This is a genomic window from Stenotrophomonas sp. GD04145 (assembly GCF_029835135.1).
Lineage (GTDB): Bacteria > Pseudomonadota > Gammaproteobacteria > Xanthomonadales > Xanthomonadaceae > Stenotrophomonas > Stenotrophomonas maltophilia_P.
The window spans coordinates 1-55,943 of the sequence record NZ_JAODZG010000001.1 but is presented as its reverse complement, the minus strand read 5'-3'; the positions used below and the strand labels follow the sequence as shown (position 1 = coordinate 55,943).

Sequence of the window (55,943 nt, the reverse complement as noted above, 5' to 3'; positions counted from 1 at the left end):
CCTCGCTGAAATGGCCGCTCATCATCAAGCCCCTCATCCTGCATCTGTTGGCGCTGCTGATCGCATTCTTCACACTCCTCATGGTGCTGGTTCGCATGGACAGCGGCGGCTACTACACGCTGCAGACCTTTGCCCCGATCGCCGCCAACGCCGTGCACCGCGACAACCAGGGACGGCTCTACGTACAGCGCACGCATGAACTCGACGAACTGCTGAAAGTGGCGCCAGGTGCCTGGTTCGTCGCCGAGGATGAACAGGGACAGACGGTCAGTTTCGGAAACGTCCCGCCGACCTATGCGTCGTTGATCGGCAGGCTTCGGGGCGTTCCGTTCGGCGACCTGCGCGGCCACGAGCGTGGCGACGGACTGGCCATTGTGATCCGTCGGCACACCGGCCCGGCCGGCAAGCTGACCATCATGGCCCATGGTGAAACCGATTCACTCACCTGGCAGATGGCGATCGCGGCGCATGTGTTCACTCTACCCATTTTCGTGCTGCTCGCGCTGGTAACGCTGATCGCCACCCCGTTCATCGTACGCAAGGCGCTTGCAGGGGTTGAACGGATCGCCCTGGAGGCCAAGCATATTTCGGCGAGTCGGCGCGGGATCCGCCTGACCGAAACTGCCGTGCCAGTGGAGATCGCGCCCTTGGTAGCAGCCGTCAACGAGGCACTGGACCGGCTTGATGACGGTCACGAGCGGCAGCAGCGCTTCATCGCTGCTGCCGCACATGAACTACGTACACCGATCGCCATTCTTCGGGTGAAGATCGAAGCCGCCGACGATGCCACCTCGCGCAGCCTGTCCGTGGAGGTCGCGCGTCTGGCCACGCTGGCGGAGCAGCTGCTGGACCTGCACCGGCTGGATAGTGCCGCGCATCTGGAAACCATCCACCTCGCCCGCCTGGCCAAACGCGTAGTTGCCGACCTGGCCCCGCTGCTGATCCAGTCGGGGCGCACGGTCGCCGTGGTGGTCGAACCACACCATCCCATACAGGGCGAGACAGGTGCGGTCGAACGCGTCCTGACGAACCTGGTGTTGAATGCTGCGGAACATGGTGGACGCAACATCACTGTGCGGGTACAGGGAACACGCCTGGAGGTGGAGGACGATGGCCCTGGAATACCGGAGGCCGAGCGCGAGCGCGTATTCGAGCCCTTCCAGCGCCTGCGGCCGCGCCAGACCGGCGCAGGACTTGGCCTGAATCTGGTACGGCAGGTCCTCGAGCGCCATCGCGGCCATGTCACGATTCTCGATGCGCCAGGCGGCGGTGCGCTGATCCGCGCCGAGTTCCCTGCGCATCCTGCCGGCGGGAACCTCGCCTCAGGTCACCCGCTGTAGCCCGTTGCGGCGGCGCAGACGATTCCTGGGGATGTCCCACTCCGGGTTCCGGGCTGACGCAACCCTGGCGCAATGTTGGCCATCCAGCATGACCTTGATCGGCGCGCATGCGTCGCGATGTCGGGTCACGAAAGGAAGCCACATGTCTGACGGCAGCGCCGCACGCGGCGACGCACGCGCCACGTCCTCCCGTGCGCACGAGGCCCCCCCGGCCCTGACTGCTGCGGCCTGGAGGCGCCGCCCGCGGAAGGCGGACACGTGGGGCCTGGAGCATTGGCCGGATTGGCTGCGTGTGATACCCGACAGCGCACGCGGCCAGGTGCTGATTCATCTGTTCGGTGGGCTGTTCTTCGCCCTCCCGGGCGCCGCGCTGGTCATTTCCATCGGCGTACGCGGGTCTTCCGCGCTCGCGCTGGCTGTCCTGCTGTACGTGGCGGCGCAGGCGGTCCTGCACGGACTGCGTGCTGTCCGCTGCGCGGGCGAGAGCACGGTATATGGCCTGCAGGTGCTGCTGGATCGCCATTTCCCCCATCTTTCGATGGTCTCATTGATGGTGCCGTTGGCCGCACTCGCAAGCACGGATGCCAACACGGCGACGCTGCTCGCAGGCGGTGTGCTGGCCGGCCTGTCCGTCCCCGTGCGGACCGTGTTCGTCCGCCCCCGTCATCTGTTGCTGCACCCTGTCCTGCATGTAATGGCGACTGCCGTGATGCTGGGCTGCATCGCACTGCTGAGCGTGGACATGGCCCCGTTCGCGCAGTACCTCACAGGCGCCGGCGTACTGGTCTACCTGGGCGGGCTGGCCCTGCAGCGGCGGTACCCCCTGTCCCCGGCAGGCGTGACATGGTCGGGCCTGATGGTGGTTGGGGGCCTGCTGCATTTCATCACGATCGCTCTGCTCGGCATCTCTGCGGCTGCCTGAGCGCAGCGATCACGCAAGGTTCGCGCAATGCAGCGCGGCAAGACTCGGTGTCCGCAGGTGCATGTCCCCATGCGCCCTTCATCACCGATGCAAGGACACCCGATGATCTGCTGCTTATGGATGTCGCCGTCATGACGCGTCCTGCTTCCACGCGTCGCCGACGCAGGCTGTTGATCGGCGGTGCAGCGCTGCTCTGCGTCCCCGCTCTGCTCTACATGTGGCTGGCACCGCCAGCACCACCGGAACTGGAACGCGCTGCGGTCACCCGCGGCGACATCGAACAGGTCGTCGAAGCCACTGGAACCCTGAAGCCATCGCGTCTGGTCAGTGTCGGCGCCCAGGTTTCCGGACGCATCGAAACGCTGCATGTGAAACTGGGCGACAAAGTAAAGGCAGGTGACCTGATTGCAGAGATCGATTCACGCACGCAGCGCAATGCCCTGCGCAGCGCGCAGGCGGCCGAGCGCAGCGCCCGCGCCAACCGCCAGGCGCTGTCCACAGAGCTGGCACAGCAGGAACTGACGCTACGGCGGCTGCGGCAGCTGGGCGCAGCGCAACTGGTGGCCAGGGCAGATGTCGACGCCGCGCGGGCCCGTGTTGACGCAACACGTGAACAGATCGATGCCCTGGACGGCGAGATCGTACAGCGCCTGACAGACGTGGACAGTGCGCAGACCAGCCTGGGTTATACGCGCATCACCGCTCCGGCCGACGGCATGGTTCTGGCCGTGGTGGCCCGCGAGGGCCAGACGGTGAACGCAGTACAGAGCGCCCCCACCATCATCATCCTTGGCAACCAGGACACGATGACGGTCTATGCCGAGATCTCGGAGGCCGATGTCGTTCGTACCGCTCTGGGCCAGGAGGCGTTCTTCACCATTCTCGGAGATGCAGGCCGGCGCTACACCAGCACCCTTCGCGACATCGCGCCGGCCCCCGAATCGATCACCCGGGAGGACACCTCCAGCCTGTCTTCACCGGCCCTGTCCGGCAATGCCAGCCGTACGGCGATGTACTACAACGGCCAGTTCGACGTGGACAACAGCGATGGTCGCCTGCGCAGCTACATGACCGCCCAGGTCCGCATCGTGCTGGGGCGCTCGCGCAACGTGCTGACCATACCTTCCGCGGCGCTGGGTGCACGGGGCGCAGACGGCAGCTACACGGTGCAGGTGCCATCCGCCAGTGGCCATCCGGTCCCCCGCCGCATCACCATCGGGCTGGACGATCAGATCAGGGTCGAGGTGAGGAGCGGGCTGCGGGAAGGCGAGCAGGTCGTCCTGGGCCAGGCGGATGCTGACGGCGCGACGCCGGCCACGGCAGGCAAGGCGGACTCCCCGCCGACGCAATCATGATGGCGGACCAGTCGCAGCCGCGCCCTTTGCTGTGTGTGCGCGGACTGCGCCGCGAGTTCCCGGCGGGCGAGCAGACACTTGTGGTCCTGGACGGCGTCGACCTCGACATCCATGCCGGAGAGCTGGTCGCCATCATCGGCCAGTCCGGCTCGGGAAAGTCCACGCTGATGAACATTCTCGGCTGCCTCGACCAGCCTACGGCGGGCACCTACCAGGTGGACGGCCGCAAGACAGCGGACATGGACGCCGACGAACTGGCTGCGCTGCGCCGCGAGCACTTCGGTTTCATCTTCCAGCGCTATCACCTGCTCAACGAGCTGTCCGCGATCAGCAATGTCGAGGTCCCGGCGATCTATGCCGGCATGCCGTCCGCGTCCCGCCATACGCGGGCGGCACAGCTGCTGGTGCGACTTGGCCTGGGCGACCGCATGGACCACCGCCCGGGCGAGCTCTCCGGCGGCCAGCAGCAACGCGTATCCATCGCACGTGCATTGATGAACGGCGGAGAGGTGATATTCGCCGATGAGCCGACAGGTGCGCTGGACACGCAATCGGGCAAGGAGGTGATGAAGATCCTTGGCGAACTGCATGCGGAGGGCCACACCGTGGTTCTGGTTACCCATGACCCTGCCGTAGCCGAGCACGCCCAGCGGATCATCGAGATCAGCGATGGCCGCATCGTTTCGGACCGCCCTACCCGCACCGCCGCGATGTCATCGAACGGTGCCGCGCAGCCGCTCGCTGCACAGGCGGAGGGTGGTGGCCTGCAGGCCGTGCGCGACCGCTTCGGAGAGGCCTTCCGGATGGCGCTGCGGGCCATGAACGCCCATCGCATGCGCACGTTCCTCACCATGCTTGGCATTATCATCGGCATTGCTTCGGTGGTATCCGTAGTGGCGCTGGGGACCGGTGCACGCCAGGCGATCCTGTCCAACATCGCGTCGCTTGGCACCAACACCATCGAGATCTATCCCGGCGCGGGCTTCGGTGACGTGCGCGCCGCGCAGGTGGAGACGCTTACTCCGAGTGACAGTGTGGCCCTGGCCGGGCAACCCTTCATCGACAGCGCTACACCCGGTGTGGCGACCACCGCGACAGCCATGCGTGGCAACCGTACGGCCAGCCTCCAGATCCACGGTGTCAGCGAGCAGTATTTCCGCGTGCGTGGGCTGGAACTGGGCGAAGGCAGCTTCTTCACGCGGAACGCCGTGGACGGCTACCAGCAGGTGGCAGTGATTGACATCAATACCCGCAACCGCCTGTTCGGGCCAGGTGAAGACCCGATCGGGAGAATACTGCTGGCAGGCAATGTTCCGCTGCGCGTGGCCGGGGTGACGAAGAAGGATTCGGCCGCCGTTGGCGATGGCTCGGTGCTGAGCATCTGGGTGCCCTACACAACCGTCATGGCGCGCATGCTCGGCCAGAGCCATGTCTCCAGCATTACCGTGCGCGTGTCCGATGCGATCAGCATGCAGGCTGCCGAGGCCGCGATTTCCCGCGTCCTCGGCCAGCGCCATGGCACGCGTGACTTCTACATGAGCAACAACGCGCAGATCCGCAGGTCGATCGAACAGACCACGGGCATCCTCACGATGATGATCAGCTCCATTGCCGCCATTGCGCTGGTAGTAGGCGGCATCGGCGTGATGAACATCATGCTGGTCTCGGTCACCGAGCGCACTCGGGAAATCGGTGTCCGCATGGCCGTCGGCGCGCGACGCGGCGACATCCTGCAGCAGTTCCTCATCGAATCGGTGCTGGTGTGCCTGCTGGGTGGTGTGCTGGGCATCGTGGTCGCGCTTGGCCTGGGCCTGGCCATGGAACTGGCCAGGGTCGGCTTCAACCTGGTGTTCTCCTTTGCGTCCATCCTTGCGGCATTTGCCTGCTCGAGCGCCATTGGCGTGGGCTTCGGCTTCCTGCCGGCCCGTCGTGCTGCGCAGCTCGATCCTGTCGAAGCATTGATCCGTTGACGTCGACGGCGGGAAATCACGGCAGATTCGCGCAATGTTCGCAGCGTCTACTGTCGATATCAAACAACGCCGCACAGGAGCGGGAAATGATTCTGAAGACAGGACGTATGGCGCTGCTGCTGGGTGCAGCCGTGCAGCTGCTGGTGGTGCTTCCGTACGCGGGGGACGCGCACGCCCAGCATCGTGATGGCTATCGCGGAGAGTGGAGCCATGGCTACGCGCAACGCGAGCGCGAGGAGCGGGAACGACGCGAGCGGGAACGGGACCGCCGCGACGACGCCAAGGCCAAGGGCATCGTGGCAGGTGCGGTGGGCGCTGCGGTGGTTGCCGGAGTGATCGCTGCCGCCGCCAAACGCGAACGCGAAAACCGGGAGCGTGCCGATTACTGCATCAGCCGCTACGGCAACTACGATCGGCGCACGGATACCTATCGTGGCGGCGACGGCTACACATACCCCTGCCGCTGATCAACACAACACTCATCAAGGGAGAACTGACTCATGAAGAAGACCGGACTTCTGATCGCGCTGTGTGCGATGCCTGCCCTCGCCCATGCCGCCGGCAACGACCCAAGGCAGGTCTACGTCGATTCCACGTTCTCGGCAATGGACGCCAACGCCGATGGCCGCGTCGACAAGCTCGAGTACGCGAAGTACCAGAACGCACGCTTCAGCAAGCAGGCCGATTCCATCGATGCAGCCTTCAAGGCAGTGGACAGCAACAAGGACGGCAGGATCAGCAAGGATGAGGCTGCCATCGTGCCCGAGATCGCCAAGTACTTCGCGGGACTGGACGTCAATGGCGACGGCTACCTGTCACTGGCTGAAATGCAGCAGGCGATGGTGGCGGCACAGACAGCCGATGCCCCGGTGAAGTAAGTCCGGGCGGCAGGTCCGGGGCCGGATGTTGATCCAGGCCCCGGACCCGCGCCGGTGGGGCGCGAGGCAGCCCGCCCATCACTTCTGCTTGAACACACTCCTGCGCCCGATGACCACATCCTTGCCCGTCGTCGGCCTGGCCAGGCCCGGAATCAGGAAATCGGTCGCGCTGCGACCGTGCCGGGTCTTGTCCGCAAGCCAGCGCGGCATGCGCCCGCGACCGGTCCAGGTATTCCGCCGGTTCTCGGGGTCGCGATATTTGGGTGCGACCTTGCCTGTCTTCCGGCGCCTGCGGGAAGCGCCGCCCGCAGGCACGGACACCGCGCTGGCGCCGGCGAACAGTTCCTCGATTGAATAACCGCATTCCGCGGCGGCGGCGACCAGCTCGCGCCTGACGACGGCCGCGGAACGTCGCTGTGCGAGCAGCTGCAGCCGCCGCTCGGCGGCCGCGATGAGTGCCTTCAGCTGCCGCTCGTTCAGCGCCTTGATATCGATATGCATGGCACGCAGCGTGGTGGGGGCGCCGTGACCTGTCAAGGGATGCTCCGAGGGTGCCGCACCCGGATCGCCGGCCGGGCTCAGAACGAGACCTGCGCCCGTACGCCGACAGTATTGCCGGAATCCGGCCCCTGGGCATTGCCCACCTTGTTGTCGGTCTTCCAGTGAACGTAGTTCAGCATCAGGCGGGACCAGTTGTTGAGGTACCAGTTCAGCCCGAGCGTCCATGCCGTGCCCTCGCCGCCGCGGGCGGCATCGAGAAAGTCGTAGCGGTCATAGCGGGCCGCCAGCTCGAAGGCGCCGATGCCGCCTTCCTGCACGGGGCGAAGTACGCGCGTGGTGCCCCAGACGCCGGATCGGCTGCTGAATCCGGGACGCTCGCCGGTGATCAGCCAACCTGCGTAGACCGATGTGGCCTGCTGGTCGACCGGGTCGACCGTGCGCGACTCGATGGTGCGCGTGGTGTGTTCGGCAAAGGCCCACACCGGGCCGTACACCCCACCCAGTTCCAGGCCCCAGGCGCGGTTGTCGGTGACGTTGGCGATGGAACTGGCCGATACGCGCACGTTGCCGTTCCAGCCCAGTGCGATCGGCGAGGTCTTGTTGATGCTGCCGACGTCCTGGCCGAGATCCTCGTACCAGTACCAGCCGCCCAGGTGCAGGAAGCCGGCCTGGCCACGCAGCGGGTTCCAGTGCGCGCGCAGCAGATACGCAATCGTGTCGCTGGCCGTGCTGTCATTGCCAATATCGTCGCCGGTCACCGCGACGCTGGCATGCCAGCCATCGCCGATCACCTTGGTGGTGACGCCCAGTCCGTAGTACCCGCTCTGCTGGGCGCCCACCGAGGCCACGGCATTGCGCTGCATGAAAGGCGTGTTCACTCCACTGGTGCCACCGTCGAGGCCACGGTCCTTGAGCTTGTTGCCCACGTAGATCTCTGTCGGCAGCCCTCCCATCCGCGTGTCCCAGGACAGGTAGGTGTCCTTCAGTGATACCTCGTTGCCAGCAAAGTCCGCATCGATCTTGTAGCCCAGCGGTCCCATCTGTCCCTCTGCACCCAGGCGGCCGCTGGCCAGATCGGTGCCGGTGACGTTGCGCGCGTCGAATCCGGATCCGTGGGTGGTGCTGAAATCCACCAGCACGCGGCCACGGGGATGGAAAGTGAACTGGCCATCACTGCTGCGCAGCTCGGGCCCACCCTTGCGCCAGCGCACATTGCCATCGCCTCCCCCACCGGTCGCGGCAAGCTGGGCCACCTGTGCCTGCAGAATGGCCAGGTCGTCCTGCCGGGTGTCGGCGATTGCGGCGGCTACCTGCGCGTCAACGTTGGCGTCGCTGCCGGGCACTGCGGCAGCGCCCTGCGTTCCCCCTTCCAGCGCAGCCAGGCGTGCGCTCAGCTGCTGCAGCAGGGTTGCCTGTTCGCGCAGCTGTCTGGCCTGCTCCTGCACCTGTGCACGCAACCCGGCTTCGGTATCGCTGGCCGCGGCCAGCACGGAGGATGACGCCAGCAACAGGCCGCCGCCGGCAGCCGCGGCGAGCGCGGCACGCTTCAGTGAATTCATGGAGTTCTCCCGAATGAAGTACGGTGCGCGGCTCAGTCGCCCGCGCCATCGTCGTCCAGCGCAGGCTGGGGCTGAGGTGCAGCGGCCGGCATCGCCTGGCCACCGTTCGGGGGCAGCCGCGCAGGCGCTGCCCCGAGGTAGCCGTGGCTGCGTGCCCAGTTGGCGAAGAGCCGCGGCCACTGCGCCACCAATGTGCCGGGCCGGCCCAGCCCCCAGCTGTGGCCTCCGGCCTCGAACAGATGCAGCTCCACCGGAATACCCGCTGCATGCGCGGCCTGGTACATCGCCACGCTGTGGCCGACATCCACGATGCGATCATCCACGGCCTGGGCCAGGAACACCGGCGGCATGTCCTTGCGGATGTGTTCTTCGACCGAATATGCCTGCTGGGCGTCGTCCTGGCTCGCCAGCTCCCGCTTCGACCGGGTCTGGTCCAGCGGCGCACGCATTGAAACGACCGGATAGATCATGCCGAGGAAATCCGGCCGCGCCGACAGCTGGTCGGCCGCATCCACCGGCGCATACAACGGGGCATCGAAGCGCGTGGCGACGATCCCGGCCAGGTTGCCTCCAGCGGAAAAGCCCAACGCGCCGATGCGCTCCGGATCGACCCCCAGGCTGGGCGCCTGTGCGCGCATCAGCCGCATGGCGCGCTGGCCATCCTGGAAGGGCGAGACAGGTGCCCATCCATCGGCAGGCAGCCGGTAGTAGACGACCGCAGCCGTGACCCCCAGCGACTGCAGCCACTGCGCCGTCGGCTTGGCGGCGCTGCCGATCTGGATCCGGAAGTAGCCGCCACCGCCGAAGATCACCACCGCGGAGCCGTTCGGCTTCAGCGGCCGATAGATCTCCATGCGCGCATCGCTGATGCCCGAGACCGCGCCCTTCGCGCTGCCTTCGATCCCGATCCGTTCCGGGCCACGCGCGCGTTGCTGCCAGTGGCCCTGCGGCCACAGCGGAACCACCTCGGGTGCAGGCACAGGCGATGCCGCCGGCGCCGCACCCGCAAGCAAGGGATTCAGCAGCAACACAAGCATTGCCAGCCTGCGCAGTCTCCCCATGTACAGACTCATCTCACGCCCCTCCCTTCGGCCTTCACGGGACGAAGTGTGCGTCGAGCCGCGCGGGGCTCCTATAGCCGGATGGGACTAGCTGTGCTGCGTATTTCTGTGTGCACTGCAACATCGTCCTGCGCCCCGCCGATGTCCGTGGCGCCGACCGCCGGCACTGCCTGAAGTCATGGCTCCAGCACGACCTGCCTACCGCGCCCCGGTACTGTCGGGAACGCACGCCGGCGTCCAACCACTGGCGCTGAACAGCGCCTCTGCGGTTTCGGGCCTTACATCCAGCAGCTCGGCAATGGCCTTCTGCCTGTCGTCGGCGCGGTTGACGTACGCCCGCGCGATGCGCTGCCCGACCCAGTAACCCAGATCGCCGCGGCGGGTGTCGTCGCCAGGGCCGTTGTACAGCCACCGCGACAGGTCGGTGCTGTCGCGCTGCGCGACGAATTCCCGTTCCAGGGCGCATTCGCGCCCTGCGGCCCAGCGCCGCAGATGGCTGTTGGCGGGCTGCCCGGAGATCAGTTCACCCACATACTCTGCACCGCCCTCCAGCAGCGTCTGGTACAGCAGCGTAGGCGCCGGTACTTCAACAGCGGCGCCGTGCTGTTGCACGTGCACATACTCGTGCGCGATCAGGTGCACGAAGCGTTCCGTCACATCGGCCTGCATCCAGTCCGCGTTGCAGAGTGTCTCCAGGCCGATCACCACGCCGTCGGGCGTGGTAACGCCACCGGTGGTGCCCCGTCCGACGAGGAGGGTGACCGGAGGAAAACGGGCCGACGGCACGATCTCGCCGAGATTCCGCAGCGCACGGGCCACTCCGCTGCGGATGCCCGGCAGTGCCGCAGCACACGTGCGCGCCTTCACATACAGCGCCGGCTTCTGCTGGATTGCATCGGCAAGCCGCTGCATCGAGCCGATACGCAGTTCGCTGAACTGATGCAGCGCATCGCTGCCCGGCTCCAGATAGCGGCGCTGCAGCAACAATGCATCCGGCCTGCCACCGCTGGCGTCCATCACCGCGAAGAAGCGTGTCACATCATCGGTTCGCACGATGGGCGCGCGCGCCCGAGTCTCCGCCTGTGCGGCCGTGGCCAGCAAGGCTATTGCCAGCCCACCGGCGATCCATCTGCAGATGACCGATGCCATCGACCGCCGCGTCCGGCGTCTACTGCGCACCGGCTTCCGGGGCCAGCGTATGCACCACCCTGCCCTGTGCATCGAGAAACTCGATGGCACCATGGCCTTCGGCAGTGACGGTCAGGCGCAGGCGGGTCCGGTCCTGCTTGTCATTCAACGCGATGGCCGGCGTGCCGTCGGCGCCCACTACCATCTGGATGCGCGTCGGAACCTGCACCCCCGGCACCAGCTTGTTGCCCAGTGCGGCATCGCGGATCGGTGGCGGCGCCTGGTTGATCGAGAACCGGACCTCGCCATCGGGCGATACCCGCCAGCCGATCGCATCCATGGCCGGGTGATCCAGCGCCAGCACGGCCATCCCGCCGTCGATGTCGGCGGTGCCGAATCCGCCGCGTTCACTGCCCTTGTCGTCGTACAGCACCATGCCCGCCACGTTGAACGCGCGCTTGTACTGGATGCCATCGATGATCGGCGCTGGCGTCTGCCCCGACAGCGTCATGCGGATCACGCCCTTGTCATCCACGATGTCGATGCGACGGGCCGTGATCCGCTCGCTGTCAGGACGTTCGACGCGAGTCTGCGGCGAGCGGTCGACAATCAGCCGCTGCAACTGCTCGGCCGACGGGCGCTTGGCGCTCTTGTCTGATTCGGCCCAGGCAGTGCCGGTCAGCATCGCGGCCAGTGCAAGGGCAAGGCATCCGATTGGTTTCATACGAGTGTGGTTCATGGCGTGCGCTCCCCGCGCAACTGGTGAATCCAGCTCTGGAACCCCTCCAGGAAGCGGTGCAACCGCTTGCGGGTGGCGTCATCGAAGTCGTTCGTCGCGGTGTCGAGTGTCGATGCCGCTTCGGCAATGTACAGCTGCGGCGAGGTCATGACGAGTGCCCCCATGGCGGCCAGCGCGTGGCGCAGCTGCGATTGTGCCAACCGTGTGCCCCACCGCCCCGGGGTGGCGCCCATGATGGCGACCGGCTTGCCGGACAGCACCTCACCCAGCGCGGCATCGTTGCGCGACAGCCAGTCAAGGGTGTTCTTCAGCACGCCCGGCAGGGACTGGTTGTATTCGGGCGTGGCGATCAGCACGCCGTCGGCCGCCGCAATCGCAGCACGCAGGCGTATCACGCCGTCCGGACCGCCCGCAGCGTCTGCTTCCAGGTCTTCGTTGAACAGCGGGACGTCAGCGATGCTGTCATGGGCGGTCAGCGACAGGCCAGCCGGCGCCGAGTCCAGTGCAGCGTCGATCAGGTGCCGGTTGTAACTGTTCCGGCGCAGGCTGCCGGCGAAGGCGAGTACACGCAGGGGGGCGGAATTGTCAGGCATCAGAGGTTCCCAGGAAGGACCGGATGGAGAGCACTCGTTCGAATGCTCTGCAGATCATGCCAGACACCCACACGTCGCAGCGCTATGGATCTGCGTCGAACACCACGGTGACGCTGCCCTGATACGTGGTGCCCGGGTGATCCAGCATCTTCCGTACCGGCTCGCCGTTCACGGCGAACCGAAGCGTCGACGAACGCCCGATGATGACGGCATCGGCGGTGAATACAGGCGGAGGCTGGTTCACCCGCAGCGGCAGATCCACCACCTGGCGGCCGCTCGCGCGATCACGAAAACCTGGCAATGTCAGGCTGACATCCAACGGAACGTCATCGGCATCAACACTCGTATTGCGGATCCCGCAGCGCCCGTCTGCCTGCAGGTGCTCGCACTGCATCGAGACACTGAACTGGCCCGAACTGCTGATGTGGAACGGAACTTCCTGCTGCAGCCGCGCCGGTGCGATGCCATGGTCGGTCCACTGGCTCCACCCGCCTTTGGGCGCCAGCACCGCGTGATCCATGCCGGGGGCCACATCCAACCGGAACGCATGGCGCACCTCCAGGCGGAAATGCACGTTCACCAGGCTGTCGGACAGGGATACCCGGTGCCCGAGGTCGAAGTCACTGCCCTGCCCGGTTCCCCCGAACGAGAAGCGGGTCGAACCGGTGTAGATGCCACTGCGCATCTCCAGCGGCGCCGGGGTTTCCAGCGCATAGACGAAATCCAGTGCTGGAATGGCATAGTTGTTGGTGTTCACCCAGTGCAGGCCGCAGGCGACGGCGCCCTGTCCGTCGTCGCGGCGCAGCAGCATGCGCATGACAGTATAGGCACTTGATCCTGTCACCCCATACGAGCAGTTGTTCGGTCCGCCGCTGGAGTAGAACCCGCTCGACGCCCCGTCCCTGTCCTCGTCGGTGAACCGCATCGCCGCCCCGATCACCCGCAGGGTGAGGTCGAAGCTGCTGGCGCCATCCTCGGACGTGACGGTCACGGTGCGCGGTGCCGGCATCGCGATATAAAAGCCATCCGGGCCGTAGTCCGCATTGCGGATCACCTCCTTGCTGCCACGGACGGTCGTATCGATGCTCCACCAGTTGTTGGCGATGCAGGTCGCCATATGCGCATTGGCGCAGACCCCGCTCCACGGCGTGGTATTGACGAATCCCCGTTGGTTGGGGTTTGCCAGGTCCGGCTTGAACTCGGCCGTGATGTACACGTCGCCCGCCTGCGCGGCCAGCGCTGGCAGCAGCATCAGCATGCCAAGGGCAAGCCGGCGAAGAAGGCGGTAGTGCGCAAGGAACATCATGGCGCTTCTCCAGCGTGGCCGGCCGCAGCCTGTGCGGCCAAGGCCGAAGGTGGACATCTGAGGATGCCGGCCATCCACATCTCCCCACGCGGGCGGGTTGTGCGGCCATCCAGCTCGAAACTGCACGTGCTGATGTCCGGATGACGCACCACCAGCGTCGGCATCCGGCTGTTCATCTCCAGGGCGAAGAAGCCATCGGCCTCGGCGACACTGCGCCCGGCATGATTGATCACGTGCGCACCGGCCAACGGCCGCCCCTGGGCATCCTGCAGGTGACCCAGCACGGTGATCGTGCTGACGACATCGACCTGGTTGTAGGCGATGCCACCCTTGTTGAGGTGATAGGGCAGCACCGACGGCTGGATCGCGGCGGCAGGCGCATGGTGATCATCGAATTCGAGCTGGATCGACCCGGGCCTGTAGGCGGACACCGGCAGCAGATTGCGGCCGGGGCGCAGGATGTGGGAGCCGCCCCGGCTGTCGTGCGCGCGGATCGTGGCGCCGGCCAGGTCCGAACGCACATCGATGATCATGCCGGTGTCAACCGTGCTGGCTTGGCCGTCGCCTGCGATCGCCAGGGTGCCTCCGCCCACGGCAAGCGTACTTTCCAGATTGACGCCCCCGCTCACACCACCGTCCAGCGAAGAGCGCTGCAGATGGAGATCCCCGCGCAGTGCAGCCGACTCGAAGTGGGCGTTGCCGCCCAGGCCGATGCCCGTGCTGTCCACGGTGGCCTGCCCGGCGACACTGCGCACGATGCTGCCTGCGAAGCTCTGCTGCACACCCGCACTGGCGTAGACGTCACGACCGCCCCGGGCCCCGGTACGTGAGCCAAGGCTGCCGCTGTAGCGCCGCCCGTCCTGGCCGAGCGCGATGTTCAGGGTGAACTCCACGCCACGATTGCGTCGCAGGCCCGAGCTGATGCTGCCGGGGCGATCGAAGACCGAGGCCCGCCAGTTGGCGTCGCTGCCGAACAACATCTGCCGGCGGCTGAAAGAAAGGTCGAAGCCGGTGCCGCGGCTGATGCCCTGGCTGTGTGAGACCCGGGCCGAGACCTGGCCATGCCGGCCGAACCCGTGGTTGACCCCGACTGCCGAGGTGCGCAGCCAGCCCTCGCGCACGGGCGAGCTGGTGTACCCGGGAAACGGCGGAGGCTCGATGAGGTCGCCCTGCACCTGCCAGCTCCGCGTATGCGAGGCGACCACGCTGCCATTGCGGTAGCGCAGCAGACCCTGCAGGTCCACGCCCTTTCCGGTCCGGTTGGAGGTATAGGCGTTCGTGTAGACATTGGCCCAGTCATTGACCTGCCAGTCGACTGAACCGGCAAGCGAGCGCTCGTCCCCGATGGATTGCACGGCAACGCCAAGTACCGCACGCGGATGCGCAAGATAGTTGACCACGCCGCCCACGGCAGGCCGGCCTGCGCCGGGATCATCGAAGCTGTCCAGCAGGCTGTCCTGCACGCCGGCAAAGGCACTGTAGCGCCAACGCCGGCTGGGATCGCGCCACTGGGCGGGTTTGTGGATGATGGACGTTGTCCGTGACGTTTCGCGTCCGTCCTCGATCACACGCAGTTCCACTTCATAGATGCCGCCAGGCAGACGTCGCGTCTCCACCTGCTGAAGCCCCGGACGGACCGCCTGGGTCAGGATCAGGCTGCCGTCACGGTAGACCTCGACGCTGCCCTCGCGGTTGGCAGTCACATATACCGGGTACAGGCTGGGCGAACGACTGTCGACCAGCAGCGTATCGGACGAACCGGCCATGACCCCGAAGGTGGTGAAACGGGTGCGTCCGGCGCCACGGGGCTGCCGTGTAACGCCGTCGAAATTCGGGAGGAACCATCCTGCACGCAGGAAATGATCCTTGAACTCACGCTGCGCGTGCAGCGACTGCAGAACATGGCGGACGCGACGATCATCCTCGCCGCTGCGGTCCGCCTGGTAGCTGGCGTCCAGTGTCCAGTTGCCGACGCTGCCCTGTGCGGCGAGCGCGTAGCGACCGGCAGCCCGCTGGCCCTCTCCGCCATAGGCATTCAACTGGTGGCGCAGGATCAGGCCGCTGCTGCCGGAATCGGGCAGCGACAGGTGGCGCTGCACCGCCAACGCCTGGCCGGCCGCTTCAGAGGCGATTGAAAGCAGGGAGCTCTCGAGGCTGTAGTGCAGGCCGGCGAGCCCATCGCGGCACGCCTTCGTGCACGGGCCGAGGGCATGTGGGGAGGCCAGCACGGCCAGCCAACGCTCGCGCTCGCTCTCGGGCTGGGTGCTGCCGTGCGCATCGGTGAACTCCAGCAACGACACCGCGTTGCCGCGGGTAAGCACGGCGCGCGCGTCGCCGAGATACTCGCCGTCCCGCTCTACCCTGACCACCAGCGGCACATCGAAGAAGTGATCGCGGAAGTCATCCGGCAGGGCATCGGACTGCTCCAGCAGATTCAGTGTGTCCAGCGCGCCCTCGGCAGCCAGCACGGCAGGCGCGGTGCAGAACAGCGCGAGGGTAATGGCGAAAGGGAGGATGCGCGGAGACATGATGGCTTCTTGTTGAGTAAGACTGACGGGCGCGCCCGCGCTCCAAAGGGGCACGGGCGCGCCCGGTCTGCACAGGACTGTGCTTACGGCGAACGGCTTTCGAACATCATCGAAACGGTGCCGCTGTAGTTGCCCTGCAGGTAGTCGCCGCCGGTCGGCGCCGCTGCGATGGACACGAGGGCACGCTTGCCAGCCGCGGCCTCGACTTCAGTCGCGACTTCAACGGCGGCCGCCGGGCCCACGGCCAGGGTCTTGCCGGCCACGGAAACCGACATCGGCATTTCACCGGCGTCCGCCGCCAGTTTGGCGTCGTAGGCAAGGTGCGCAGTGATCGCGCCCAGGCCGCTCTTCATGTCGATCTGCTTCTGCACCGGCTCCAGACGCTGCGTGGTCATGTTCCACGGCAGGTCCTGGGTTTCGCCGGCCCAGTCACCCACCGGGGAAATCTGCAGGCCGGTCGGCGACGGCACGGTGGCCGTGACGTTGATCTGCAGCGGGAACTGCTCCGGATCGGCGAAGGCGACGGCCGGCGACAGGGTAAGGGCGGCCAGGGCGGCCACGGTGATGGACTTCAGGTTCATTGCAATTGCTCCAGGGTTGGAAAATGCCGACGTGTGCGGCGGTGGACGCAGCTTCAGAGGAAGCTGCTAGTCGAGCAGGACGGATTTGCGGGATTTCCCCTCGACAATTTCAAAGCGATGGTCTTGGCCAGGCAGATGCGCGAATGCTTCGCTGCGCCCGGGCAGCAGATGCACCCTGCGCGAGGCACCGCATTGCCCGGGCCGCGTGCCGGTGCTGCACTGACGCAGGTTGTCGAGCACCACGGTGCTGTTGCCCGCGTTGTGCACCACGGTGCGGTCGGCCTGGCGATCGGTGCGCAGATCGGGCGACGGCGCTTCCGGATGCACGATGACGAAGACGCCATAGCCGGTCAGCACGTTGACGCCGGCCGCGATGGCACGGCGATAGTCCTCGGACTGCGCCTCGGTCAGGGCGAACTCGTCCTCCTTCTTCGGCAGCACAGGCACGAAGCGCACCCGGTAGTAGCGCTCCTTGTCACGATTGCCGTGGAAGAGCAGCCGCGTGGCCTGCTGCCCCTGGCGGGGAACGATGAGGCGCGAAGGGCTGGCAATCAGCGCACTGCCGTCACCGCCGTACAGGCCAGGCTCCACATCGACCTCGTAAGGCGTGTTGTCCTCCGTGTAGCGCACCTCGGTGACCTGCACACGCACGAATGCCGTGGCGTCACCGCTGTTGCGGACACGCTTCAGCAATGCGCCCTGGTCGGGCAGCAGATACTCGTACATCGCCCCGACGTGGATCGATGGCATTTCGGCGCTGGCGAACGTGGGCAACAGCAACGCTGCGCCCAGAAGAATGAGGCGTTTCATCGAGGCTCCCTTGAGGCCGGGGTGTGGCGCTGCCGACACCGCCTTCACTGAAGGGCGCTACGATAGGGAGGGGTACTCTCCCTGGGTATGCAACTTTTCCGAATAATTCGAAGTTCCGGGCCGAGCGGATGAACGGCTCAGGTTTGTGCAGTGCGCGCTGTACCGTCGAATTACGTGATGATGCCGCAGCTGGAACAGTAGTTTGACAACCCCATCAGATCGATCACGTGCCGGCGGACCCCATCGTCAGCGCACAGAATCAGCACGCCTTCGCCATCGGGCACCGAGCGGAACATGCCGTGCAGCGTGATCGGCGCCGCAGTGCGTGTGGCGATGGCGACAGTGTGGATGCGACCGCGGCCGCACGCGCTGCGGAGTGCGCGCAGTTCTGCTGCCGTGGGCGGCCTTCCTCCGTGACCGACGCCCCGGGGCTCCAGCCCGATACTGACCGTCAGCGACCGGCCCATGAACCGGCTGGTGATCACCGGCACATCGCGATCAGGGAATCGACACAGGAAGGCAATGGCGCTCCGCACCCCCACGTCTTCGGATGCAGATGATGGATCCACGATGGCAGCGTCATTGCGCGGCGTCGTTGCGGAGCCACGGCACAGGCAGTGACGCAGGTCCGACAGTACTCCGGCTCCCGCTGCGAACATCGTCTTACCCCTCGACATGATCCATGTAGGTGATGGCCACCGACCGTTCCCCGTGCCGGCGCGCCGCTCATGCTATGACTGCCAGTCCAGGCGCTCAATCGAACAACTCCGAAATTCAGCGCCGACTGCCCCACCCCTCTGTTCAGCAGCGGATGATTGATAAAAGTTCTATGGAAAGAACGCGGACTTGATTGCACTGTTGCCATATTGCACTGCAGCGAAACGCGCTGGAGCTGCACTGTCGGCGCGATGGCGCTCCGTTTGACCAGGCCGGAGATGCGGTGTTCGGATGCGTGTGTGCTTTCTGATGAAGTTCGACCTGCGGCGTGATCACCATGGCCTCGCGCCCCCGCTCTACGCCTACGTCTGTGCCCATGCGACATCGCGGGAGATCGCATTGCGCAAAGCCTCGCGCGTGCTGTCGAGAATCGTGATGGACGACAGTCAGACGAAGTGGATGATGATGGAGTGCAAGGACGTGGTGCAGGCATGTCGCTCCGGGCTTCTGCCCGTGGAAGAGACACTACTGGAGCAGGCAAGCGCGGCGAGGTCCGGCGTTGCTGCACTGTATCGGGAATCGGTGCAGATCGTGGGCGTCACGGAACAGCGATGATGTGCGGGCGCCCCACTCCACCCGCGTGGCCGCCTAGGCCTGCCGGGACACGGCGCTGCGACCGCCCACCTCGTCGTGACGATGGTTCTCCCACGTGCTGCGCAGCTGCCTCCGCTGCGGCGCGGATGCATACATGTAGCCGTTCAATGAATCAAGGAACCACCGCTGCTGCTCGACATCCAGTGCAGCGAACCGTGCAAGCACTCCGGCTACGCAGGCATCCAGTTCAATGGTCATTCCGCTCCCCCGGACTACGAGTTAAGTTGCAGTCACTGTATGGATGGCAGTTCACTTCCACAATCGAACTAGTTTGCAAATGCCGCAGGCCTATCCGCCATCGGCACAGGTCACCCAGCCATTGGCAGCAGCATAGCGATGGACATCGATGGTGCTGTTGAGGCCGAGCTTCTTCATCGCCGAGCGCTTCTGTGCACTGATCGTCTGTACGCTGCGGCACAACTGGCGGGCCACCTCGCGCTGGCTGTAGCCTTCGACCAGAAGGCGCAGGACCTCCAGCTCGCGCCCCGACAGCACCACGCCCGGTGACTGCTCATGCAGCGAAGCGAGTTCGAGCATCCGCGGCGACAGGTGGTTCCTGCCGACCGCCGCGGCGAGAATGGCCGGTGGCAGGTACTCCAGCGGATCGGACTTGGCAACGATGCATTTCACGCCGGCCCGCTGCGCATGCTCGATGATGTGGCTGCTGTCGTTCCCGGTGAGCAGGACGAGCGCCGTGCGAGGAAAGCGTCGCAGGAGGAAGCGGATCAATGACAGACCGTCTCCGTACTCGCCACCCGGCATCGAGTAGTCGATCACCGCGACCTGCACGCTGGTGGTGGCCAGCAGGTTGACGAGCTCGCTCGAATTCCTGGCACACCCCCGCAGGGACAGGTCCGGGTGTGCGGCGATGAGCCGGGCAACGCCGATGGTGACCACGGGGTGATCATCGGCGATGATGAATTCGACAGGCATGTTTCGCGCCTCCTTCTGTTGACGCTTGTCAGGTTGGCCGTGAAGTTTCCTGTTCGCGAAAACGCAATGCGAAGGAAAACACCATGAGAGACCGAGTCGAGGATGTTGTCATTGCCGACGATCATCCAATTACGCGCTTTGCGGTTGAGGCGATCGTCGATGAGCAGGCAGGATTCCAATGCCTGGCCAGCGTTGCAAACGGCGTCGAACTGCTGGACCTCCTCGCTGTCCAGCCTGCCGATGTTGCCGTCGTCGACTACTCCATGCCCGCTGGCGACGGCTGCGATGGCCTGGCGTTGGTGGATACGTTGTGCAGCAGGTACCCGGCACTGCGCATCGTGGTTCTCACCGCGCTGGACCAGTGGCCGATCATCCAGGTTCTGCTCACGCGCGGGGTGGCTGCGGTGGTCAGCAAGTCGGATGACCTGCACCATGTCGCCAGAGCACTGCTGGCCGCATCACAGGGGCGCCGGTATTTCTCACCTGCCATCCTGGCCAGCCGGGATGTGAACGGATTCGACTCCGCTGGCGAACTGCTCTCGCCCCGCGAAGCGCAGGTGGTACATCTGTTCCTGGCGGGCAAGGGTGTGAACGAGATCGCGCTCGAGCTGGCGATCACCAAGCAGACGGTCAGCACCCAGAAGCGTGCAGCAATGCGCAAGCTCGGCGTAAGCAGCAATGCCGAACTCTTCAGGTTCGCATCGGACTTGGGACTGGAGTGAGCGTGTCTGCCGATGGGGCACGCCCAGAGTCGCGTTGGCACCTCGTGTAGTGGGACGGCAGCAGCGGGCCGGGGCACGAATGATGTACGGCTCGTTCAGGTTCTCCAATACAATTAGTTGCAAAGACGCATCGGGCACTCTTTGCTAGCCTTCCAGCACCGAAATGGAGGAGCACCGGGGGGGTGACAGCACCGCGCCGCCACGGCCTCTTCAGCACAACGTCCCGTGAGATCCGCTCACGAGCTTTGCCCGCCTCTGGAAGGCCGATGAAACGATCAACAGGAATGGCCGGGCTGCTGGCTGCAGCCGCGCTTGTGCTCTGCGCGCTTGCTGCCGGCGTCCATCACTCCTCCCGCAACGACGACGCCACGCAGGCGCGCATCATCCGTGTGGCCGCCGATCCGCAGCTTGATGGAGGGCGTGCGGTTGGCTTCGCCACCGGGAAAGGTGCTTCCGCCTATCGCTACATGATGCACATCGCCGGGCTCGCGGGCGTCCGCTTCCAGTTCGTACCCACCGGATCGCCCGCGGAGGCCTACCGTCAGCTTCAGTCGGGCGAGGTGGATCTTGTGCCTTCGGTCATGGACCTGGATCTTCCACAGGATGACCGCTTCCTGGTGTCGCCACCCTACTTCGAGGGCAGGACATTGCTGTTCTCGCGAGCGGCGGGGCCCGGTTTCGCTACGCTTGGCGCGCTGGCCGGCCACGTGGTCGCCGTACGCGAGGGCAGCCAGTACGTTGACTGGATCCGGCGCCATCATCCGGATATCAAGGTGCTGGAGTTCACGGGAGTGCCGCAGATCCTCGGTGCGGTCGAGTCGGGAACGGCCGATGCGGCGCTGGGAACCGATGCGCTGTACAACCCGGTGATCCGTCGCTATTTCCAGCACACTCTGGTCGCGTCCGGTGCGGTCGCGGAGCTGCCGATCGTGGTGCGTGCGGTGGTCAGGCGCGAGGACAAGGCGCTGCTGGACACCATCGACAGCGGACTCCGCGCGCTTTCGGTCGCGCATCACCGGGACGTGATCGATGGCTGGCTGGAGACGGTGTACCGCACGCCGCCTTCGATCGGCGCAATCCTGCTGTACTACCGGACGGAAGCGATTTCCGCCGCCCTCGTCCTGCTGGCGCTGGCGTTCGCGGCCTACCAGATGAAGCAATCACGGGATCTGGCCAAACGCGCCGCGCAGGAGAAGGCAAGGATGCTGGCCGTGGTCAGCCATGAAATCCGCAATTCGGCCAATGCGCTGCTTTCGGCAACCGACCTGCTCGGCAAGGGACCCGTGCTTCCGGAGCAGGAAGAGGCCCTCGATGCAGCCCTGGCCAGTGCCTCCAGCCTCAGTCTTCTGCTGAACAACGCATTGGAGTACTCGCGATTTGAAGGAGGCAGCCGCGCAGCGGAGCCAACGCGGGTCGCGCTGCGCCCCCTGATCGAGGAGTCGGTGCGCGCGTTCCGCCCGCAGGCGCGCGAGCGCAACGTGACATGCCATGTCGAACTGCCCGGTGGCGAGCCGGGCGATCTGTGGATCGATCCCATCGTGGTGCGGCAGGTGGTCGTCAACCTGTTGTCCAACGCGATCAAGTTCACACGCAACGGTGACGTACGTGTGCGCCTGTGGGTGGAGGCCGGCACGTCCGGGCACTGCACGCTGAACATCGAGGTCATCGACAGCGGCATCGGCATGAGTGCCGAGGAGCGCGAAGCCTTGTTCTCCGACTACTGGCAGAGCCGGCAGGGACGCGCCCTGGGCGGCGCTGGCCTGGGCCTGTCCATCTGCTCACGCATCACGCAGCGGCTGGGGGGTTCCATCCGTGTGGAGAGCAGCCCCGAACAAGGCAGTCGTTTCCACGTCGTGCTTCCCGCGCGTCACGCGCGGGCTTGCGAGCCTTCTGCACCGACGCCCGCACTGCAACCGCAGGCGACTGCCACGCTTGGAAATCCATCGGTACTGATCGTGGAAGATCACATCTACAGTGCACGGATGTTCAAGGCGCAGATCGAGGCGATGGGGCTGCCGGTGACCTTGGCGGCAGACGCCGCACATGCCCTGCGCGTGATCGAGACGGATCCTCAGTTCGGCTCGATCCTGCTGGACTGCAACCTGCCCGACATGGACGGCTACGCACTGTGCCGACGGATCCGCGCGATTGAACGCTCGCGACAGCAGGGGCGTGCCAGAATCCTGGCGATCTCAGCGCTGGAAGGCGTCGAACATGCCAGGGAGTGCACCGAGGCAGGGTTCGATCACGTCGTGACCAAACCTCTCTCCACCTTCCAGCTCAGGGCCTGGCTGGGCCGGGGACCGGGGGATGAAGTCGCACGCGGAATGCTGGAGGTCTTCTGGGAATCGTATGACAGCGACCTGCAGGATCTCCAGGTCGCGGTCGAGGCGGGTGTCTGGGGCAAGGCCGGCGACCTGGCCCATCGCATCTGCGGCAGCGCGGCCATCGCTGGCGAGCGTGGCATCGAAGCCATCGCGCGGGCCCTGATGCCGGCACTGCGCCAACGCACGGCAGACCCGGCGTTGGCCCGCGACATCGCGGGCTTCATCGCAGACCTGCGATGGTATGCGGCGCATGGCACGCGGATGCAGCAGGCGCCGCTGGCAGCGGCGCCGCGCACTTCCTCCACCGTACGCGCCTCCGTCAAGGAAGGCGGCATCGCCTCAGTGCAGGGGCACCCGCAGGACTGAAGGTGCGTTGGCCGGGGAACTGAAGGTGACCGTTCCACCCAGCTGGCTGACGCCGGCATAGCGCAGGTCCACGGTGTCGATCACCAGGGTCAGCCGGCTTCCGGCCGGGATGTTCCAGCTGCTCGCTTCAAGACGCAGATCGAGCGTGCTGGCCTGCCCCGGGGTCGCGCCGCGCAGGGTGTACGGCTTGTGGCTGATCAGCTGCCCGTTGCCGAGGACGTCCTCGACGAACAGATACGCGTAGAGCGTGGTGTCGGCCCGGCTGGGGGTGACGGTGACGCGTACTTCCGGCATACCATCCAGGCGACGGGCGCTCCAGTAGACCGGGCTCTGCCAGACGCCGGCGGCATTGCGGCCAATGAAGGGCACGTAGGCGCCAGGCGCAACGTTGATCATCTGCAGGGAGCCGGACACCATCGCGACACCGGAGTTGGCGGCGGTCGGCAGGCCACTGCCGATGCGGTAGCTCCAGCCACTGCTGCGCCCGTTCTCGACCAGGCCGCCCGTGGGAAGCAGGAGTCCGCCCGGCGCGGTCAGCGCGTACTGGGTCGCGCCGGCACGGGTCGCCTGCCAGTCTGCATAGGTGGTCCAGCTGCCCTTCTGCGATTTCAGCTGCACGGCCGGGGCACGATCGATGCCGTTCGCCACGCCCTTGAGGTAGTGATCAAACCAGTCCCCCACCGAGGCGTAGACCTCATTCGGCACGCCCAGCGCACCCAGCGCCTCGTTGAGGGCATGATCGCCATGACGCAGCTGCAGCTGCTTGGGGCCGGTCAACGCATTGAAGAAGTCCACCAGCTGGCCGGGCGGGAACAGGCTGTCGTTGAAGGCATTGGCCAGGAAGATGGCGGGGCGGTTGGCGTTGATCTCCGCCACGCTGGCCGATGGGCTGCGCAGTGCCGCAACCGGCAGCAGCGATTCGACCGCGCCCTGGAAGTTGCCGGTCACCACCCTGCGGTTGATCGTGGCCAGCTCCTCACCGGGACGGCCGGTGGCCAGGCCGGCGGCCACCAGCAGGGCAATGCCCTGCGCGCTGGGGGTGTCATTGCTGTACAGCGCCGCCTGCAGGTCGGCCCAGCCGCTCAATGCGGCCACTGCCTTGATGCGCGGATCACGCGCCGCCGCCAGCAGACTGGTGCCGGCGCCGTAGGAGATGCCGGACACACCGATGCGGGCGGGATCGGCCCGGGTGTTGTCCAGCGCCCAGTCGATCAGCGCGCTGACATCCTCCACGGTGGCGGGTCCGGCGATGTCGATCGCCCCACCCGACTCCCAGAATCCGCGCGAACTGTAGCTGAGCACGATATAGCCACGCTGGGCGAGCGCCTGCGCGACGCCGACATATTCCACGCTGGGAACGGCCCAGCTGCTGGGCATGACCAGCAGCGGAAGGCGTCCCTCGCCCTGTCCCTGCGGCTGGATGACGAATACCCCGAGCGGTGTTCCGTCCCAGCTGGGTATCGTCTGATGGGTGGTGGTGACGGTCACCGCCCAGGCGGCGGGTGACAGGCCGGTCAACAGGATCAACAGCAGCAGCATCTTGCGCATCGTCGTTTCTCCCCGTCGCTGCAGTGCGACGAGCCGGACCGTACCAGTGCGAATGGTGGGAGACACCTTGCGACGCAACATGGCGGGAATGCCCCTGTCGCCGGGCCTGAACATGAATGCGGCGTGCTAGGCTCGAGCGTGCCGATGCAGGCACACAGACAGCTCCCGGCCCGTGCCGGTAGATCCGATTGCCGAGAAGAGGTCGATGGCAAAATTCCCGTTCCGGATGGCCGCATGCGTGGCTGCACTGCTGGTCATCCTGGCGATGACGGTCGTTGGCTGGCGGCGGTCCGCGGACAGCACGCCATCACCCACGACGGGCATCGGGGCCGAGGCTGCGCTGCACGGTGCGCCGGCGTCGATGGCTGCCGCGGGTACCGGACAGGCCAGGCCCGTGCTTTCACCCATGGCGCGCTACCGCGAGGCGGCCCGCCTGGATCTGCTCATCGCCGACCTGGAGCAGCGCTCGCGCAGCGGCGACGCCGACGCCAGCCTGGCCCTGAGCCGGATCTACGACGAGTGCATGATGTCCCTCGACCCTACGGCACTCGCGACGAGCGACATCCCGACCGCGCGCCGTGCGGCCCTGATACGCAGCCATGCATGGTTGCAGAGGCGCTGTGCCGGGGTGTCGCTGCGCATTCTCGAGAGCATCAGGAACGTCCGGCACTACCGAAGCCTGGCCGCCCGGCAGGGCAGTCTGGTGGCCCAGATAGAAGAGCTGATCCCGCTTGCACGTTCTGATCTGTCCCTGGCCGATCACAGGACACTGATTGAAGCCGTCCTCCTGCAGGAGGATGGCGAGGCGTACGTGGCTCTTTCCAACCTGATGGGTTCGACGGCGGCCGGCAGGCGCGAGCAGCTGCAGGGCGTTCCCGCCGGCAGCGAGGTCGCCACAGCGGCCTGGATGCTCGCAGGATGCCGGCTCGGCATCCCCTGCGGAATCGACTCTCCGCTGCTCAACCGCCTGTGCGGCCAGTCGGGCATGTGCGGGCCGGAGTCGGTCGAGGACCTGTTCACCAGCGACCTGCAGCCGGAAGACAGGGACGCTGCCCAGGCCGGGGCCGATGCGATCTTCGCGTTGGCGCATCGCATGGGACGGGAACCGGGCCTGTAGTCGGCGCGCCCTCGGCATCCCATGCGCAGCCCGGCAACCCGGCGCTGCGCGAACCGGCGATAATGATGGGCTTTTCACTGGCAGGAGTTGTCGATGTCCCCCTACCCCTTCGATGCGGTGCTGTTCGACTGCGATGGCGTACTGGTGGATTCCGAGCCGCTGGTGGCCCGCGTGCTCTCCGAGATGCTGAGTGCGCGCGGCTGGCTGCTGACCCCCGCCCAGGCAGGCGAGGTCTTTCTCGGCAAGTCCGTTGCCGGATTGGCCGGCCTGATCGAGGAGCGCACGGGAAAACCCTTCACCGCCGAATGGCTGGAGGAGTTCCGCCAGCAGCGCAATCGTGCCCTGGAGCGGGACCTGACCGCCATCGAAGGTGCCCCTGAAGCCGTGCGGGCCATCCACGCCGCCACCGGCGGCCGCATCGCCTGCGCGTCCGGCGCGGACCTGCACAAGGTGGAACTGCAACTGCGCAAGGTCGGGATGTTCGACGCCTTCGAGGGCCATGTCTTCAGCGGCCAGGACATGCCGCGCAGCAAGCCACATCCGGATGTCTACCTGGCCGCTGCCGCTTCGCTGGGCGCTGAGCCGCGACGCTGTGCGGTGATCGAGGACACCGTGACCGGCGCTGCGGCCGGCGTGGCCGCGGGTGCCACCGTGTTCGGCTTCAGCGAGGGCGGGCCGCACCACAGCACCCCGGAGGCACTGCGCGCCGCAGGTGTCCATCGGGTGTTCGCGCGCATGGATGAGCTGCCGGCCCTGCTGGCCGCCCACGCGGCCGGCGCCGTGGCGTGATCCGGTCAACCGGATGCAGCGTGGGGCCAGCCCCGCGCCCGCGGCTCATGGCCGCCGCCTCGCATCGGACCGGGCCTCGATCATCTTCCAGCCATTGCCGGAAGGATCACGGAATCCGGCATCGACCGCGCCGTAGCGCTCGACCGGTTCCTGGGTGAACTCGACCCCGCGCTGTCGCCACGCTTCGTAGGTGGCCCGGCAATCGTCCACCGCGAGCACCAGGGGCGGCATCGCCCCCTTGGCCAGCAGCTGCTGCAGGCTCGCCGTGGTGGCGGCGTCGTGGACCGGTGGGCCGGGCCGGAACAGGCCAAGCTGGACGCCGTCCTGCCCGGGGCTGCGGACCGTCAGCCAGCGGTAGTCACCGTTGCGCACATCGGTGTGCACCTCGAAGCCTAGCTTGCCGACGTAGAAGTCGAGTGCTTCATCCTGGTCGCGCACGTACAGGCCGACCACATTCACGCTGTTCGTCATGGGACCTCCCTCAGTCAGGGGGCGACGTTAGCAGCGCTGTCGCGTCGCCGCTTCTCCAGAACTGCGGTCTTCAGGTCAGGGCGTCGCGCCGCGCGGGCGTGGCACTCCGGTAACCGACCCTGCGCCGCCACCCCTGCGCGCTCGCGTTCGCGCATGGCACCCGGGCTGGCGCCGGTGATGTCACGGAAGATGCGGCCAAAGGTGCCCAGGCTGACCCAGCCGGTCGCCAGCGCGATCTCGGTGATGGGCAGTTCGGTCTCGCGCAGCAGGGCAACCGCCCGCTCGATGCGCCGGCTGAGCAGGTAGCGATGGGGCGGTATGCCAAACGCCTGCTTGAAAGAGCGTGCGAAGTGCGCCACGGACACTGCGCTGACCTCGGCCAGACGGGCGACCGGCCACGGTTCGTGGCTGGCGCGGTCCATGCAGTCGCGGGCACGCAGCAACCGGCGCAGCAGTTCCGGGCTCTGGTTCATGGCCTCCCCGCATGCACCAGGCAGGGCCACGCATCCTCCGCGCACGCCACCCCTTCAATGGCGTGCGAGGATTCGGACAGGGGCGATGGGTGTCGGGCGGCCATGAGCCGGCCCAGCCTGCGTCCCCGACTGCGTGCGGTCAATCCCTGCCGGTCGCCGGCGCCCTGCGGCATGATGGGCGCCTTGTCCCCAGCGGAAGCAGTCATGCCTGTCGGATTCATCGGGCTCGGAGTGATGGGAACGCCGATGGCGTCGCACCTGGCGCGGACGGGAAGCCAGGTACTGGGATGGTCGCGCTCGGGCCGCAACGACGCCGAGGCGGTCGCCGCCGGTGTCGAAGTGGCCGATGGCGTTGAAGACGTGTTCGCTGCCTGCGGCACGATCATCCTCATGCTCGCCAACGACGCGGCGATCGACAGCGTGCTGGCACGCGACAGCCCCGAATTCGCCGCGCGTGCTGCCGGTCGCCTGCTGATCAACATGGGGACCAGCTCCGCGTCCTATTCGCAGGCATTGGCACAACAGGTGCGCGCAGCCGGCGGGCGCTATGTGGAAGCCCCGGTGTCCGGCTCGCGGGTGCAGGCCGAAGCCGCGCAGCTGGTCATCCTGCTGGCAGGTGAAGACGAGGACGTCGCACAGGCCTCCGCGCTGGTGGCGCCGCTGGGCAGGCAATGCGTTCCCTGCGGCAATGTTCCCGCGGCATTGCGCATGAAGCTCGCCGTGAACCTGTACCTGATCACGCTGGTGACCGGCCTGGCCGAGGCCGTGCATTTCGCGGAGGCGCACGGCATTCCGCTGGGGCGCTTCGCGCAGGTGCTCGATGCCGGCCCGATGGCCAGTGACGTTTCGCGGATCAAGCTCGACAAGATGGTGCGCGGCGACTATGCGGTGCAGGCGTCGATCACCGACGTGCTGAAGAACAGCCAGCTGGTGGCTGCGGCGGCGCACGACGCCGGCATCACGGCACCGCTGATCGAGGCCAGCGATGCTCTCTTCGCTCGCGCCCAGCGGCTCGGCCTGGGCGGGCTGGACATGGCCGCCGTGCTGCAGGCGCTGCGACGGCCGCCCGCCGCCTGATTCAGCAAGGGATGGCACGCCCGCCCCCGCCCGCTGCTATATTCAGGCGGGCTCGACAGGCATGGTGCCTGTCCACGCAACAACAGGGAGTTGGCCATGGGTCTGGTACAGGCGGTGAAGGGTGCGGTCGGTGGTGTGCTGGCCGACCAGTGGAAGGATTTCTACACCGTGCCCACCGGCCTGCCGGCCACCGCAGCGCTGTTCGCTGCGGTCCCGCAGGGCACCAATGCCGGGCGCGGCTCCAACACCCAGGGGTCGTCCAACATCATCAGCAACGGCTCGAAGATCGTCGTGCCCGAGGGCTACGGCCTGCTGCTGTTCCAGGACGGTGCCATCACCGCCTTCGTCGCCGAACCGGGCGGATACGAATGGCGCTCGGACGACCTGAACTCGCAGTCCCTCTTCGCCGGCGATGGCCTGGTCAGCACCTTCATCAAGCAGAGCTGGGAGCGCTTCAAGTTCGGTGGCCAGCCGGGAAGCCAGCAGGCCGCCTTCTTCGTCTCGCTGAAGGAACTGCCGGACAACCGTTTCGGCACCCAGTCGGAGATCTACTGGGATGACGGTTTCCTCAACACCCAGGTCGGCGCGGTCACCCGCGGTTCGTACACGTTGAAGATCGTTGATCCGATCCTGTTCGTGAAGAACTTCGTACCCGCAGCCTACCTGCAACCGGGCAAGGTGTTCGACTTCACCGACCTGGACAACGCTGCCGCCACCCAGCTGTTCAATGAGGTGGTCGGCTCGCTGGCGCCGGCCTTCAGCCTGTACACCAACGATCCGGGCAAGGGCAACCGCATCACCCGGCTGCAGCAGGATTCGATCGGCTTCGCGCAGAGCCTGTCGGCCGCCGTCGAGCAGGCCTACCAGTGGCAGAGCGATCGCGGCCTGGCCATCGTCAAGACGGCGATCGTCTCCATCGAGTACGACGCCACTACCCGTGAACTGCTCAAGACCGTGCAGCGCGCCGACGCGCTGGCCGGATCGCGCGGCAACTCCAACCTGCAGGCCAGTGTCGCCCAGGGCATCCAGTCCGCCGGCGAGAACGGCGGCGCGGCAGGCCTGGTGGGGGTCGGCATGGCATCGGGCATGTTCGGTGTCGGCGGCATGCAGCAGCCGGCCACCCCGGCCGCGGATGACCCGGTGGCCAAGCTGAAAAAGGCCAAGGAGATGCTGGACCTGGGCCTGATCACCCAGGATGACTATGATGCGTTGAAGGCCAAGGCGCTGGGCCTGTAACCCGCAGGACGCGAACCGCACATGTCAGATCCACGCAACGGACCGCCTCCGCTGCCCGCTTCCGGCCCTGTGACACCGCCGCCGTTGCCGGGGGCGGCGTTGGACGGTCCGGGCTCGCCGCGGGACGTCCCTCCCCCACCCGGCAGCTTCCCGCTGGACACCTCGCCGCTGCCGCAGGCGATCCGCGACGAAGTGGACGCCCCGGACCCGCTGGCCATCGACACCTCCGCCACCGAGTTGAAGGACGGCCTGAACCGGTGCCCGAAATGCGGCGCCACCGATATCCGGCCCAAGCTCGGCGCGGACATCCTGGTCTGCCTGTACTGCCGTCACGAATGGCATGGCGCCCGGGTGGAAGAGGCATTCGGTCTGGGCGAGAACATCGACCAGCTGCGTGGCACCATCATTGCCAGCGGTGCACGCGACATCGATGCCGATGCGTCGGCGCTGATGAGCTTCAAATGCACCGGCTGCGGCGCCGAAGTCACGGTCAACACCGAGAGCACGATGACGGCGCGCTGCCACTGGTGCCGGCATGTGTTCGGCGTCAACGAGCAGATCGCCAATGGCGCGGTGCCCGATGCGGTACTGCCGTTCCACATCAGCAAGGACGATGCGGTTGCCCGCATCCGCCAGTTCGTCGACAAGCGCCGTCTGTTCGCCCTGAAAGCCTTCAAGGATCAGTTCACGCCCGAGAACGTGGTCGGCGTGTACCTGCCGTACATGATCGTGGACAGCAATGTCAGCGCCGCCGTGGCGGGCAAGGGCGAGATCCAGACCCGCCGATACACCGTGGGCAGCGAGAAGAACAAGCGCACCGTATACGACGCCGATGTCTACCAGATCGAGCGCCAGGTGAACTTCACCGTCGACGATCTGCCGCTGGAATCCTCTGCCGAGCGCGGCAATCTGGACATCAGTGCCAACACCAACAACATCATCAACACCATTCTGCCGTTCGACACCAAGAACGCGGTGAAATGGAACGCGTCCTACCTGGCCGGCTTCACGTCCGAGAAGCGCAATCTCGATGTCGAAACGCTGCGCCCGCGGCTGGAGGACCAGCTGCTGTCGATCGCGCGCGCACAGGTGGAAGCATCGGTGCGCGGCTACAACCGGGGCGTCCGCTGGGAGCAGGAACAGCTGGACGTGCATGGCACCCGCTGGGTATCCATGTACCTGCCGGTCTGGCTGTACTCCTATCATCAGCCCGGCCGCAACGGCGGCATGCTGCACTACATCGCGGTGAACGGGCGTACCGGCGAAACCATGGGAAGCGTGCCCGTGCAGCAGTGGAAGATGCTGCTGGCAGCCCTTACGGCCGGCACGATCATCGAAGCAGTGGCAATCCTCATTCTGATGGCGACCGCATGAGCGACGACAGTGGCCTCTGGCTCTTGGCGGCAGGTCCGGCCGGCGCGACCGCGCTGTACTGGGCGCTGTACCGCTACTACCGCAATACCGACAAATCACACGCCTTCGAGCATGAAACCGAAGTGCAGGCCGCGCCCGTCAGCGGCTCGGACCAGAAGGTGGGCCAGGTGCGCGGCACCGAGGCCACCCGCATCGAGGGCGACAACGTCTACCAGTACCGACGACGCGTGGCGCGGCTGAAACCCAGGCCCTGAGGGCCGGGACCGGGGCGACGGGCACCGCCACGGTGCCCGCCATCGAGTGCCGTTGCGCAGCCGGCATGGCACCATCACGCGGTCTCCCACCCTGCCGGTCTCATGCTTTCCGGGTCGCCCTCCCGAGCATCCCGCCATGATCGCCCTGCTCCCGCGTACCTGCCTGGCCGCGCTGTGCTGCCTGACCCTTCCCGTCATGGCCCAGGATGCATCCTTCGGCTTTGGCCAGCAGAGCACCGAGACCTCGCAGACCACCCAGACCTCGACCACCCAGAGCCAAAGCCAGCGCAGCGATGACACGGCCTTCGGCAGCAGCGGCTCGATGACCTCGCAGTCCAGCACCCATTCCCGGACGCATTCCGAATCGAACAGCGAGAGCACCGGCGTGGATCTGGAGATCGGCGTCCCCGATGACACCGATCGCTGGGGCCAGGAACGCCGCCATCCCCGCGATCTGCGTGACAGCGACCTGTTCGGCACGTGGACGCTGGGCGAGGAGAACGGGAACACCTGCACGATCGAACTAAAGAGCATGGAGTGGTTCGGCGGCTACAGCGCCTATGTGCCGGCGGGCTGTCCAGAGGGATTCTTCCCGGCCAACCGCTGGGTGCTTTCCGGTAACCAGTTGCTGCTGACCGACACCAGCAACACGGTGTACGGCCGTTTCCGTGCATCGGGTGGCGGACGGTGGTCTGGCTTTCGCGAGTCCGACGGCGCGCGGCTCTACCTGAATCCGAAGGGTCGCTGACGGACGCCCTGCACGCCCCGGGGACGGCAGCATCAGGAAGATCAGGCAACCTTCCTTGAACCGCCCTACGATGTCCGCCCCCACCGGTCCCCGCCTCGTCATCTATGCCGCCCTGGCCGGCAACCTCGCCATTGCCGTGGCCAAATTCATCGCCGCTGGCATCTCCGGCAGTTCAGCGATGCTCAGTGAAGGCGTGCACTCGCTGGTCGACACCCTGAACGAAGTGCTGTTGCTGTACGGGCTGCGCAGGGCCGGTAAGGCGCCGGACGCCGTGCATCCATTCGGCTACGGGCGCGAGCTGTATTTCTGGAGCTTCATCGTGGCCTTGCTGGTGTTTGCGGCGGGCGCGGGCGTGTCGGCATACGAGGGCATCCAGCACATCCGCCAGCCGGAACCGGCGACCCACCATGTGCTGAGCTACAGCGTGCTGGGCATTTCCATCCTCTTCGAAGGCGCGTCGTGGTGGGTGGCGCTGCGCGAGTTCCGCCGCACCAAGGGCAGGCTCGGCTATTTCGAGGCGTTCCGACGCAGCAAGGACCCGTCCACGTTCACCGTGCTTCTGGAGGACAGTGCAGCCCTGCTCGGTCTCGGATTCGCGCTGGCCGGGCTGGTCGCGGCGCAACTGCTGGACATGCCGGTCCTGGACGGCGTGGCCTCGCTGTGCATCGCCGCAGTTCTGGCGGTGACTGCGTTTCTGCTGGCACGCGAGACCAAGGGTCTGCTGGTGGGCGAGCCTGCCCATCCAGCGGTGGCCGAGCGCATCCTGGCCGTCGCCGAAACCGATGCCGATCTGCGCCGCGCCAATGGCGTGACCACCATGCAGATGGGCCCGGAGCAGGTGGTGGCCATGCTCAGCGCGGAGTTCGAGGATGATCGGCATACGCCGCAGATCGAGGCCTGCATCACCCGCATCGAAAACGCCGTCAAGCGTGAGTACCCGGAACTGGTGGCGCTGTTCGTCAAACCGCAGACGCCGGAAGTCTACGCCGCCCGGCGTGCGGCGCTTCGCGCGCCGCGTTCACCGGATTGACGCCGCGTCCGCATCCGCTTCACCCTGCCAGCGCCAGACTGATCCCCCATTCGCCGACCCGCTACCGCCGTGCCTGACTGGCTGCCCGATCACTGGACGCTCCTGCCGCGCCGTTTCTACCAGCGTCCGCCGCAGGAGGTCGCCCCCGAACTCCTGAATGCGCTGCTGATACGCAGCGATGGACGGGCGGCCCGTATCGTCGAGGTCGAGGCCTACGGCGGCAGCCAGGACCCGGCCGCGCACTCCTACCGAGGACCGACGCCCCGGACAGCCAGCATGTTCGGGGAGGCCGGGCATCTGTACGTGTACTTCAGCTACGGCATCCACTGGGGAAGCAACGTGGTGTGCGGGCAGGAACACGAGGGCGTGGCAGTCCTGCTGCGCGCAGCGGAGCCCGTGCAGGGCATCGACAGGATGCGGGAACTCAGGCCAGCCGCACGGCACGACCTCGATCTTGCCAGCGGCCCAGGCAAGCTGTCCCAGGCATTCGGCCTGGACAAGAGCTTCGACGGCGCCGATCTGGTGACGGGCAGCCACGGTGTGGTCATTGCCCGCGACGGCACACCTCCGCCGACGGACCCGGTCATCGGCCCGCGGATCGGCATCAGCCGCGCCGTCGACTTTCCGTGGCGCTGGCATGTCCGCGGCCATCGGCACGTCTCGGCACGCGCCCCCCGGCCTGCATCGGCAGCACGCAGATGACGCCGCTGGACCGGCCACTGCGGCGTGAACTGGAGATCGACGGCCAGCACTACACCCTGACGCTTGATCCGCAGGGCCTGAAGCTGGTGGAAAAAGGCCGGCGCAAGGGTGTGGTCCTGCGCTGGCGTGACCTGGTGTCAGGTGATGCTGCCCTGGCCGCCGCCCTGCAGGCATCGTTGCAGACGCGCTGAGCGGACGCCCCACCACAGTGCTGACGGACAACGCCGGATCCGGATCAGGTGCGCACCGTCACCCACGTTGGCGCGTGATCGCTGGCCTTGTCCTGCAGGCGCACCCAACGATCCACGCCTGCATCCACCAGGCGTGCCGCCAGGATCGGGTTCAGCAGCAGGTGATCGATGCGCAGTCCCCGGTCGCGCTCGGCATGCTGGCGGAAGTAGTCCCAGAATGTGTAGATCGTGCTGTCACCGTGCACGCTGCGCAGGGCGTCGGTCCAGCCCTGCGCGAGCAGATGCTCGAACTGCTCGCGCACCTCCGGCTGGAACAGCGCGTCGCGGCGCCATGCCTTCGGGTCGTACACATCGGCCTCGGTGGGGATGACGTTGAAATCACCCAGCAGCACTGCAGGGTGCGGGAGATCGACGAGGCTGCGCGCGTGACGGATAAGGCGCTTCATCCAGCGCAGCTTGTAGTCGAACCTGGGGCCCGGCTGGGGATTGCCGTTGGGCAGGTAGAGACCACCCACGACGATGCCGTGCACCGCCGCTTCCAGATAGCGGCTCTGCACATCCGCCGGTTCGCCCGGCAACCGCCGCCGGCTTTCCACCGGCACCGCATCCCTTGCCAGCAGGGCCACGCCATTCCATCGCGCTTCGCCCAGCCACAGTGCACCGTAGCCGGCCTGTTCCAGCGCATCGGCCGGGAATGCAGCATCAGTGGCCTTCAGCTCCTGCAATGCGACCACGTCCGGCGATGTCCTGTCGAGCCAGGCAAGCAGATGGGGCAAGCGCGTGCCGATACCGTTGACGTTGAACGTGGCGATGCGCAGCGTCTTGCGGCGGGCCATGCAGAACTCCTGAAGCCGGCGGGCAGAGCTACCACTGTGCCTGCGCCGTCATGCAGGCGCCGTCGACGTCATCGAAACGACGCTCGGCGATCATGGCGAACGCGCCCACAGCAACCTGCTGCGAGCGCTACCCGGCCCCGCGCCCGCCTGCCAGAAACAGCGCCATGCGCTGCAGCTCGTCCTCCAGCGCACCGCGGAACAGCCGGTCGCGCGCCAGTGAGCGCCCCGCATAGCCGAGCGATGGCTCAAGCTGGCCGTCGCGGACAGTCACATTGGCCCACCCCACCACCTGCTCGTGCCACAGCATCGGCAGCGCGTAGTAGCCATACTGGCGCTTGGGCGCCGGCGTGTAGGCCTCGAACCTGTAGACCCAGCCCCACAGCAGCTCGAACCGCCGACGGTCCCAGACCACCGGATCGAACGGCGCCAGCAGGCGTACCTGCTCGTCCGGCGCATGCCGTCGTGAGCGCGGATTCTCGTCCGCCGGCCAGTACCACGTGGTGCCCTCCACGGTAGCGCTCGCCAGCTGTTCTTTCGCCAGCTTCAGCGCCTGCCGGGTCTGCTCGGCCAGATGCGGTGCGCCGTAGCCCAGCAGCCGGGCCAGGTAGGTCAGGCTGGCCGATGGAAGCGGCGCGTACTTGCGCACGATCAGCGCGACCAGTGCCGCCGCGCGCCGCACGCGCCCGTCCTCGCTGTCCTCCGCCGGCGCATGCTCGGCCACGCTGTAGATGCGCGTTCCGCTGTCGCGCCGCTGCACCCGCAGCAGGCCGCGATAGTGCATGCCCTCCAGCAGATGCGTGCTGGCGTTGCTGGTGCCGCCCCAGTAGTTGGTCACCCGGCCGTGCGCGAACGCCTGGTCGACCTCGCGCGGATGCACGCTGCCACGTTCGCGCACGAACGCCAGCACATCCGCCGCACGGCGTTCGGTGTCCGCGTCCCATGCGCGCCGGGCGACGCGGGGATGCATCAACGCCAGGTACTCGCGCGGCAGGAAGCCGTAGTTGACCAGGCAGTCCTCCTCTACCGGCAGGCGCGGGTAACGCCGCTCGAGGTCACCGGCCCGATAGTCCTTCACCCGATGCCGCAGTGTCAGATCCTGTGCCCGGGCCGGCGCGCGGATCGGATCGGCCTGTACGAAGCCCAGCCGCCGGATCGCGGCCATCAACGTTGTTGGCGGGAACAGGGTGCGCGCCACCGCGTAGCGGCGCAGGTCGTCGAGAGTGGGCTGCCTGGACATGACGCCATTGTAGGCGCGCGCCGGGGGTATGCTGTCAGGCCCCGGTCCACTGACGTCCATCATGCGCACGCTGTATCCCCCGATCACGCCCTATCGCGAGCACACTCTGCCCGTGAGCACGCTGCACACCCTGCATGTCGAAGAGTGCGGGACGGCCGACGGCATTCCGGTGGTGTATCTGCATGGCGGTCCCGGTGCCGGCATCTCACCCACGCATCGTCGCTTCTTCGACCCGGCGCGGTACCGCATCGTGCTGATCGACCAGCGCGGCAGCGGCCGTTCCACCCCGTTCGGCGAACTGCGCGACAACACCACGCAGGAACTGGTGGCCGATATCGAGAAGGTACGTGAGCACCTCGGTATCGAGCGCTGGCTGGTGTATGGCGGCTCCTGGGGCTCGACGTTGTCGCTGGCGTACGCGCAGGCCCATCCCGCCCGCGCCACCGGCCTCATCGTGCGCGGCGTGTATCTGGGGCGGGACATCGAGAACCAATGGTTTTCCGAGCCGCAGGGCGGTGCGCGCTGGATATTTCCGGAGCGCTGGGACCGCTATGAAGCGCACATTCCCGAAGATGAGCGCGGCAACCTGCTGCAGGCGTACTGGACACGCCTGGACAGCCCGGACCCCGCCATCCGCATTGCTGCCGCAATGGCGTGGCTGGGCTGGGAGGACAATGCTGCGACCCTGCAGCACGAGGTGTCCGCCGAATCCAGCAGCGACCCGATGGATACCCTGGCCAAGGCCCGGATTGAAGCGCACTACTTCCGCAACGGGGCCTTCCTTGAGCCCGGCCAGCTGCTGCGCGATGTGGAGCGGATCCGCCACCTCCCGGCGGTGATCGTACAGGGCCGCTACGACATCATCTGTCCGCCACGCAGCGCGTGGGAACTGGCCAAGGCGTGGCCGGAAGCCAGGCTGGAGATGGTGATTGCCGGCCACAGTGCGAACGAAGCGGCCACGACCGACGCGCTGGTGCGCGCGACCGACGACTTCGCCGACCGTTTCGGCCAGCCCGGCTGAATCGCCCCTTCACCGTGCCACGGTGAAGCCGACCGTCGTCAGACCGTCCGAACTGGCCACGAACACTTCGCCGCCATGCAGTGCGGCGATGGCCTTGACGATGGACAACCCCAGCCCGTGATGGCGCTCGCCCCGATACTCACGGGCCTGGTCGACCCGGTAGAAGCGCTCGAACAGCAGGGGCAGATGCTCGGCGGCGATGCCGTTGCCTTCATTCAGCACGGCCACCCGCACGCCCTCGCCTTCGGACTGCAGCTGCACACGCACGTCGCTGCCTGGACGCGCATGCTGCACGGCGTTGTGCAACAGGTTGGTCAGCGCGCGGCGGAACAACGACGGATCGATGCGGGCGGTGGCGTCGCCTTCGACATGCAACGTCAGCTGGGCCTCTTCGAACAGGAATTCCATGAATTCACCGGCGGTGGCGACCTCGTCTGCCAGCTGGACCTGACGCGTTTCCACCGCGATATCGCCCTGGCCGGCCCGCGACAGGAACAACATATCGTTGACGATCGCACGCAGGCGCTCCAGTTCCTCCAGGTTGGACTGCATGACCTCCTGCAGCGCCGCCACATCACGCGGACGGGACAGGGCCACCTGGGTCTGTCCCATCAGATTGGCCAGGGGGGTGCGCAGCTCGTGCGCGACGTCCGCGTTGAACCCGTCCAGCCGCGTGTACGCTGCTTCCAACCGATCCAGCGCGCCGTTGAAGGCCTGCGTGAGGTGGCCCAGTTCGGCCGGCAGTCCCTGCGCGGCCAGGCGCTGCGACAGCCGCTGCGGGCTGAGCGAGCGTGCCTCGTTGGACAGCGCCCGCAGCGGGGCCAGCCCCAGCCGGGCGATCCAGTAGCCAAGCCCGGCCACCAGCAGCACGCCCAGCCCGCCGGCCACCCACAACGCAACGCCGAAGCGCTGCAGCGCCTGCGTATAGGGCTCCGAGTCGATGCCGATCCACAGGTCCACATCCGGTCGCGCGCCCTTGCCCGGCACCCGCTCATACAGCGTGCGCAGCGGGTGCCCGCCCTCACGCGGCAGCGTGCCCATGCCGTTGTCACCCTTGCCGGGGGCCTGCACCTGCGGCTCTGCCTGGCCGATGCGGAATGTGGGGTTCTCGCTCCATGCCCAGACCAGGGTGTCGCGGTCGCCTGAGATCAGGTTGCCGACCTTCTCGCGCACCTTGGTCCAGCGCTCGGTGCTGTCGCACATCGCGACGCTGCCACTGACCGCGTGCAGCTTGGTCTGCAGTTCCGCATGCTGGTACCGCACCACCTGCCGCTCGAGCACGCCATAGACGCCCACGCCCAGCAGAGCAAACACCAGCAATGCGGCCAGCGCGAACATCGCCGACAGGCGCTGGGCGATCGACATCCTCATCCCCGCCCACCCTCGTCCTCGCGCACTTCCAGCACGTAGCCCATGCCGCGCACGGTATGCAGCAGCTTGCTCGGGTAAGGGCCGTCGATCTTGCCGCGCAGGCGCTTGATCGCCACTTCGACCACATTGGTATTGCTGTCGAAATTGATGTCCCAGACCTGGGCGGCGATCACCGTCTTGGACAGGATCTGGCCCCGCCGCTGTGCCAGCAGCGCCAGCAGCGCGAACTCCTTGCCGGTCAGGTCCAGCCGCGAGCCATCGCGGTAGGCCCGCCGGGCCAGCAGGTTCACCTGCAGATCGCCCACCTGCAGTTCGGTCGGCTCCTGCTGGCGCCCACGCCGCACCAGTGCCTGCAGCCGCGCCAGCAGTTCGATGAACGAGAACGGCTTGACCAGGTAGTCGTCGGCGCCCTGCCCCAAGCCGTGCACGCGATCATCCACGCGGTCCCGCGCGGTCAGCATGATCACCGGTGTCTGCTTGCTGCGGCGCAGCTCGCGCAGCACGCTGAAGCCATCCATGCCCGGCAGCATCACATCCAGCACGATCACGTCGTAGTCGAACTCGCGCGCCAGATGCAGGCCGGTGACACCGTCCGCAGCCAGATCCACCGCCCAGCCCTGCTCGCCCAGGCCGGTGCGCAGGTAGTGGGCGGTCTTGCCTTCATCTTCCACGATCAGCAGTTTCATCCAGGGTCCGCCAGGGCAGCGCCCGCCGCCTCCCTGCGCTCGCGGCGACGCTGCAGGAACAGGCGGTCCAGGGCCAGGTAGATCACCGGGGTACTGTACAGGGTCAACAGCTGGCTGATCAGCAGGCCACCGACCACCGCCACGCCCAGCGGCTGACGCAGTTCCGAACCCGTACCGAAACCGATCATCAGCGGAATGGCACCCAGCAACGCGGCCAGCGTGGTCATCATGATCGGGCGGAACCGGGTCAGGCAGGCCTCATGGATCGCCTCCAGCGGCGCCAGCCCGCGGTTGCGCTGTGCGTCGAGGGCGAAGTCGACCATCAGGATGCCGTTCTTCTTGACGATGCCGATCAACAGCACGATGCCGATCAGCGCCATGATCGAGAAGTCCAGCCCCCACAGCCAGAGCATCAGCACCGCTCCGATGCCGGCCGACGGCAGAGTGGACAGGATGGTCAGCGGGTGCACGAAACTCTCGTACAGCACGCCGAGGATGATGTAGACCGCCAGCAGGGCCGCGAGGATCAGCAGCGGCTGGCTGGCCAGCGACTCCTGGAAGGCCTGTGCCGTGCCCTGGAAGCGGCCGCTGATGCTGGCAGGCATGCCGATCTGCGCCTGCGCCTGCTCCACCAGGCCGACCGCTTCGCCCAGTGAAACGCCGGGGGCCAGATTGAAGGACAGGTTCACCGCCGGCAGCATGCCGTTGTGGCTGATCGACAGCGGACCATTGCCCGGGGGCTGCACCTGGGCCACGGCCGACAGCGGCACCATCTGCCCGGTCAGTGGCGAACGCAGGTGGAAGTAGGACAGCGCATCGACCTGCCCCAGCAGGCCCGGCGCGATCTCCAGGATGACCCGGTACTGGTTGGTTTCGGTCTGGAACTCGTTGATCTGGCGCTGGCCGAAGGCATCGTAGAGCACCTGGTCGATGTCGTTGGCGGTCAGGCCGAAACGCGCCGCTGCCGTGCGGTCGATCTCCAGCCGGGTCACGCTGGCGCCGACCTGCTGGTCATTGGACACGTCGCGCAGCTGCGGCAGGCCCCGCAGCCGCTCGGTCAGCTGCTCGGCCCACTGCGACAGTTCGCGGCTGTCCTGTCCGCGCAGGGCGTACTGGTACTGCGTCCGCGCCGGCCCGGCGCCGAGATTGATGTCCTGCGCCGCGCGCATGTACACGGTGATGCCGGGCACGCTGGCCATCTTCGCCCGCACCCGGTCAATGAAGCCGTGCACGTCCACATCGCGGTCGCCGCGGTCCTTCAGCACGAACCAGAAGCGGCCGTTGGACAGCGTCTGGCTGCCGGCAGTGGCACCGACCGCGTGGTTGTAGGCCTGCAGGGCCGGATCATCCGCAACGATGCGCGCGAGCTGCTGGTGCTTGGCCACCATGTCCTCGTAGCCGATGTCCTGCGCCGCCTCGGTGGTGGCGAACACGAAGGCGGTGTCCTGCAGGGGGAAGAAGCCTTTGGGAATCACTATGTACGAGGCCACCGCCACCGCCACGGTCAGGCCGAAGCCCGCCAGCACCAGCCGCTGGCGGCGCAGGGCCCATTGCAGGCTGCGGTCGTAGCCGGCCAGCAGGCGCCCGGCCAGGGTCCGCTCGCTGTCCCGGTGCGCCGGCATGCGCTTCATCAGGTGCGCGGCCATCATCGGTGCCAGGGTCAGCGAGGCGACGATGGAAATCAGGATCGCCACGGTGATGGTCAGCGCGAACTCGGCGAACAGGCGCCCGACCACCCCGCCCATGAACAGCAGAGGGATGAAGGCGGCAATCAACGACAGGCTGATCGAGACCACGGTGAAGCCGATTTCGCCGGCGCCCTTCAGGGCGGCGTCCACCGGACCGAGCCCGGCCTCGCGGTGACGGTGGATGTTCTCAACCACGACGATCGCGTCGTCGACCACGAAGCCGACCGCAACCACCAGTGCCACCAGGGTCAGGTTGTTGAGGCTGAAGCCGGCCACGTACATCGCGGCGAAGGTCGCCACCAGTGCGACCACCAGTACCGCGCCGACGATCAGCGTGGCGGAAAGCTGGCGCAGGAACAGGCCCATCACCAGCACCACCAGCACGATGGTCAGTACCAGGGTGAGCTCCACCTCGTGCAGCGACGCGCGGATGGTGCGCGTACGGTCGTTGAGCACCTCCACATCGACGCTGGCCGGGAGGTTCGCGCTCAGTTCCGGCAAGGCGGCCAGCACCGCATCGGTGGTGCGCACGATGTTCGCGCCGGGCTGCCGGCTGATGATCAGGCCGACTCCGGGCTGGCCGTTCGGCCACGCCTGCACGTAGGCATTCTCGGCGCCGTCGATCACCTGCGCGACGTCACCCAGCGCCACCGGTGCGCCGTCACGATAGGCAACGACCAGGCGCCGGTAGTCCTGGGCACTGAACAGTTGGTCGTTGGCCTCGAAGGTGGACGTGCGCTGCTCGCCCATCAGTGCACCCTTGGCCTGGTTGAGGCTGGCGTTCTGCGCCACGCCACGCAGGTCGGACAGGGTCAGGCCCATCGCCGCCAGCCGCTCCGGCTGGGCCTGGATGCGGATCGCCGGACGCTGCTGGCCGACGATGCCGACCTCCGAAACGCCGCTGATCTGGCTGATCGAGCGTGCGAGGCGGCTCTCGGCCAGATCGCTCAGTTCGGTCATCGACATCTGGGTCGACACCACGCTGAGCACCAGGATGGGACTGTCGGCCGGATTCACCTTGCGCCAGGTCGGCATGTTCGGCAGTTCACTGGGCAGGCGGCCGGCGGCGGCGTTGATCGCCGCCTGCACTTCCTGTGCGGCCGTGTCGATGTTCTTTTCCAGATCGAACTGCAGGGTGATCGAGGTACTGCCCAGTGCACTGGTCGAGGTCATCTCGATGATGCCGGGCACGCCCGTCAGCTGGGTTTCCAGTGGTGTGGCCACCGCCGAGGCCATGGTCTCGGCGCTGGCACCGGGCAGATTGGCATTGACCCGGATGGTCGGGAACTCAGCCTCCGGCAACGGCGCCACCGGCAGGCGCGGCAACGCCGCTACGCCCAGCAGCACCACTGCCAGGGTCAACAGCGTCGTGGCGACCGGGTGATGGACGAACCAGCTGGACAGCGAGGTGCGCGCGCTCACGGTGCCGCCCCGCGCCGGAACACTTCAGGCGCTGCGGCGGGTTTGGCCTCGGCCACCACCGTGCCCGGCCGCAGGCGGGACTGTCCATCGCGTACCACCACGTCGCCGACCCGCAGCTCACCCTGCACGACCACCTGCCCGCCGTCCTGTTCACCGACCGTGACCGGCAGCGATTCCACACTGCCATCAGCGACCACGCGGTAGACGAAGCTGCCCTGCACGCCACGCTGGATCGCCGCGGCATCAAGCACCAGCGCGCCTTTGCTCTGGCCGGTACGCACCCGCACGCTGACCAGCTGCCCGGGCCACAGCTGGTCGGACGCATTGCTGAAGCGCGCGCGCAGCCGCACCGTACCGGAGGCCTCGTCCACCTGGTTGTCGATCACCTGCAACGTGCCCTCAGCCAGCAGCTGGCCACCCTCGCGGTCCAGTGCCTGCACCTGTGCGCCGCCTGCGGCGAGCGCCTGTCGCAGCTGCGGCAGCGCGTCCTGCGGCAGCGCGAACACCACCGAGATCGGATCGGTCTGCTGCACGGTCACCAACCCCTGCGTGTCACTGGCGCGCACCAGATTGCCCGGATCCACCTGGCGCAGACCGATGCGGCCGTCCATCGGCGCCACGATGCGCGTATACGAGAGCTGCACCTGCGCTGCGTCCACCGCAGCCTGGTTGCCGCGGCCGGTGGCCTGCAACTGCTGCACGGTGGCGGCCTGCTGCTCCAGCATCTGCCGCGACACCAGCTGGTCGCTGGACAGATGCTGCAGCCGTGACAGATCCGAGCGCGCCGCGTCCAGCGTGGCGCGGTCGCGCACCAGCGCCGCCTGTGCACCGCCCAGACCGGCACGGATGGCACGATCATCGATACGCGCGAGCAGTTGCCCCTTGCGCACCTTCTGCCCTTCCTCGAACAGCACTTCGGTCAGCACGCCATCCACCTGCGGGCGCAGCACGGTGCTCTGCAGCGACTGCACCGTGCCGACGCCGCTTCGCCAGTGGGGGACATCACGCTGCTCGACGCGCGTGGTGACCACCGGTACCGGTGGCGGTGCCGCGCTGGGCTGTGCGTCGCCGCGGGAAACGCCGTGGAACAACATCGCCAGCAACAGGGCAACCAGCAGTGCCGCTCCCAGCGCGAGGTGGCGGCGGCGCAGCAGCGCAGTGACATCAGGCAATCGCATGGCAGGGGGTCCAATCCGGTGCCCGCGCCGGTCTGCGCAGGCCTGCCGTCATCCTGGGTGGCAACCTCCGGCACCATGCTGTCGCCTGCCTGACAATTCCGTCAGCTTCCACTGCGCCCGCTATACCAAGGTATAGCGACGCTAACCCACGGGCCTCTAGGCCGTGCCCGGCCAGCGGCCGACAATGGCACCACCGCCGGGAAACGCGCCCGGCAGCCCCTTCCCACCTGCACGGAGACGCCGATGGATCCCGACCCTGCCGGGCGCAACGCGCCCCTGCCTGCCTGTTTCCGCCCGTACCGGGCGCCTGGCGGCCGGTCCCTGCCTGCGTGAGTGCGGGGGGGCCGCCAGGCGCACCTGCCTGGAGAGTGCCCCCATGTCCTGCAAGACCCTCTACATCACCCTGCGCCGCCTGATGGGTACGCGCGATGTCACCGCCCTGCGCAGCCAGCTGTGGGTGCATGGCCCAGTGCTGTTTGCCCGTTCGCTGGCGCTGGGCTCGCCACGCGTGGTGGCCGACGTCCTTTCGTTGCTGCCGATCAGCGAGCGCATCAGCGTCCTGCGCCATCTGCCCTACCCCCTCCGCGACGCGATGAAGCCGCTGTGCATCGGCGGCAGCCAGCGCCTTCGCATGCAGCCCTGGTCGCCTGACGTACTGGCCCTGCGCTCCGCCTGAACGGCGACGCGACGCCCTGCCCCTGCGTGCCGGTCCTGCGCCGGCCCCATCAAGGAGTTCCCCATGAGCCTGCTCAATGCCTGGTTCAACGCTTTCCTGCGCAGCCGGCGCGCCGGCAACCTGTTCCGGCGCCGGGCGATGCCCGAAGCCGGCTTCGGTCACGGCAACAGCGGGAGCGTACCGTTCAACCTCACCGCCGGACTGGTCACCTTGGCGCAGCTCGATGAAGCGCACCTGCTGAGCAGGCTGGACTCGCACGCCGATGGCCTGGGCCAGCACGAGGCGGACGAACGGCTGGCCGCCCTCGGCCCGAACGAAGTCGATCACGAAAAGCCGCTGCCGTGGTGGCGCCACCTGTGGCAGTGCTACCGCAATCCGTTCAACCTGCTGTTGACCGTGCTGGCAGCGGTCTCCTGGCTGACGGAGGATGCGAAGGCCACGGTGGTGATCGGCGCGATGGTGCTGTTGTCCACCCTGATCCGCTTCGTCCAGGAAGGGCGTTCCAACCGCGCCGCTGAACGGCTGAAGGCACTGGTGGGGAACACGGCGCGTGTACTGCGGCGCACCCCTGGAACGGAAGCGGCAGACCTGGCCGATCAGTACTTCGGTGCGCACCTGCACAGCCGGCGGCCCTCACGGCTGCTGGACCTGCCGATCCGCGAGCTGGTACCCGGCGATCACATCGTACTCTCGGCCGGCGACATGATTCCGGCCGACTGCCGGGTGCTGTCGGCCAAGGATCTGTTCGTGGCCCAGGCGGCCATGACCGGGGAATCACTGCCGGTGGAGAAGTTCGCCCATCCGGGCGATGCGCAGGCCGGCCTGCTCGATCAGCACAACCTGCTGTTCATGGGTACCAACGTGGTCTCCGGCACGGCCACCGCGGTGGTACTGGCTACCGGCAACCGCACCTATTTCGGCACTCTGGCCGAGCGCAGCATCGCCAGCGACCGTGCGCCCACGGCCTTCCAGGCCGGGGTCAACAGTGTCAGCTGGCTGCTGATCCGCTTCGCCCTGGTGATGGTGCCGTTCGTGCTGCTGGTCAATGGCTGGACCAAGGGTGACTGGACCGAAGCCTTCCTGTTTGCCCTGTCGGTGGCGGTCGGCCTGACCCCGGAAATGCTGCCGATGATCGTCACCTCCACCCTGGCCAAGGGGGCGGTGCTGCTGTCGCACCGCAAGGTGATCGTCAAGCGCCTGGACGCCATCCAGAACTTCGGTGCCATGGACGTGCTGTGCACCGACAAGACCGGCACGCTCACCCAGGACCGGATCGCCCTGGAACGGCATACCGACGTGTTCGGTCGTGACTCGGAAGACGTGCTGAAGTTCGCCTATCTCAACAGCCACTTCCAGACCGGCCTGATCAATCTGCTGGACCGCGCCGTGCTGGAGCACGTGGAACTGCAGAGCTCGCTCCGCCTGAGCCAGGACTACCGGAAGGTGGACGAGATACCGTTCGACTTCGAGCGCCGCCGCATGTCGGTCGTGGTATCCGAATGCGGGAATCACCATGAGCTGATCTGCAAGGGCGCGGTCGAGGAGATGCTCGCGGTGTGCTCCACCGTGCGCGAGAACGGCCACGACATGCCACTTGACGAACGGCGGCTGGCGCGGGTCCGGCAGACCACCGAGGAACTGAACGAACAGGGCCTGCGGGTTGTGGCGGTGGCGATGAAGGAAACCAGCGCGCAGCAGGCGACCTACACCCAGTCCGACGAATGTGGACTGACCCTGATCGGCTACGTGGCCTTTCTTGATCCGCCCAAGGAATCGGCTGCACAGGCACTGCAGGCACTGGCGATGCATGGCGTCGAGGTCAAGGTGTTCACCGGCGACAACGAACTGGTCACCGCCCGTGTCTGTGCCCAGGTGGGACTCGACGCGGACACGATCCTGACCGGCCCGCAGATCGAACGCATGGGCGATGAAGCGCTGGCACACGCCCTGCAGCACCACCGCGTGTTTGCCCGCCTGACGCCGCTGCACAAGGAACGACTGGTACGCCAGCTGCGCGCGCAGGGCAAGGTGGTCGGCTTTCTCGGCGACGGCATCAATGATGCGCCCGCGCTGCGCGCCGCCGACATCGGCATCAGCGTCGACAGCGCCGTGGACATCGCCAAGGAAGCGGCCGACATCATCCTGCTGGAAAAGAACCTGATGGTGCTGGAGGAAGGCGTGATCCAGGGCCGGCGCACCTTCTGCAACATGCTCAAGTACATCCGCATGACCGCCAGCTCCAACTTCGGCAACGTGTTCTCGGTGCTGGTAGCGTCCGCCTTCCTGCCGTTCCTGCCGATGCTGCCGCTGCAGCTGCTGGTGCAGAACCTGCTGTACGACGTTTCGCAGATCGCCATTCCGTTCGACAACGTGGACGGGGACCTGGTGCGGCAGCCGCTGAAATGGAACCCGACGGACATCGGCCGCTTCATGGTGTTCTTCGGACCGATCAGCTCGGTCTTCGACCTCAGCTGCTTCGCCCTGATGTGGTATGTGTTCGACGCTCGCACACCCGCCGACCAGGGCCTGTTCCAGTCAGGCTGGTTCGTCGTCGGCCTGCTGACCCAGACCCTGATCGTGCACATGATCCGCACGCCGAAGCTGCCGTTCCTGCAGAGCATCGCCGCGCCACCGCTGCTGCTGATGACGGGACTGATCATGGCCCTGGGCGTGATCCTGCCGATGAGCCCGCTGGCCGCCTACTTCAGGCTGCAGGCACTGCCGGCAGGGTACTGGCCGTTCCTGGTGGCGATCCTGTTCGGCTATGCCGCACTGACCACTGCACTGAAGAAGCTCTACATCCGTCGCTACGGCTGGCAGTAGGCGTTGCCGGCCGTGCCTGGGGAGATCCTGATGTCCGCCATCAACCTGAACCTGCCCGCGTTCAACGCCGGCGCCACGCTCGGCTCGCTGCTGAGCCTGTCCACCGCCTTCGTCCTCGGTGCCGCCATCGGCCTGGAGCGCCAGCTGCGCCAACGTACCGCAGGGCTGCGCACCAACACGCTGGTAGCCGTCGGCGCGGCGGTGTTCGTCGACCTGGCCGTCCGTTTCCACGACCTGTACGGCGGGCCGCCGTCGCCGCTGCACGTGGTCGCCTACGTGATCTCCGGTGTCGGCTTCCTGGGCGCGGGCGCGATCATGAAGGAGGGCGCGCAGGTCTCAGGCCTGAACACCGCCGCCACCCTGTGGGGCTCGGCGGCAGTGGGTGCCTGTGCCGGCATCAAGCTGTTGCCGGAGGCGGTGATGGCCACGCTGTTCGTGCTCGCCGCCAACACGCTGCTGCGCCCGGTGGTCAACCGCATCCAGCGGCAGCCCTTGCCGGAGACGTTCAGCGAAGCCGTCTATGCCATCAATGTCGTCTGCCAGCGCGAACAGCAGGCCGAGGTACTGGACCGCCTGCTGCTGTTGCTGGAACAGGCCCAGTACCCCGTGCGCGCGGTGGACCACCATCCCTTCGGCGAGCGCGATGTGGAGATCGAAGCGGTGCTGTATGCCACCACCGCCGATGGCGACGAGCTGGATGCGGTTCTGGCGACGTTGTCCACCACGCCCGGCGTCCTGCAGGGGTTCTGGAATGCCAGCCTGGAGGAGTGACACGAGATCATCGCGCGCACGTGCAGCGCGGCAGCCACTGCCGTCCTGCGGCACACGCCCTGCCACGGGAGGTAGAGCCAGCTTTGCTATCCTTTCCATCCCGCCAGGGAGCTGTCCCGATGCCTTCGCTGTCGTCCCGCCGTCCACTGGTGCTGCTGGCCCTGATCGTCTCCGTAGTGGCGATCTTCCTGCTCGACACGTTGACCGACTACGCGGTGGCAGCCGCCTGCTTCTATGCGGCGGTGATCCTGGCAGCCTCGCGGGTGCTTTCGCCGCGCGGATTGCTGGCCCTGGCCGTGGCCTGTGTCGCCCTGACCGGCCTGAGCTTCGTACTGACGCGTTTCGGCACCTACCGCATCGGTCTGGTCAATTCGGTGATCGGCATGCTGGTGATCGCCATCACCACCTGGCTGGCGCTGAAAATGGAAGCCGCCAAGGCCGCCGTGCAGGAGGCGCAGGCACGCCTGCTGCGGGTCGCCCGCGCGTCCACCGTCGGTGAGCTGACCACGTCCATCGCGCACGAGGTGAACCAGCCGCTGGCGGCCATTGCCAGCAGCGCCGACGCCTGCCAGCGCTGGCTGGCGCAGGAACCGCCGAATGTTGACAAGGCACGGCAGGCGCTGTCACGCATCCTCGCCGACGCGCATCGTGCCGGCGATGTGATCGCCCGCATCAGCGGACTGACCCGGGGTGCGGCACCCCAGCGCGACACCTTCGACCTGAATCAGGCCGTGGAGGAAATGCTTGCGCTCTCGCGCAGCGAACTCGACCAGCATGGGGTGACCGTGGCCCTGCTGCTGGAGCCGGACCTGCCGCCGGTGCAGGCCGACCGCGTGCAGGTGCAGCAGGTGATCGGCAACCTGATTCTCAATGCCGTCGATGCGATGGAAGGCGTAGCGGTGGCCGAACGCCGGCTGTCACTGCTGAGCCGGCGCGACGGGCAACGGATCACCCTGAGCGTGCGCGACCGTGGCATCGGCCTGCCGGCGGAACAGCCGGAGCGCGTGTTCGAGGCGTTCTGGACCACGAAGTCGAGCGGCCTCGGCCTGGGCCTGAGCTTGAGCCGCTCCATGATAGAGGCCAATGACGGCCACATCCGCGCGGAACGCGTTGCCGGCGGTGGCGCCTGCTTCGTGTTCGACCTGCCTGTTGCCATCGGGGACCGCCATGCGTAGACCCGCTGCACCGGCCGTCGAGCCGGCGCCCATCGTGTACGTGATCGACGATGATCCCTCGGTGCGCGCGGCGCTGGAGGATCTGCTGGCCTCGATGGGCCTGCAGGTACGGGGCTTCGCGTCCACCCAGGCGTTCCTCGAACAACCGCTGCTGGATGCGCCCGCTTGCCTGGTGCTGGATGTGCGCATGCCGGGCCAGAGCGGCCTGGAATTCCACCGCGGCATGCGCCAGCGTGGCCTGCACCTGCCGGTGGTGTTCATCACCGGCCACGGTGACATCGCGATGGGTGTCAACGCGATCAAGGACGGTGCGATCGAGTTCCTGACCAAGCCCTTCCGCGACCAGGAACTGCTGGATGCGATCCACAAGGGCATCGGCATCGATCGCCAGCGCCGCCGCGAAGGCGACGAACTGGGCGCCCTCCAGCAGCGCTGGGAGTCGCTGTCGGCCGGCGAGCGCGACGTGGTGGATGGCGTGGTCCGGGGCCGGCTCAACAAGCAGATCGCTGCGGACCTGGGCGTCAGCGAGATCACGGTGAAGGTGCGCCGCGCCCAGGTGATGCGCAAGATGGGCGCGCGCACGCTGGTCGACCTGGTCCGCCTGTACGACCGGCTGCGGGCCGGGCTGGACTAGCCTTATGGGAGCCATGAAATCTATGCGGAACGCGGCCGACGAGGCCCATGCTAGTTTCTGCGCCTCCTCCCAGCGAACCTTCACGATGCGCTCTTTCCTGCCTGCCCTCGTCCTTGCCGTGGCGGTCCCGCCGCTACATGCAGCAGAGCCGCCCCTGCCCCAGCTGCGGGCCTACACGGTGGATGCTTCATGGCTGCAGCCGATGAGGCCGCTGCAGATCGCCGACCATACCTGGCAGATCGGCACCGAAAACCTGACCGCACTGCTGGTACAGACCGACGACGGCGCGGTGCTGATCGATGGCGGCATGCCGCAGATGGCCGATCACCTGCTGGCCAACCTGCAGCAGCGCGGCGTCGCACCGCAGCAGCTGCGCTGGATCCTGCTCAGCCATGCCCATGCCGACCACGCCGGTGCGGTGGCCGAACTCAAGCGCCGCACCGGCGCGCAGATCGCCAGCAACGCCGAAACGGCCGTCCTGCTGGCGCGCGGGGGCAGCAACGATCTGCACTTCGGCGATGACATCACCTTCCCTCCGGCCAATGCCGACCGCTTCCTGATGGACGGCGAGGTCGTGTCGCTGGGCGGAATGCACTTCACCGCGCATTTCATGCCGGGTCACACACCGGGCAGCACCGCCTGGACCTGGAACGACACCCGCGATGGCAGGCCGGTACGCATCGCCTATGCGGACAGCCTCAGTGCGCCGGGCTACCGGTTGCAGGGCAATCCCCGCTATCCGCACCTGATCGAGGACTATCGCCGCAGCTTCGCGACCGTGCGCCGCCTGCCCTGCGACGTGCTGTTGACCCCGCATCCTGGCGCCAGCGGCTGGGACTATGCCGCAGGCGCCAAGGCCAGTGCTGCAGCGATGCGCTGCAGCGCCTACGCGGATTCAGCCGAGCGCAGTTTCGAGGCACAGCTGGCCAGGGAACGCGACAACGCGCACTGAAGCCGTGGCGGCCTGTGAGCCGCCACAGCAGCAGCGACCCTCAGCCGCCCTGGCCGTGGTGGGCGAACGGCTCGGTGCTGCCGTCACCGCGCACCAGTTCCACCGTGTACGGCTGCACATAACCGTCGGGCATCTCCATGCCGGGCGAACCGGCCGGCATGCCCGGCAGCACCAGTCCACGCGCCGCAGGACGCTCCTTCAGCAGCCGCTTGATGTCCTCGGCCGGAACATGCCCCTCCACCACATAGCCGTCGATCTCGGCGGTATGGCAGGACCCCTTGCCGACCGGCACACCCAGGCGCTGCTTGATCGGGTTCATGTCATCGGTATCCCGTACGTCCACCGCGAAGCCCGCGGCCTGCAGGTGTTCGATCCAGACGCCACAGCAACCGCAGCTGGCGGTCTTGTGGACGATGGCGGTCGGCAGCTGCGCATCGGGGACGGAGGCGGCATCGGCCACTGCGTGGGCATGGCCCGGCGCCGCGGCCACCTCTTCGGCTGCACGGGCACAGCCGGCGCCGGACAGAATGCTGGCCAGCAGCAGGCCGAGAGAGAGAGAACGGTTCATCGTGTTGGTTCCTTTGTACATGCGGGCAGAACACCCGCGACCCACGCATCGAAGGCGCGGGAAAATCGGGAATGGGACAGGCAAGACAACAGGCGGCTGGCGCCTGCAGGCCATCACACGATGGGAGGTCGCAACGCGTCGGTCAGGGGCGGCGGCACAGGCCGTCGTGCAAGGGCAGCGCGTGGCGCCTCGCGCCAGGGTGTGATCGCCACGGCGGAGGAGGTCGCCGGCACGCCGGTACACGCGGGAGGGCACGGGCACTCACTGGCTGCGCAGTCGCCCGATGATCGATCGCCGCAGCATCCGGCCCGATCCACGGCCCTCTCATGCGACGCGGCGCAGTACTCCGTGTCGCCCTGTCCACCGTCGCCCGATGCAGCCCGCGCCAGTCCCGGTGCGGTCAGCACCAGGGCAACGAGCAACAGCCAGCGCAGCAGGAGAGCAGCAGCATTCATCGCAGGCATCATAGCCGATGGGCGTGGCAGGCTGGGCCGCCGCCCGGCCCTATGCGGTGTCCGCGCTGCCTGTGTCTGCCCGCATGCGTACCGGAATCGACTTCGCCGCAGGCGTGCCGCTGAGGCGATCGTAGTAGTCCAGCGGCAGCAGCGCATTCAACTCAGGGTAGTAGCCCGCCAGCGCGCCCCGTGGCATGGGGTAGTCGAGCACGGTCAGCCCGTCGATGCGACGCCGCACGCCATCTGCGCTGAGCGTCTCCAGGCTGACCCGCGCCTCCTTCTCCAGACCGCGTGCCAGCCGGTCTTCGATGTTCATGAACACCACCCTGCGATCGTTGTACACGCCGCGATAGCGATCGTTGTAGCTGTAGATGGTGGTGTTGAACTGGTCGTGCGAACGCACCGTGGCCAGTCGCAGCATGTCAGGATCATCCACCGGATCATCCACGTCCAAGCCCGGCATCACCAGGATGTTGGCCTTGCCGTTGGCGGTGGGCCACACCCGGCGGCGCGGTGCAATGTCCAGATGGAAGCCGTGCGGCTGCCGGATGCGCTCATTGAAGCCTGCATAGATCTGCGGGTACACGGCAGCGATCAGGTCACGGATCCGCGCATAGTCATGCCTGCAACCTGCCCAGTCGACCCTGCTGTCCGGCAGCGTCGCCATCGCCATGCGACAGACGATCTCGACCTCCGGCAGCAGCTGGTCGCTGGCCGGCTCAAGAACACCGCGCGATGCGGTCACGTTCGACATCGCATCCTCGATCGTCACGAACTGCTCGCCTGCGGGCGTGACGATACGTTCCGAGCGCGCCACTACCGGCAGGATCAGCGCATCGCGGCCATGCACCAGGTGCCCGCGGTTGAGCTTGGTGGCGATACCCACCGTCAGCTGCAGGCTGCGCATGGCTTCGTAGGCCCGGGGCGTATCCGGCACGGCATGGATGAAATTGCCGCCCAGCCCGACGAATACCCTGGCGCTGCCATCGAGCATGGCCTCGATCGACTCGACCACATGATGCCCGTGCTCCCGCGGCGGATTGAAACCGAACACCTCCTGCAGGCGATCCAGATACGCTGCCGCCGGCTTCTCGTCGATGCCGACGGTACGATCGCCCTGCACGTTGGAATGACCCCGGATCGGGCCGATCCCCGCCCCCGGCTTGCCGAAGTTGCCGCGCAGCATCAGCAGATTGGCGACCTGCTGCAGCAGCCGCGAGCCATACTGGTGCTGGGTCAGGCCCATGCCATAGCAGATCACCGTGGCATTGGAGCGGATGTAGATCTCGGCGCAGCGCCGGATCTGCGCCTCCGAGATGCCGGAGACCCTGACGATGTCGTCCCAGTCCTGCGCCATCACGTCCGCGCGCAAGGCCTCCAGGCCGACCGTATGTTCATCCAGGAACCGATGGTCGAGCACGCGCTGGCCCTGTGCCTCGCGCTCGAACATCACCTTCATCATGCCTTTGATCAGCGCCAGGTCACCGCCGATGCGGATATGCACGAATTCGCTGCTGATCTCGGTGGAGCCGAAGGTCGCCATCTGCATCACATCCTGCGGCTCGGCAAACCGGATCAGGGCGCGCTCGGGCATCGGGTTGACCGCCACGATCGGCACGCCGCGCCTGCGCGCCTCGACCAGGTTGCCCATCATCCGCGGCGAATTGGTGCCGGTGTTCTGGCCGATCACGAAGATCGCCTCGGCGTGCTCGAAATCCTCCAGGACGATGGTGCCCTTGCCCACACCGATGGAAGGTGGCAGGCCACGGCTGGTCGGCTCGTGGCACATGTTCGAACAATCGGGGAAGTTGTTGGTGCCGAACTCGCGTACGAAGATCGAATACAGGAACGCCGCCTCGTTCGGCGTGCGGCCCGACGTGTAGAACTCGGCCTGATGCGGGCTGTCCAGTGACCGCAGGTGACGGCCGATGAGTGCGAACGCCTCGTCCCAGCTGCATGGCGCATAGTGGTCGGTGGCTGCGTCGTAACGCATCGGCTCGGTCAGCCGCCCCTGCATTTCCAGCCAGTAGTCGGTCCGCTCCATCAGCTCGCTGACGGTATAACGCGCGAACAGCTCGCGATCCGCCCGGAACCGGGTCGCCTCCCAGGCCAGTGCCTTGGCCCCGTTCTCGCAGAACTCCAGTTTCCTGCGCTCGTCGGCGTCGGGGAAGGCGCAGCTGGGACATTTGAAGCCAGCGGGCTGGTTCATCGCCAGCAGTGCCCTGGAGCCGTTGCCGATCACGCTCTGCTGCAGCAGAACCCGGGCGGTGGCGCCGGCCGCACCCCAACCGCCTGCGGGCTGGTTGTAGGGCTTGTAACGGGGTGGTTTCTGCTCGGACATGTTCGAAGACCTGGCGCCAGGAGACGAGACTGCGAAGGGCACGACAGACAGAGTCAAGCACGCTCGGGACCGCTTCGCCAGAGCCGCCCCGAATCTTCCGGCGCGCCTCCGGGGCGACGGAGTCTGCTGCGTTGCCACGGACGCACTGCGTTATCCTCGGGGCGTGGGCCAACAGCCCATGACACGCTCACTCTGTCCGGACACTCTGCATGGCTGACTCGCCCCCGCCGCCCTCTCCGCCTGCCGGCACCGCGCAGCGCACGTTGCAGCGCTGGCGCGAGGGCGGGCAGCAGGTGCAGGCGCAGGCCGACGTGGTCGCCGAAGAGGTGCCGGTAGCGCTGCACTACAACGGCACCGTGTTCGCCGTGATGATGGCCACGCCCTGTGACCTGGAGGACTTTGCGCTCGGTTTCTCGCTCAGCGAGGGCTTGATCACCACGCCGACGCAGCTGCTCTCGATCGATGTGGGGCCGCAGCTGGAAGGCATCGAACTGCGGATGACGGTTGCCGCCGAGGCACCGGGCGCCGGTCTGGATCCGGCCGATGGCCGCCTGCTGCCCGGCCGTGGCGGCTGCGGCCTGTGCGGAACACGGCAGCTCGAGGATGTGCTGCGGCCCCTGCCCCCGGTACGCGAACGACGGACCTACGCGCCGGCGGCCCTGCAGCGGGCACTGGCCACGCTGTCGCAGCACCAGCCGATGAATGCGGCCAGCGGCTCCACCCACGCGGCCGCCTGGGCCGACGCCAACGGGCGCATCGGCTGGGTGCGCGAGGACGTGGGCCGCCACAATGCACTGGACAAGCTGATCGGCGCCCTGCATCACAACGAGCACGCCATCGACGGTGGACTGCTGCTGATTTCCAGCCGGGCCAGCTACGAGATGGTCAGCAAAGCCGTGCGCGCCGGTGCCAGCGTACTGGCCGCCGTGTCCGCGCCAACGGCGTTGGCGATCGATCTGGCGCGCAGCGCAGGGCTGTGCCTGGTCGGCTTCGCCCGCGGCAGTGGATTCAATGTGTACACCCATCCAGAGCGGTTGCGGCCGGAAGACATGCCAACGGCATGAACGCGGCCATGGCGGGACCCGCCATCGTCAGTGGGCAACCCCCATCATCGGCCGGGTGACAACAGGCCCGCGATGCGCTCGGCCACCTGGGCGCGCACCGCGTCGTCCAGCTGTCCTTCGTACATGGCCTCGTAGATCCACAGCCCATCGGCCGCCAACCGTGCCACGAAATTGTCCAGCGCCGCAGGATCAACCACGCCGGCCGGCGGCGGCGATGGCGCCCAGCGCTGCACGGCCGGGCTCCACGGCCGCTCACCGGCCTCCGGGTCCACCGATTCGAGCATGAACATCAGCTCGGCGCGCGTCGCGCTCTGCGCCGACACGCGGACGAAGGTCTGATAGCGCTCGAGCGCCGTGGCCTCGCTGGCACGCTTGCCGAGCAGCGCTTCCATCGATGCCTCCCAGTTGTGCACCAGGTGCTCGTCGATGCCGCGCAGCAGTGCCTCGCGCGACGGGAAGTGATACAGCAGGCCGCCGCGCGTGAGGCCGGCTTCTGCCGCCACCGACTCGAAGGTCACCGCGCGCACGCCGTCTCGATTGATCACGTTGACGGCGGCATCGAGGATGCGCTGGCGCTTGCTGGTTCTCATCGCACTACTTTACGCGATCGGCCGCTCCCTCGCGGCTCCCCGCCCGCCCCCGCAGCAGGCGCGCGATCAGCGCTGCACCCACGGCCAACACCGCGGTGATGACCAGCAGTACGATCTGGTAGCTGCGGTCATAGGCGGCGGTGGCGCCGGCGAACCACTCGCCCGGGCCGGCTTCGCGGGCGACCTGCTGCGCCTGGGCGAATCCTTCCCGCGCCAGTGCCGGAACATCCGCCGATACCGGTAGGAAGGCGCCGTACATCGCTGCGCCCAGGCTGCCCAGCATCGCCACCGCCAGCAGGCCGCCGAATTCGTAGGAGACCTCCTCCACGGAGGACGCCATGCCCGCACGGTGCGCAGGCACGTTGTTGAGGATGGCGGTGGATGCGACCGAGATTGCCGAGCCCATACCGAACCCGGTGATCGCCATGCCGGCGACGACCCAGCCCAGTCCGTGCGGAAAACCGAACGCGACCACGCCCACTCCCAGTGCCCCCGCGGCCAGTCCGCCGCAGATC

52 protein-coding genes and 1 pseudogene (1 of these 53 running past the window's edge) are annotated in these 55,943 nt (G+C 67.1%); 27 read left to right on the top strand and 26 right to left on the bottom strand.

Going from position 1 to position 55,943, the window contains the following annotated elements:
- From N7367_RS00265 to N7367_RS00240, 6 genes are all read left to right on the top strand, one after another.
- Positions 1 to 1,340, top strand: partial view of a HAMP domain-containing sensor histidine kinase gene (locus N7367_RS00265; protein ID WP_279941468.1) — the 3' portion only. 16 nt of this gene lie to the left of the window's left edge; only the last 1,340 of its 1,356 coding nucleotides appear in the window; its start codon lies beyond the left edge, outside the window; its stop codon occupies positions 1,338 to 1,340.
- 142 nt (positions 1,341 to 1,482) lie between these two features.
- Positions 1,483 to 2,262 (top strand): hypothetical protein, encoded by a 780-nt coding sequence (locus N7367_RS00260; protein ID WP_279941467.1) that lies wholly within the window; start codon positions 1,483 to 1,485, stop codon positions 2,260 to 2,262.
- Positions 2,263 to 2,393: 131 nt separating this feature from the next.
- Entirely contained in the window at positions 2,394 to 3,617 is a 1,224-nt protein-coding gene (locus N7367_RS00255) for an efflux RND transporter periplasmic adaptor subunit (protein ID WP_279941465.1), read from the top strand.
- Positions 3,617 to 5,587 (top strand): MacB family efflux pump subunit, encoded by a 1,971-nt coding sequence (locus N7367_RS00250; protein ID WP_279941463.1) that lies wholly within the window; start codon positions 3,617 to 3,619, stop codon positions 5,585 to 5,587. Before N7367_RS00255 ends, N7367_RS00250 begins: the two co-directional genes overlap by 1 nt.
- Positions 5,588 to 5,673: 86 nt before the next feature.
- A complete protein-coding gene (locus N7367_RS00245; protein ID WP_279941462.1) occupies positions 5,674 to 6,054 on the top strand; it encodes a hypothetical protein in 381 nt (126 codons plus the stop codon).
- A 33-nt stretch (positions 6,055 to 6,087) separates the two neighbouring features.
- Positions 6,088 to 6,465, top strand: a complete 378-nt coding sequence (locus tag N7367_RS00240; protein WP_279941461.1) for an EF-hand domain-containing protein — start codon at positions 6,088 to 6,090, stop codon at positions 6,463 to 6,465.
- 78 nt (positions 6,466 to 6,543) lie between these two features.
- Here the strand turns inward: N7367_RS00240 and N7367_RS00235 are convergent, their stop codons facing one another.
- The 11 genes from N7367_RS00235 to N7367_RS00185 form a co-directional block, all read right to left on the bottom strand.
- Positions 6,544 to 6,966, bottom strand: coding sequence for an H-NS histone family protein (locus tag N7367_RS00235; RefSeq protein ID WP_279941460.1), 423 nt, complete (start codon positions 6,964 to 6,966; stop codon positions 6,544 to 6,546).
- A 77-nt stretch (positions 6,967 to 7,043) separates the two neighbouring features.
- Complete coding sequence (locus N7367_RS00230) at positions 7,044 to 8,525, bottom strand: porin (protein WP_279941459.1); 1,482 nt, start codon at positions 8,523 to 8,525, stop codon at positions 7,044 to 7,046.
- 32 nt (positions 8,526 to 8,557) lie between these two features.
- Positions 8,558 to 9,562 carry an alpha/beta hydrolase gene (locus N7367_RS00225; protein ID WP_279941458.1) on the bottom strand — a complete coding sequence of 335 codons (1,005 nt, stop codon included), beginning with the start codon at positions 9,560 to 9,562 and terminating at the stop codon, positions 8,558 to 8,560.
- A gap of 222 nt (positions 9,563 to 9,784) precedes the next feature.
- Positions 9,785 to 10,735, bottom strand: a complete 951-nt coding sequence (locus N7367_RS00220; RefSeq protein WP_279941457.1) for a lytic murein transglycosylase — start codon at positions 10,733 to 10,735, stop codon at positions 9,785 to 9,787.
- A 19-nt stretch (positions 10,736 to 10,754) separates the two neighbouring features.
- The gene (locus N7367_RS00215) at positions 10,755 to 11,438 is read right to left on the bottom strand and encodes a hypothetical protein (protein ID WP_279941456.1); all 684 of its coding nucleotides are present in this window, start codon (positions 11,436 to 11,438) and stop codon (positions 10,755 to 10,757) included.
- Positions 11,439 to 11,449: 11 nt separating this feature from the next.
- Positions 11,450 to 12,046, bottom strand: coding sequence for an NADPH-dependent FMN reductase (locus N7367_RS00210; protein WP_279941455.1), 597 nt, complete (start codon positions 12,044 to 12,046; stop codon positions 11,450 to 11,452).
- An 82-nt stretch (positions 12,047 to 12,128) separates the two neighbouring features.
- Positions 12,129 to 13,352 carry a hypothetical protein gene (locus tag N7367_RS00205; RefSeq protein WP_279941454.1) on the bottom strand — a complete coding sequence of 408 codons (1,224 nt, stop codon included), beginning with the start codon at positions 13,350 to 13,352 and terminating at the stop codon, positions 12,129 to 12,131.
- Positions 13,349 to 15,880, bottom strand: a complete 2,532-nt coding sequence (locus N7367_RS00200) for a TcfC E-set like domain-containing protein (RefSeq protein WP_279941453.1) — start codon at positions 15,878 to 15,880, stop codon at positions 13,349 to 13,351. The genes N7367_RS00205 and N7367_RS00200 overlap by 4 nt, the downstream gene beginning before the upstream one ends.
- A gap of 83 nt (positions 15,881 to 15,963) precedes the next feature.
- On the bottom strand, positions 15,964 to 16,461 hold the full coding sequence (locus tag N7367_RS00195) for a CS1 type fimbrial major subunit (RefSeq protein WP_279941452.1): 498 nt from the start codon (positions 16,459 to 16,461) through the stop codon (positions 15,964 to 15,966).
- Between the two features lie 66 nt (positions 16,462 to 16,527).
- Positions 16,528 to 17,271: a CS1 fimbrial subunit B flags: Precursor gene (locus tag N7367_RS00190; protein WP_279941451.1), complete on the bottom strand. Its 744-nt coding sequence runs from the start codon at positions 17,269 to 17,271 to the stop codon at positions 16,528 to 16,530.
- Between the two features lie 170 nt (positions 17,272 to 17,441).
- Entirely contained in the window at positions 17,442 to 17,948 is a 507-nt protein-coding gene (locus N7367_RS00185) for a hypothetical protein (RefSeq protein ID WP_279941449.1), read from the bottom strand.
- Between the two features lie 289 nt (positions 17,949 to 18,237).
- On the opposite strand from N7367_RS00185, the gene N7367_RS00180 reads away from it, so the two are divergent.
- Complete coding sequence (locus N7367_RS00180) at positions 18,238 to 18,543, top strand: hypothetical protein (protein WP_279941448.1); 306 nt, start codon at positions 18,238 to 18,240, stop codon at positions 18,541 to 18,543.
- Between the two features lie 33 nt (positions 18,544 to 18,576).
- On the opposite strand, the gene N7367_RS00175 is transcribed toward N7367_RS00180, so the two are convergent.
- Together N7367_RS00175 and N7367_RS00170 are read right to left on the bottom strand one after the other, a co-directional pair.
- Positions 18,577 to 18,780, bottom strand: a complete 204-nt coding sequence (locus N7367_RS00175) for a hypothetical protein (protein ID WP_279941447.1) — start codon at positions 18,778 to 18,780, stop codon at positions 18,577 to 18,579.
- 90 nt (positions 18,781 to 18,870) lie between these two features.
- Positions 18,871 to 19,515 carry a response regulator transcription factor gene (locus tag N7367_RS00170; protein ID WP_279941446.1) on the bottom strand — a complete coding sequence of 215 codons (645 nt, stop codon included), beginning with the start codon at positions 19,513 to 19,515 and terminating at the stop codon, positions 18,871 to 18,873.
- 83 nt (positions 19,516 to 19,598) lie between these two features.
- Here N7367_RS00170 and N7367_RS00165 point away from each other — a divergent pair, with 83 nt between their 5' ends.
- Both N7367_RS00165 and N7367_RS00160 read left to right on the top strand, forming a co-directional pair.
- Positions 19,599 to 20,237, top strand: a complete 639-nt coding sequence (locus N7367_RS00165) for a response regulator transcription factor (RefSeq protein ID WP_279941445.1) — start codon at positions 19,599 to 19,601, stop codon at positions 20,235 to 20,237.
- 266 nt (positions 20,238 to 20,503) lie between these two features.
- Complete coding sequence (locus N7367_RS00160) at positions 20,504 to 22,930, top strand: ATP-binding protein (protein ID WP_279941444.1); 2,427 nt, start codon at positions 20,504 to 20,506, stop codon at positions 22,928 to 22,930.
- Here the strand turns inward: N7367_RS00160 and N7367_RS00155 are convergent.
- Positions 22,904 to 24,478: an alpha/beta fold hydrolase gene (locus N7367_RS00155; protein ID WP_279941443.1), complete on the bottom strand. Its 1,575-nt coding sequence runs from the start codon at positions 24,476 to 24,478 to the stop codon at positions 22,904 to 22,906. The genes N7367_RS00160 and N7367_RS00155 overlap by 27 nt on opposite strands.
- 205 nt (positions 24,479 to 24,683) lie before the next feature.
- On the opposite strand from N7367_RS00155, the gene N7367_RS00150 reads away from it, so the two are divergent.
- Together N7367_RS00150 and N7367_RS00145 are read left to right on the top strand one after the other, a co-directional pair.
- Entirely contained in the window at positions 24,684 to 25,595 is a 912-nt protein-coding gene (locus tag N7367_RS00150) for a hypothetical protein (protein ID WP_279941442.1), read from the top strand.
- 93 nt (positions 25,596 to 25,688) lie between these two features.
- On the top strand, positions 25,689 to 26,384 hold the full coding sequence (locus N7367_RS00145) for an HAD family phosphatase (protein ID WP_279941441.1): 696 nt from the start codon (positions 25,689 to 25,691) through the stop codon (positions 26,382 to 26,384).
- Between the two features lie 45 nt (positions 26,385 to 26,429).
- Here the strand turns inward: N7367_RS00145 and N7367_RS00140 are convergent, their stop codons facing one another.
- Positions 26,430 to 26,855: a VOC family protein gene (locus N7367_RS00140; RefSeq protein WP_053515885.1), complete on the bottom strand. Its 426-nt coding sequence runs from the start codon at positions 26,853 to 26,855 to the stop codon at positions 26,430 to 26,432.
- Between the two features lie 14 nt (positions 26,856 to 26,869).
- Positions 26,870 to 27,328 (bottom strand): helix-turn-helix transcriptional regulator, encoded by a 459-nt coding sequence (locus tag N7367_RS00135; protein ID WP_279941440.1) that lies wholly within the window; start codon positions 27,326 to 27,328, stop codon positions 26,870 to 26,872.
- Positions 27,329 to 27,532: 204 nt separating this feature from the next.
- On the opposite strand from N7367_RS00135, the gene N7367_RS00130 reads away from it, so the two are divergent.
- The 8 genes from N7367_RS00130 (at position 27,533) to N7367_RS00095 (ending at position 33,940) form a co-directional block, all read left to right on the top strand.
- On the top strand, positions 27,533 to 28,405 hold the full coding sequence (locus N7367_RS00130) for an NAD(P)-dependent oxidoreductase (RefSeq protein WP_279941438.1): 873 nt from the start codon (positions 27,533 to 27,535) through the stop codon (positions 28,403 to 28,405).
- Positions 28,406 to 28,501: 96 nt separating this feature from the next.
- On the top strand, positions 28,502 to 29,641 hold the full coding sequence (locus tag N7367_RS00125; RefSeq protein WP_262100603.1) for an SPFH domain-containing protein: 1,140 nt from the start codon (positions 28,502 to 28,504) through the stop codon (positions 29,639 to 29,641).
- Positions 29,642 to 29,662: 21 nt separating this feature from the next.
- Entirely contained in the window at positions 29,663 to 31,015 is a 1,353-nt protein-coding gene (locus tag N7367_RS00120; protein ID WP_279941437.1) for a TFIIB-type zinc ribbon-containing protein, read from the top strand.
- Positions 31,012 to 31,269, top strand: coding sequence for a hypothetical protein (locus tag N7367_RS00115; RefSeq protein WP_053515893.1), 258 nt, complete (start codon positions 31,012 to 31,014; stop codon positions 31,267 to 31,269). Before N7367_RS00120 ends, N7367_RS00115 begins: the two co-directional genes overlap by 4 nt.
- Before the next feature lie 136 nt (positions 31,270 to 31,405).
- Positions 31,406 to 32,017 (top strand): AprI/Inh family metalloprotease inhibitor, encoded by a 612-nt coding sequence (locus N7367_RS00110; RefSeq protein WP_279941436.1) that lies wholly within the window; start codon positions 31,406 to 31,408, stop codon positions 32,015 to 32,017.
- A 70-nt stretch (positions 32,018 to 32,087) separates the two neighbouring features.
- Positions 32,088 to 33,047: a cation diffusion facilitator family transporter gene (locus N7367_RS00105; RefSeq protein ID WP_053515898.1), complete on the top strand. Its 960-nt coding sequence runs from the start codon at positions 32,088 to 32,090 to the stop codon at positions 33,045 to 33,047.
- A gap of 69 nt (positions 33,048 to 33,116) precedes the next feature.
- Complete coding sequence (locus tag N7367_RS00100; RefSeq protein WP_279941435.1) at positions 33,117 to 33,749, top strand: DNA-3-methyladenine glycosylase; 633 nt, start codon at positions 33,117 to 33,119, stop codon at positions 33,747 to 33,749.
- Entirely contained in the window at positions 33,746 to 33,940 is a 195-nt protein-coding gene (locus tag N7367_RS00095; RefSeq protein ID WP_111186911.1) for a hypothetical protein, read from the top strand. Before N7367_RS00100 ends, N7367_RS00095 begins: the two co-directional genes overlap by 4 nt.
- Before the next feature lie 44 nt (positions 33,941 to 33,984).
- Here the strand turns inward: N7367_RS00095 and N7367_RS00090 are convergent, their stop codons facing one another.
- Both N7367_RS00090 and N7367_RS00085 read right to left on the bottom strand, forming a co-directional pair.
- On the bottom strand, positions 33,985 to 34,776 hold the full coding sequence (locus tag N7367_RS00090; protein WP_065182313.1) for an exodeoxyribonuclease III: 792 nt from the start codon (positions 34,774 to 34,776) through the stop codon (positions 33,985 to 33,987).
- Between the two features lie 127 nt (positions 34,777 to 34,903).
- Positions 34,904 to 36,013 (bottom strand): crosslink repair DNA glycosylase YcaQ family protein, encoded by a 1,110-nt coding sequence (locus tag N7367_RS00085; RefSeq protein WP_279941434.1) that lies wholly within the window; start codon positions 36,011 to 36,013, stop codon positions 34,904 to 34,906.
- A 61-nt stretch (positions 36,014 to 36,074) separates the two neighbouring features.
- Here N7367_RS00085 and pip point away from each other — a divergent pair, with 61 nt between their 5' ends.
- Positions 36,075 to 37,034, top strand: coding sequence for a prolyl aminopeptidase (gene pip / locus N7367_RS00080; protein ID WP_279941433.1), 960 nt, complete (start codon positions 36,075 to 36,077; stop codon positions 37,032 to 37,034).
- Between the two features lie 9 nt (positions 37,035 to 37,043).
- On the opposite strand, the gene N7367_RS00075 is transcribed toward pip, so the two are convergent.
- From N7367_RS00075 to N7367_RS00060, 4 genes are read right to left on the bottom strand one after another with little or no spacing between them, the layout of a single operon-like run.
- Positions 37,044 to 38,405 (bottom strand): heavy metal sensor histidine kinase, encoded by a 1,362-nt coding sequence (locus N7367_RS00075; RefSeq protein ID WP_279941432.1) that lies wholly within the window; start codon positions 38,403 to 38,405, stop codon positions 37,044 to 37,046.
- Positions 38,402 to 39,091 carry a heavy metal response regulator transcription factor gene (locus N7367_RS00070; RefSeq protein ID WP_053515914.1) on the bottom strand — a complete coding sequence of 230 codons (690 nt, stop codon included), beginning with the start codon at positions 39,089 to 39,091 and terminating at the stop codon, positions 38,402 to 38,404. Before N7367_RS00070 ends, N7367_RS00075 begins: the two co-directional genes overlap by 4 nt.
- Positions 39,088 to 42,201, bottom strand: coding sequence for a multidrug efflux RND transporter permease subunit (locus N7367_RS00065; protein WP_279941431.1), 3,114 nt, complete (start codon positions 42,199 to 42,201; stop codon positions 39,088 to 39,090). Before N7367_RS00065 ends, N7367_RS00070 begins: the two co-directional genes overlap by 4 nt.
- A complete protein-coding gene (locus tag N7367_RS00060) occupies positions 42,198 to 43,379 on the bottom strand; it encodes an efflux RND transporter periplasmic adaptor subunit (RefSeq protein WP_279941430.1) in 1,182 nt (393 codons plus the stop codon). The genes N7367_RS00065 and N7367_RS00060 overlap by 4 nt, the downstream gene beginning before the upstream one ends.
- Before the next feature lie 376 nt (positions 43,380 to 43,755).
- Here N7367_RS00060 and N7367_RS00055 point away from each other — a divergent pair, with 376 nt between their 5' ends.
- The 6 genes from N7367_RS00055 (at position 43,756) to blaL1 (ending at position 50,410) form a co-directional block, all read left to right on the top strand.
- A complete protein-coding gene (locus N7367_RS00055) occupies positions 43,756 to 44,055 on the top strand; it encodes a hypothetical protein (RefSeq protein ID WP_065182320.1) in 300 nt (99 codons plus the stop codon).
- A 63-nt stretch (positions 44,056 to 44,118) separates the two neighbouring features.
- Positions 44,119 to 46,878, top strand: coding sequence for a magnesium-translocating P-type ATPase (gene mgtA, locus N7367_RS00050; RefSeq protein WP_279941429.1), 2,760 nt, complete (start codon positions 44,119 to 44,121; stop codon positions 46,876 to 46,878).
- A 30-nt stretch (positions 46,879 to 46,908) separates the two neighbouring features.
- Positions 46,909 to 47,649, top strand: a complete 741-nt coding sequence (locus N7367_RS00045; RefSeq protein WP_279941428.1) for an MgtC/SapB family protein — start codon at positions 46,909 to 46,911, stop codon at positions 47,647 to 47,649.
- 119 nt (positions 47,650 to 47,768) lie between these two features.
- Positions 47,769 to 48,824, top strand: coding sequence for an ATP-binding protein (locus N7367_RS00040; RefSeq protein WP_279941426.1), 1,056 nt, complete (start codon positions 47,769 to 47,771; stop codon positions 48,822 to 48,824).
- Positions 48,817 to 49,458, top strand: a complete 642-nt coding sequence (locus N7367_RS00035) for a response regulator transcription factor (RefSeq protein ID WP_065182324.1) — start codon at positions 48,817 to 48,819, stop codon at positions 49,456 to 49,458. The genes N7367_RS00040 and N7367_RS00035 overlap by 8 nt, the downstream gene beginning before the upstream one ends.
- Before the next feature lie 85 nt (positions 49,459 to 49,543).
- Complete coding sequence (gene blaL1 / locus N7367_RS00030) at positions 49,544 to 50,410, top strand: L1 family subclass B3 metallo-beta-lactamase (RefSeq protein ID WP_279941425.1); 867 nt, start codon at positions 49,544 to 49,546, stop codon at positions 50,408 to 50,410.
- Between the two features lie 40 nt (positions 50,411 to 50,450).
- On the opposite strand, the gene N7367_RS00025 is transcribed toward blaL1, so the two are convergent.
- Both N7367_RS00025 and N7367_RS00020 read right to left on the bottom strand, forming a co-directional pair.
- On the bottom strand, positions 50,451 to 50,978 hold the full coding sequence (locus N7367_RS00025) for a DUF411 domain-containing protein (RefSeq protein WP_279941424.1): 528 nt from the start codon (positions 50,976 to 50,978) through the stop codon (positions 50,451 to 50,453).
- A 504-nt stretch (positions 50,979 to 51,482) separates the two neighbouring features.
- Positions 51,483 to 53,774: an FdhF/YdeP family oxidoreductase gene (locus N7367_RS00020; RefSeq protein WP_279941423.1), complete on the bottom strand. Its 2,292-nt coding sequence runs from the start codon at positions 53,772 to 53,774 to the stop codon at positions 51,483 to 51,485.
- A gap of 209 nt (positions 53,775 to 53,983) precedes the next feature.
- Here N7367_RS00020 and fdhD point away from each other — a divergent pair, with 209 nt between their 5' ends.
- Positions 53,984 to 54,838, top strand: coding sequence for a formate dehydrogenase accessory sulfurtransferase FdhD (gene fdhD / locus N7367_RS00015; RefSeq protein ID WP_279941422.1), 855 nt, complete (start codon positions 53,984 to 53,986; stop codon positions 54,836 to 54,838).
- Positions 54,839 to 54,882: 44 nt separating this feature from the next.
- Here the strand turns inward: fdhD and N7367_RS00010 are convergent, their stop codons facing one another.
- Positions 54,883 to 55,428, bottom strand: a complete 546-nt coding sequence (locus tag N7367_RS00010) for a TetR/AcrR family transcriptional regulator (protein ID WP_065182328.1) — start codon at positions 55,426 to 55,428, stop codon at positions 54,883 to 54,885.
- A 4-nt stretch (positions 55,429 to 55,432) separates the two neighbouring features.
- Positions 55,433 to 55,943 (bottom strand): annotated as a pseudogene (locus N7367_RS00005) (MFS transporter); the annotation flags it as partial.

What these genes read in the sequence shown, in the direction of transcription:
- N7367_RS00210 (WP_279941455.1), bottom strand. Translation starts at nt 12,046, where the DNA reads ATGCCTGACAATTCCGCCCCCCTGCGTGTACTCGCCTTCGCCGGCAGC.
- blaL1 (WP_279941425.1), top strand. Translation starts at nt 49,544, where the DNA reads ATGCGCTCTTTCCTGCCTGCCCTCGTCCTTGCCGTGGCGGTCCCGCCG.
- N7367_RS00010 (WP_065182328.1), bottom strand. Translation starts at nt 55,428, where the DNA reads ATGAGAACCAGCAAGCGCCAGCGCATCCTCGATGCCGCCGTCAACGTG.
- N7367_RS00175 (WP_279941447.1), bottom strand. Translation starts at nt 18,780, where the DNA reads ATGACCATTGAACTGGATGCCTGCGTAGCCGGAGTGCTTGCACGGTTC.
- N7367_RS00130 (WP_279941438.1), top strand. Translation starts at nt 27,533, where the DNA reads ATGCCTGTCGGATTCATCGGGCTCGGAGTGATGGGAACGCCGATGGCG.
- N7367_RS00220 (WP_279941457.1), bottom strand. Translation starts at nt 10,735, where the DNA reads ATGGCATCGGTCATCTGCAGATGGATCGCCGGTGGGCTGGCAATAGCC.
- mgtA (WP_279941429.1), top strand. Translation starts at nt 44,119, where the DNA reads ATGAGCCTGCTCAATGCCTGGTTCAACGCTTTCCTGCGCAGCCGGCGC.
- N7367_RS00060 (WP_279941430.1), bottom strand. Translation starts at nt 43,379, where the DNA reads ATGCGATTGCCTGATGTCACTGCGCTGCTGCGCCGCCGCCACCTCGCG.
- N7367_RS00245 (WP_279941462.1), top strand. Translation starts at nt 5,674, where the DNA reads ATGATTCTGAAGACAGGACGTATGGCGCTGCTGCTGGGTGCAGCCGTG.
- N7367_RS00190 (WP_279941451.1), bottom strand. Translation starts at nt 17,271, where the DNA reads ATGAAACGCCTCATTCTTCTGGGCGCAGCGTTGCTGTTGCCCACGTTC.
- N7367_RS00235 (WP_279941460.1), bottom strand. Translation starts at nt 6,966, where the DNA reads ATGCATATCGATATCAAGGCGCTGAACGAGCGGCAGCTGAAGGCACTC.
- N7367_RS00095 (WP_111186911.1), top strand. Translation starts at nt 33,746, where the DNA reads ATGACGCCGCTGGACCGGCCACTGCGGCGTGAACTGGAGATCGACGGC.
- N7367_RS00075 (WP_279941432.1), bottom strand. Translation starts at nt 38,405, where the DNA reads ATGAGGATGTCGATCGCCCAGCGCCTGTCGGCGATGTTCGCGCTGGCC.
- N7367_RS00180 (WP_279941448.1), top strand. Translation starts at nt 18,238, where the DNA reads ATGAAGTTCGACCTGCGGCGTGATCACCATGGCCTCGCGCCCCCGCTC.
- N7367_RS00170 (WP_279941446.1), bottom strand. Translation starts at nt 19,515, where the DNA reads ATGCCTGTCGAATTCATCATCGCCGATGATCACCCCGTGGTCACCATC.
- N7367_RS00195 (WP_279941452.1), bottom strand. Translation starts at nt 16,461, where the DNA reads ATGAACCTGAAGTCCATCACCGTGGCCGCCCTGGCCGCCCTTACCCTG.
- N7367_RS00090 (WP_065182313.1), bottom strand. Translation starts at nt 34,776, where the DNA reads ATGGCCCGCCGCAAGACGCTGCGCATCGCCACGTTCAACGTCAACGGT.
- N7367_RS00160 (WP_279941444.1), top strand. Translation starts at nt 20,504, where the DNA reads ATGAAACGATCAACAGGAATGGCCGGGCTGCTGGCTGCAGCCGCGCTT.
- N7367_RS00240 (WP_279941461.1), top strand. Translation starts at nt 6,088, where the DNA reads ATGAAGAAGACCGGACTTCTGATCGCGCTGTGTGCGATGCCTGCCCTC.
- N7367_RS00110 (WP_279941436.1), top strand. Translation starts at nt 31,406, where the DNA reads ATGATCGCCCTGCTCCCGCGTACCTGCCTGGCCGCGCTGTGCTGCCTG.
- fdhD (WP_279941422.1), top strand. Translation starts at nt 53,984, where the DNA reads ATGGCTGACTCGCCCCCGCCGCCCTCTCCGCCTGCCGGCACCGCGCAG.
- N7367_RS00140 (WP_053515885.1), bottom strand. Translation starts at nt 26,855, where the DNA reads ATGACGAACAGCGTGAATGTGGTCGGCCTGTACGTGCGCGACCAGGAT.
- N7367_RS00085 (WP_279941434.1), bottom strand. Translation starts at nt 36,013, where the DNA reads ATGTCCAGGCAGCCCACTCTCGACGACCTGCGCCGCTACGCGGTGGCG.
- N7367_RS00205 (WP_279941454.1), bottom strand. Translation starts at nt 13,352, where the DNA reads ATGATGTTCCTTGCGCACTACCGCCTTCTTCGCCGGCTTGCCCTTGGC.
- N7367_RS00230 (WP_279941459.1), bottom strand. Translation starts at nt 8,525, where the DNA reads ATGAATTCACTGAAGCGTGCCGCGCTCGCCGCGGCTGCCGGCGGCGGC.
- N7367_RS00250 (WP_279941463.1), top strand. Translation starts at nt 3,617, where the DNA reads ATGGCGGACCAGTCGCAGCCGCGCCCTTTGCTGTGTGTGCGCGGACTG.
- N7367_RS00150 (WP_279941442.1), top strand. Translation starts at nt 24,684, where the DNA reads ATGGCAAAATTCCCGTTCCGGATGGCCGCATGCGTGGCTGCACTGCTG.
- N7367_RS00255 (WP_279941465.1), top strand. Translation starts at nt 2,394, where the DNA reads ATGACGCGTCCTGCTTCCACGCGTCGCCGACGCAGGCTGTTGATCGGC.
- N7367_RS00025 (WP_279941424.1), bottom strand. Translation starts at nt 50,978, where the DNA reads ATGAACCGTTCTCTCTCTCTCGGCCTGCTGCTGGCCAGCATTCTGTCC.
- N7367_RS00055 (WP_065182320.1), top strand. Translation starts at nt 43,756, where the DNA reads ATGTCCTGCAAGACCCTCTACATCACCCTGCGCCGCCTGATGGGTACG.
- N7367_RS00115 (WP_053515893.1), top strand. Translation starts at nt 31,012, where the DNA reads ATGAGCGACGACAGTGGCCTCTGGCTCTTGGCGGCAGGTCCGGCCGGC.
- N7367_RS00035 (WP_065182324.1), top strand. Translation starts at nt 48,817, where the DNA reads ATGCGTAGACCCGCTGCACCGGCCGTCGAGCCGGCGCCCATCGTGTAC.
- N7367_RS00145 (WP_279941441.1), top strand. Translation starts at nt 25,689, where the DNA reads ATGTCCCCCTACCCCTTCGATGCGGTGCTGTTCGACTGCGATGGCGTA.
- N7367_RS00040 (WP_279941426.1), top strand. Translation starts at nt 47,769, where the DNA reads ATGCCTTCGCTGTCGTCCCGCCGTCCACTGGTGCTGCTGGCCCTGATC.
- N7367_RS00045 (WP_279941428.1), top strand. Translation starts at nt 46,909, where the DNA reads ATGTCCGCCATCAACCTGAACCTGCCCGCGTTCAACGCCGGCGCCACG.
- N7367_RS00215 (WP_279941456.1), bottom strand. Translation starts at nt 11,438, where the DNA reads ATGAAACCAATCGGATGCCTTGCCCTTGCACTGGCCGCGATGCTGACC.
- pip (WP_279941433.1), top strand. Translation starts at nt 36,075, where the DNA reads ATGCGCACGCTGTATCCCCCGATCACGCCCTATCGCGAGCACACTCTG.
- N7367_RS00165 (WP_279941445.1), top strand. Translation starts at nt 19,599, where the DNA reads ATGAGAGACCGAGTCGAGGATGTTGTCATTGCCGACGATCATCCAATT.
- N7367_RS00120 (WP_279941437.1), top strand. Translation starts at nt 29,663, where the DNA reads ATGTCAGATCCACGCAACGGACCGCCTCCGCTGCCCGCTTCCGGCCCT.
- N7367_RS00070 (WP_053515914.1), bottom strand. Translation starts at nt 39,091, where the DNA reads ATGAAACTGCTGATCGTGGAAGATGAAGGCAAGACCGCCCACTACCTG.
- N7367_RS00260 (WP_279941467.1), top strand. Translation starts at nt 1,483, where the DNA reads ATGTCTGACGGCAGCGCCGCACGCGGCGACGCACGCGCCACGTCCTCC.
- N7367_RS00125 (WP_262100603.1), top strand. Translation starts at nt 28,502, where the DNA reads ATGGGTCTGGTACAGGCGGTGAAGGGTGCGGTCGGTGGTGTGCTGGCC.
- N7367_RS00200 (WP_279941453.1), bottom strand. Translation starts at nt 15,880, where the DNA reads ATGTCTCCGCGCATCCTCCCTTTCGCCATTACCCTCGCGCTGTTCTGC.
- N7367_RS00105 (WP_053515898.1), top strand. Translation starts at nt 32,088, where the DNA reads ATGTCCGCCCCCACCGGTCCCCGCCTCGTCATCTATGCCGCCCTGGCC.
- N7367_RS00185 (WP_279941449.1), bottom strand. Translation starts at nt 17,948, where the DNA reads ATGTCGAGGGGTAAGACGATGTTCGCAGCGGGAGCCGGAGTACTGTCG.
- N7367_RS00135 (WP_279941440.1), bottom strand. Translation starts at nt 27,328, where the DNA reads ATGAACCAGAGCCCGGAACTGCTGCGCCGGTTGCTGCGTGCCCGCGAC.
- N7367_RS00155 (WP_279941443.1), bottom strand. Translation starts at nt 24,478, where the DNA reads ATGCGCAAGATGCTGCTGCTGTTGATCCTGTTGACCGGCCTGTCACCC.
- N7367_RS00020 (WP_279941423.1), bottom strand. Translation starts at nt 53,774, where the DNA reads ATGTCCGAGCAGAAACCACCCCGTTACAAGCCCTACAACCAGCCCGCA.
- N7367_RS00225 (WP_279941458.1), bottom strand. Translation starts at nt 9,562, where the DNA reads ATGCTTGTGTTGCTGCTGAATCCCTTGCTTGCGGGTGCGGCGCCGGCG.